Origin of the sequence: Nostoc sp. GT001 (assembly GCF_030382115.1) — a bacterium.
Taxonomy (GTDB): domain Bacteria; phylum Cyanobacteriota; class Cyanobacteriia; order Cyanobacteriales; family Nostocaceae; genus Nostoc.
The window spans coordinates 7,183,508-7,241,178 of record NZ_JAUDRJ010000003.1 but is presented as its reverse complement, the minus strand read 5'-3'; the positions used below and the strand labels follow the sequence as shown (position 1 = coordinate 7,241,178).

The 57,671-nt window shown below is 41.7% G+C and carries 47 protein-coding genes and 2 pseudogenes (2 of these 49 running past the window's edge); 26 read left to right on the top strand and 23 right to left on the bottom strand.

The window, feature by feature from the left end; all coding sequences use genetic code 11:
* The 5 genes from QUD05_RS33585 to urtD form a co-directional block, all read left to right on the top strand.
* On the top strand, positions 1 to 341 hold the final stretch of the coding sequence (locus QUD05_RS33585; protein WP_289799825.1) for an NAD(P)/FAD-dependent oxidoreductase. The gene continues 799 nt to the left of window position 1, outside the view; 341 of the gene's 1,140 nt are visible here — the last part of the coding sequence; the start codon falls outside the window, past its left edge; its stop codon occupies positions 339 to 341.
* Positions 342 to 651: 310 nt separating this feature from the next.
* A complete protein-coding gene (urtA, locus tag QUD05_RS33580) occupies positions 652 to 1,968 on the top strand; it encodes an urea ABC transporter substrate-binding protein (RefSeq protein WP_289799824.1) in 1,317 nt (438 codons plus the stop codon).
* Positions 1,969 to 2,149: 181 nt separating this feature from the next.
* A complete protein-coding gene (gene urtB / locus QUD05_RS33575; protein WP_289799823.1) occupies positions 2,150 to 3,310 on the top strand; it encodes an urea ABC transporter permease subunit UrtB in 1,161 nt (386 codons plus the stop codon).
* A gap of 27 nt (positions 3,311 to 3,337) precedes the next feature.
* The gene (gene urtC, locus QUD05_RS33570; RefSeq protein ID WP_289799822.1) at positions 3,338 to 4,459 is read left to right on the top strand and encodes an urea ABC transporter permease subunit UrtC; all 1,122 of its coding nucleotides are present in this window, start codon (positions 3,338 to 3,340) and stop codon (positions 4,457 to 4,459) included.
* The gene (gene urtD, locus QUD05_RS33565; RefSeq protein ID WP_289799821.1) at positions 4,434 to 5,180 is read left to right on the top strand and encodes an urea ABC transporter ATP-binding protein UrtD; all 747 of its coding nucleotides are present in this window, start codon (positions 4,434 to 4,436) and stop codon (positions 5,178 to 5,180) included. Before urtC ends, urtD begins: the two co-directional genes overlap by 26 nt.
* 227 nt (positions 5,181 to 5,407) lie before the next feature.
* Here the strand turns inward: urtD and QUD05_RS33560 are convergent, their stop codons facing one another.
* The 8 genes from QUD05_RS33560 to QUD05_RS33525 all read right to left on the bottom strand — a co-directional run bounded on the left by QUD05_RS33560 (position 5,408) and on the right by QUD05_RS33525 (position 18,290).
* Positions 5,408 to 8,071 carry a CHAT domain-containing protein gene (locus QUD05_RS33560; protein WP_289799820.1) on the bottom strand — a complete coding sequence of 888 codons (2,664 nt, stop codon included), beginning with the start codon at positions 8,069 to 8,071 and terminating at the stop codon, positions 5,408 to 5,410.
* Positions 8,072 to 8,101: 30 nt separating this feature from the next.
* A complete protein-coding gene (locus QUD05_RS33555) occupies positions 8,102 to 8,920 on the bottom strand; it encodes an S-layer family protein (protein ID WP_289799819.1) in 819 nt (272 codons plus the stop codon).
* A gap of 10 nt (positions 8,921 to 8,930) precedes the next feature.
* Positions 8,931 to 11,297: a two-partner secretion domain-containing protein gene (locus tag QUD05_RS33550; protein ID WP_289799818.1), complete on the bottom strand. Its 2,367-nt coding sequence runs from the start codon at positions 11,295 to 11,297 to the stop codon at positions 8,931 to 8,933.
* 493 nt (positions 11,298 to 11,790) lie between these two features.
* Entirely contained in the window at positions 11,791 to 13,293 is a 1,503-nt protein-coding gene (locus tag QUD05_RS33545; RefSeq protein ID WP_289799817.1) for a beta-barrel domain-containing protein, read from the bottom strand.
* 55 nt (positions 13,294 to 13,348) lie between these two features.
* A complete protein-coding gene (locus tag QUD05_RS33540; RefSeq protein WP_289799816.1) occupies positions 13,349 to 15,568 on the bottom strand; it encodes a peptidase domain-containing ABC transporter in 2,220 nt (739 codons plus the stop codon).
* Positions 15,569 to 15,883: 315 nt separating this feature from the next.
* Positions 15,884 to 16,165 carry a hypothetical protein gene (locus QUD05_RS33535; protein WP_289799815.1) on the bottom strand — a complete coding sequence of 94 codons (282 nt, stop codon included), beginning with the start codon at positions 16,163 to 16,165 and terminating at the stop codon, positions 15,884 to 15,886.
* A gap of 861 nt (positions 16,166 to 17,026) precedes the next feature.
* Entirely contained in the window at positions 17,027 to 17,383 is a 357-nt protein-coding gene (locus QUD05_RS33530) for a hypothetical protein (protein ID WP_289799814.1), read from the bottom strand.
* Between the two features lie 565 nt (positions 17,384 to 17,948).
* Positions 17,949 to 18,290 carry a hypothetical protein gene (locus tag QUD05_RS33525; protein ID WP_289799813.1) on the bottom strand — a complete coding sequence of 114 codons (342 nt, stop codon included), beginning with the start codon at positions 18,288 to 18,290 and terminating at the stop codon, positions 17,949 to 17,951.
* A 320-nt stretch (positions 18,291 to 18,610) separates the two neighbouring features.
* Here QUD05_RS33525 and QUD05_RS33520 point away from each other — a divergent pair, with 320 nt between their 5' ends.
* The 5 genes from QUD05_RS33520 (at position 18,611) to QUD05_RS33500 (ending at position 25,757) form a co-directional block, all read left to right on the top strand.
* Complete coding sequence (locus tag QUD05_RS33520; RefSeq protein WP_289799812.1) at positions 18,611 to 19,810, top strand: sigma-70 family RNA polymerase sigma factor; 1,200 nt, start codon at positions 18,611 to 18,613, stop codon at positions 19,808 to 19,810.
* A gap of 60 nt (positions 19,811 to 19,870) precedes the next feature.
* Positions 19,871 to 21,022 (top strand): DUF1822 family protein, encoded by a 1,152-nt coding sequence (locus QUD05_RS33515; protein ID WP_289799811.1) that lies wholly within the window; start codon positions 19,871 to 19,873, stop codon positions 21,020 to 21,022.
* A 584-nt stretch (positions 21,023 to 21,606) separates the two neighbouring features.
* Complete coding sequence (locus tag QUD05_RS33510; RefSeq protein ID WP_289799810.1) at positions 21,607 to 23,985, top strand: CHASE2 domain-containing protein; 2,379 nt, start codon at positions 21,607 to 21,609, stop codon at positions 23,983 to 23,985.
* Between the two features lie 53 nt (positions 23,986 to 24,038).
* Positions 24,039 to 24,887 carry a DUF928 domain-containing protein gene (locus tag QUD05_RS33505; protein ID WP_289799809.1) on the top strand — a complete coding sequence of 283 codons (849 nt, stop codon included), beginning with the start codon at positions 24,039 to 24,041 and terminating at the stop codon, positions 24,885 to 24,887.
* 474 nt (positions 24,888 to 25,361) lie between these two features.
* A complete protein-coding gene (locus tag QUD05_RS33500; RefSeq protein WP_289799808.1) occupies positions 25,362 to 25,757 on the top strand; it encodes a hypothetical protein in 396 nt (131 codons plus the stop codon).
* Between the two features lie 661 nt (positions 25,758 to 26,418).
* Here the strand turns inward: QUD05_RS33500 and hisD are convergent.
* A pseudogene (hisD, locus tag QUD05_RS33495) lies at positions 26,419 to 27,701 on the bottom strand (histidinol dehydrogenase).
* Positions 27,702 to 27,840: 139 nt separating this feature from the next.
* Here hisD and QUD05_RS33490 point away from each other — a divergent pair.
* Positions 27,841 to 28,629 (top strand): TspO-related membrane protein, encoded by a 789-nt coding sequence (locus QUD05_RS33490; RefSeq protein ID WP_289799807.1) that lies wholly within the window; start codon positions 27,841 to 27,843, stop codon positions 28,627 to 28,629.
* Between the two features lie 181 nt (positions 28,630 to 28,810).
* Entirely contained in the window at positions 28,811 to 29,509 is a 699-nt protein-coding gene (gene urtE, locus QUD05_RS33485) for an urea ABC transporter ATP-binding subunit UrtE (protein WP_289799806.1), read from the top strand.
* Here urtE and QUD05_RS33480 read toward each other — a convergent pair.
* Together QUD05_RS33480 and QUD05_RS33475 are read right to left on the bottom strand one after the other, a co-directional pair.
* Complete coding sequence (locus tag QUD05_RS33480; RefSeq protein WP_289799805.1) at positions 29,472 to 30,212, bottom strand: hypothetical protein; 741 nt, start codon at positions 30,210 to 30,212, stop codon at positions 29,472 to 29,474. The genes urtE and QUD05_RS33480 overlap by 38 nt on opposite strands.
* Positions 30,213 to 30,220: 8 nt before the next feature.
* Entirely contained in the window at positions 30,221 to 31,534 is a 1,314-nt protein-coding gene (locus QUD05_RS33475) for a cytochrome P450 (protein WP_289800136.1), read from the bottom strand.
* Between the two features lie 268 nt (positions 31,535 to 31,802).
* On the opposite strand from QUD05_RS33475, the gene QUD05_RS33470 reads away from it, so the two are divergent.
* The 3 genes and pseudogenes from QUD05_RS33470 (at position 31,803) to QUD05_RS33460 (ending at position 33,796) form a co-directional block, all read left to right on the top strand.
* Positions 31,803 to 32,438, top strand: coding sequence for a DedA family protein (locus QUD05_RS33470; RefSeq protein ID WP_289800135.1), 636 nt, complete (start codon positions 31,803 to 31,805; stop codon positions 32,436 to 32,438).
* Positions 32,439 to 32,478: 40 nt separating this feature from the next.
* Positions 32,479 to 33,104, top strand: a pseudogene (locus tag QUD05_RS33465) (exopolysaccharide biosynthesis protein).
* 161 nt (positions 33,105 to 33,265) lie between these two features.
* Positions 33,266 to 33,796: a hypothetical protein gene (locus QUD05_RS33460; protein WP_289799804.1), complete on the top strand. Its 531-nt coding sequence runs from the start codon at positions 33,266 to 33,268 to the stop codon at positions 33,794 to 33,796.
* Here QUD05_RS33460 and QUD05_RS33455 read toward each other — a convergent pair.
* Complete coding sequence (locus QUD05_RS33455) at positions 33,793 to 34,350, bottom strand: hypothetical protein (RefSeq protein WP_289799803.1); 558 nt, start codon at positions 34,348 to 34,350, stop codon at positions 33,793 to 33,795. The genes QUD05_RS33460 and QUD05_RS33455 overlap by 4 nt on opposite strands.
* Before the next feature lie 598 nt (positions 34,351 to 34,948).
* Between QUD05_RS33455 and QUD05_RS33450 the strand changes: the two genes are divergently transcribed.
* The gene (locus tag QUD05_RS33450) at positions 34,949 to 35,170 is read left to right on the top strand and encodes a ferredoxin-thioredoxin reductase variable chain (protein WP_289800134.1); all 222 of its coding nucleotides are present in this window, start codon (positions 34,949 to 34,951) and stop codon (positions 35,168 to 35,170) included.
* A gap of 5 nt (positions 35,171 to 35,175) precedes the next feature.
* Here the strand turns inward: QUD05_RS33450 and QUD05_RS33445 are convergent, their stop codons facing one another.
* From QUD05_RS33445 to QUD05_RS33420, 6 genes are all read right to left on the bottom strand, one after another.
* On the bottom strand, positions 35,176 to 35,397 hold the full coding sequence (locus QUD05_RS33445; RefSeq protein ID WP_289799802.1) for a hypothetical protein: 222 nt from the start codon (positions 35,395 to 35,397) through the stop codon (positions 35,176 to 35,178).
* A 114-nt stretch (positions 35,398 to 35,511) separates the two neighbouring features.
* Positions 35,512 to 36,303 carry a YdcF family protein gene (locus tag QUD05_RS33440; protein ID WP_289799801.1) on the bottom strand — a complete coding sequence of 264 codons (792 nt, stop codon included), beginning with the start codon at positions 36,301 to 36,303 and terminating at the stop codon, positions 35,512 to 35,514.
* A gap of 186 nt (positions 36,304 to 36,489) precedes the next feature.
* A complete protein-coding gene (locus QUD05_RS33435) occupies positions 36,490 to 36,996 on the bottom strand; it encodes a hypothetical protein (RefSeq protein WP_289799800.1) in 507 nt (168 codons plus the stop codon).
* Positions 36,997 to 37,114: 118 nt separating this feature from the next.
* Entirely contained in the window at positions 37,115 to 38,644 is a 1,530-nt protein-coding gene (locus tag QUD05_RS33430) for a bifunctional aminoglycoside phosphotransferase/ATP-binding protein (RefSeq protein ID WP_289799799.1), read from the bottom strand.
* Between the two features lie 99 nt (positions 38,645 to 38,743).
* Positions 38,744 to 39,343 (bottom strand): 50S ribosomal protein L25/general stress protein Ctc, encoded by a 600-nt coding sequence (locus QUD05_RS33425; protein ID WP_289799798.1) that lies wholly within the window; start codon positions 39,341 to 39,343, stop codon positions 38,744 to 38,746.
* 102 nt (positions 39,344 to 39,445) lie between these two features.
* Positions 39,446 to 40,789 carry an adenylosuccinate synthase gene (locus QUD05_RS33420; RefSeq protein ID WP_289799797.1) on the bottom strand — a complete coding sequence of 448 codons (1,344 nt, stop codon included), beginning with the start codon at positions 40,787 to 40,789 and terminating at the stop codon, positions 39,446 to 39,448.
* 640 nt (positions 40,790 to 41,429) lie between these two features.
* Here QUD05_RS33420 and QUD05_RS33415 point away from each other — a divergent pair.
* Positions 41,430 to 42,461 carry a CHASE3 domain-containing protein gene (locus QUD05_RS33415; RefSeq protein WP_289799796.1) on the top strand — a complete coding sequence of 344 codons (1,032 nt, stop codon included), beginning with the start codon at positions 41,430 to 41,432 and terminating at the stop codon, positions 42,459 to 42,461.
* On the opposite strand, the gene QUD05_RS33410 is transcribed toward QUD05_RS33415, so the two are convergent.
* From QUD05_RS33410 to QUD05_RS33400, 3 genes are all read right to left on the bottom strand, one after another.
* On the bottom strand, positions 42,384 to 44,222 hold the full coding sequence (locus tag QUD05_RS33410) for a beta strand repeat-containing protein (protein ID WP_289799795.1): 1,839 nt from the start codon (positions 44,220 to 44,222) through the stop codon (positions 42,384 to 42,386). The genes QUD05_RS33415 and QUD05_RS33410 overlap by 78 nt on opposite strands.
* Before the next feature lie 146 nt (positions 44,223 to 44,368).
* Positions 44,369 to 45,091, bottom strand: coding sequence for a two-partner secretion domain-containing protein (locus tag QUD05_RS33405; RefSeq protein WP_289799794.1), 723 nt, complete (start codon positions 45,089 to 45,091; stop codon positions 44,369 to 44,371).
* A complete protein-coding gene (locus QUD05_RS33400) occupies positions 45,027 to 45,461 on the bottom strand; it encodes a filamentous hemagglutinin N-terminal domain-containing protein (RefSeq protein ID WP_289799793.1) in 435 nt (144 codons plus the stop codon). Before QUD05_RS33400 ends, QUD05_RS33405 begins: the two co-directional genes overlap by 65 nt.
* Before the next feature lie 406 nt (positions 45,462 to 45,867).
* Here QUD05_RS33400 and QUD05_RS33395 point away from each other — a divergent pair, with 406 nt between their 5' ends.
* The 6 genes from QUD05_RS33395 (at position 45,868) to QUD05_RS33370 (ending at position 52,834) form a co-directional block, all read left to right on the top strand.
* Positions 45,868 to 46,215 (top strand): beta/gamma crystallin-related protein, encoded by a 348-nt coding sequence (locus QUD05_RS33395; protein ID WP_289799792.1) that lies wholly within the window; start codon positions 45,868 to 45,870, stop codon positions 46,213 to 46,215.
* 344 nt (positions 46,216 to 46,559) lie between these two features.
* Complete coding sequence (locus QUD05_RS33390; protein ID WP_289799791.1) at positions 46,560 to 46,733, top strand: hypothetical protein; 174 nt, start codon at positions 46,560 to 46,562, stop codon at positions 46,731 to 46,733.
* A 122-nt stretch (positions 46,734 to 46,855) separates the two neighbouring features.
* Positions 46,856 to 47,200, top strand: coding sequence for a beta/gamma crystallin-related protein (locus tag QUD05_RS33385; RefSeq protein ID WP_289799790.1), 345 nt, complete (start codon positions 46,856 to 46,858; stop codon positions 47,198 to 47,200).
* Between the two features lie 684 nt (positions 47,201 to 47,884).
* Positions 47,885 to 50,077 (top strand): peptidase domain-containing ABC transporter, encoded by a 2,193-nt coding sequence (locus tag QUD05_RS33380; RefSeq protein WP_289799789.1) that lies wholly within the window; start codon positions 47,885 to 47,887, stop codon positions 50,075 to 50,077.
* Positions 50,078 to 50,752: 675 nt separating this feature from the next.
* Positions 50,753 to 51,115, top strand: a complete 363-nt coding sequence (locus tag QUD05_RS33375; protein WP_289799788.1) for a beta/gamma crystallin-related protein — start codon at positions 50,753 to 50,755, stop codon at positions 51,113 to 51,115.
* Positions 51,116 to 51,331: 216 nt separating this feature from the next.
* Positions 51,332 to 52,834, top strand: coding sequence for an HlyD family secretion protein (locus tag QUD05_RS33370; protein ID WP_289799787.1), 1,503 nt, complete (start codon positions 51,332 to 51,334; stop codon positions 52,832 to 52,834).
* A 14-nt stretch (positions 52,835 to 52,848) separates the two neighbouring features.
* Here QUD05_RS33370 and QUD05_RS33365 read toward each other — a convergent pair whose 3' ends face one another.
* Positions 52,849 to 55,254, bottom strand: coding sequence for a CHASE2 domain-containing protein (locus tag QUD05_RS33365; protein WP_289799786.1), 2,406 nt, complete (start codon positions 55,252 to 55,254; stop codon positions 52,849 to 52,851).
* 548 nt (positions 55,255 to 55,802) lie between these two features.
* Between QUD05_RS33365 and QUD05_RS33360 the strand changes: the two genes are divergently transcribed.
* From QUD05_RS33360 to QUD05_RS33350, 3 genes are all read left to right on the top strand, one after another.
* A complete protein-coding gene (locus QUD05_RS33360) occupies positions 55,803 to 56,210 on the top strand; it encodes a transposase family protein (protein WP_289795575.1) in 408 nt (135 codons plus the stop codon).
* A gap of 129 nt (positions 56,211 to 56,339) precedes the next feature.
* Complete coding sequence (locus QUD05_RS33355; protein WP_289794483.1) at positions 56,340 to 56,612, top strand: hypothetical protein; 273 nt, start codon at positions 56,340 to 56,342, stop codon at positions 56,610 to 56,612.
* 195 nt (positions 56,613 to 56,807) lie between these two features.
* Positions 56,808 to 56,969, top strand: a complete 162-nt coding sequence (locus QUD05_RS33350; RefSeq protein WP_289799785.1) for a hypothetical protein — start codon at positions 56,808 to 56,810, stop codon at positions 56,967 to 56,969.
* Positions 56,970 to 57,221: 252 nt separating this feature from the next.
* On the opposite strand, the gene QUD05_RS33345 is transcribed toward QUD05_RS33350, so the two are convergent.
* Positions 57,222 to 57,671, bottom strand: partial view of a DUF1822 family protein gene (locus tag QUD05_RS33345; RefSeq protein ID WP_289799784.1) — the end only. Its footprint extends 756 nt past the window's final position; 450 of the gene's 1,206 nt are visible here — the last part of the coding sequence; its start codon lies off the right edge, out of view — the gene reads right to left on this strand; its stop codon occupies positions 57,222 to 57,224.

Genomic DNA, 57,671 nt, shown 5'->3' with positions numbered 1-57,671 from the left:
CGATTCAGTTTCAAGATGGTAGTATTCGCATTGGGCAGATTAGCCGTGCGATCGCAGATCCTCAAGCCAAGGTAAACTCAGACGTAAGCGAAAAATGGTTGCGAAAAGGTGTTGGTCAAATTTTACCAGCATTAGAGCATTTACCAGGGACTTGGTATCACTGCTTAGTGGCATTTAGTAGCAATCAACTTCCCTTAATTGGTGCTATTCCAGGATTGGAAGGGGTTCATGTTTTCTCTGGGTTTAGTAATCCCCTAGTACTGATACCACCTTTGGCAAAGCGCTTTGCTAATTTTGCAACTGGCCAGGAAGATGAAATTATTACACAAATGCTCATCTAAAAGCCCGCAGCGAAAAACACAAATCTTACTGATGCTGATACATGAGGTACAGTCAAACTTTGGGGTTAAAGGTTTTTTCTCCCCCTTTTCCCTTTAACCGAAGCGTATTGATAGATACGAGAATCTTTATCTTTATAAAGTTCACAAAGCTTAATCTTGAAAAGTTTATTTTTTATTACAAAACCAAACCTTTTTGTATAAGTCGTCACTTTTTGCTAGTAAACTATCGCACTAATATCACACTTTAAAGATTGATATTGTCAGCTTTCTATAAGTTGGCTGATTCATCAACAGGGAAATTCATAAAAAGATGAGAAGACAATTTAACCGACGCAAGTTTATAATCTACGGTTCTTTAACTTTTGGAAGCAGNCTTTTTTTAAAAGCTTGCGCGAATAATTCTCCAACTGCAACAGAGAGTCCAGCTGCGACTCCTACGGCTTCACCAGCAGTAGCCGCCGCTGGTGACACTATCAAAGTCGGTATTTTGCACTCTCTGAGTGGTACGATGTCTATTAGTGAAAAAAGCGTTGTTGATGCTGAAAAGTTAGCAATCAAAGAAATTAACGCTTTAGGTGGTGTTTTAGGTAAGCAAATTGAAGCAATTACCGAAGATGGTGCTTCTAACTGGGATACTTTTAGAGAAAAAGCAACTAAGCTAATCGATCAAGATAAAGTCGCTGTAGTCTTTGGTTGTTGGACTTCTGCTAGCCGCAAGAATGTTAAGCCAGTATTCGAGAGCAAAAACCACATGCTCTGGTATCCTGTACAATACGAAGGTCAAGAGTGTTCTAAAAACATTTTCTACACTGGCGCGGCGCCAAATCAACAAATTGAACCATCTGTTGATTGGCTGTTAAAAAATAAGGGCAAAGAATTCTTCTTAGTTGGCTCTGACTACGTTTTTCCCCGGACAGCTAATACCATCATTAAAGCTCAATTAGAAGCTTTAGGCGGAAAAACAGTTGGTGAGGATTATTTACCTCTTGGTAACACAGAAGTTACACCAATTATCACTAAAATCAAGCAAAATTTGCCCAATGGTGGCGTGATTTACAACACCTTAAATGGTGATAGCAACGTTGCGTTCTTCAAACAATTAAAAGGGGCTGGATTGACACCAGATAAATATCCCTCTATGTCTGTAAGTATTGCCGAAGAAGAAGTGAAAGCAATTGGTGTAGAGTATCTCAAAGGTCATTATGCAGCTTGGAACTATTTCCAAACAGTAGACACGCCTGCTAATAAGAAGTTTGTGGCAGCTTTCAAAAAAGAATACGGTGAAAATCGGGTGACAAATGACCCAATGGAAGCAGCATACATTGCAGTTTATTTGTGGAAACAAGCAGTCCAAAAAGCTGGTACTACAGATATAGCTAAGGTAAGCGCTGCGGCTTATGGTCAAACTCTAGATGCACCTGAAGGTAAAGTGACAATGGATGCCAATCATCACATATCCAAAATTGTGCGGATTGGTCAAGTTAGGCAAGATGGTTTATTTGATATTGTCTATGCTACTCCAACAGCAGTTGAGCCAGTTCCTTGGAATCAATTTGTGAAAGAAACTAAGGGATTTGCTTGTGATTGGAGTGACCCTGCTAAAGGTGGTAAGTACAAGAAAGCCTAAATAATTCGTAATTCGTAATTCGTAATTAATTACAAATTACGAATTAGTCAATTTTTTTTCATTTCCAGGTTCTTCCGCTTCTATAGGAGGCTCCACCTCCTAATAGGCATTTCCAGTCTGAGACTGGGAACGAGGCACACGAGACACTAACTAATCGCTGATAGCTGTTATGGAGAAATAAGTGTTAGCAGGATTTTTAGAAGCTGTATTTAATGGTATTAGTATTGGCGCTGTATTATTGATTGCCGCGTTGGGACTAGCCATTATATTTGGATTGATGGGTGTCATCAATATGGCGCATGGTGAATTGATGATGTTCGGCGCTTATACAACTTATGTTGTCCAAAATGTATGTAAGCAATTGGGTGGGGTGTGGTTTGAAGTCTATATATTTTTGGCTTTGATTATCGCGTTTATATTCACGGCTGCTGTGGGATTAATTCTAGAAAAAGGCGTGATTCGTTATCTCTATGGACGCCCATTAGAAACTCTATTGGCAACTTGGGGAGTAAGTTTAATTTTTCAGCAGTTTGTTCGCAGTGTGAATTGGGTATTGATAATTGGTCTAGGCTTATTTTCTCTGCTGTTTTTTGGAGGTTTATGGATTTTAAATTCTCGCACAGATTTGGGAAGGGTTCGTAACTGGATTGTGGCGGTGATATTTTTATTATCGCTGGGGGTAACAATTACAACGGGCAATTTATTGAGTCAAACTTATCAGTTAGCAGTAACTCAACCTTGGTTTGGCGCTCAAAATGTGGATGTTACAGCACCGACTTGGTTACAAGCCGGGATATCTTTAGGTGGTGTGCAATTGCCTTTTGCCAGATTATTTATTATTGCTTTAACAATAATCTGTGTGGCGGGAATTTACTTATTTTTACAACGTTCTAGCTGGGGTTTAAGAATTCGGGCGGTGACGCAAAACCGGAGTATGAGTGCTTGTTTGGGTATCCCAACTCAAAAGGTAGATGCGATTACTTTTGCACTGGGTTCGGGTTTAGCTGGTGTGGCGGGATGTGCGATTAGTTTGCTTGGTTCTGTAGGGCCAAATACCGGACAAAACTATATTATTGATACTTTTATGGTGGTTGTCGTTGGAGGTGTGGGCAATTTAGCCGGGACGATTGTGGCTGCTTTGGGTATTGGTACGGCTAATTTTTTAATTGGTTCTGGAACTCTGGCTTTGTTGTTGACTCCTGTTAAACCTTTGGCTGATTTGTTTACTTTTTTTGCGACGACGAGTATGGCTAAGGTGATGGTATTTGCGCTGATTATTGTGTTTTTGCAGTGGAAGCCTGGGGGGATTTTTCCGCAGAAGGGACGTACTGTTGATGTTTAAACCGCAGAGACGCAGAGGACGCAGAGAATGAGGAAGAGGAGGGGAGGAGGGTTATTAATTGAGGTGGGGGTGACGATCGCGATCGCACTCTTCCTTATAATTGTTATGCCAGTGGTGCTGTCGGAGTTTCGCCTGAATTTGTTGGGGCGATTTCTGTCGCTGGCAATTGTGGCTTTGGGTATCGATTTGATTTGGGGGTATACTGGTTTATTGAGTTTGGGACATGGTATTTTCTTTGGTTTGGGTGGATATGCGATCGCAATGTACCTGAAGCTGCAAGTTCCTACTGGAGAATTGCCTGATTTCATGGGACTTTATGGAGTTACGGAACTTCCCGCCTTTTGGCAACCTTTTTATTCTTTTCCTTTGACAATAGCTTTGGTGGTACTAATTCCAGGGTTATTGGCGGGATTGTTGGGATATTTGGTTTTCCGAAATCGTCTCAAGGGAGTTTATTTTTCCATCTTGACTCAAGCCGGAACTATTGTATTTTTCAACTTCTTTAACGGTCAACAACAATTTTTCAACGGCACGAATGGACTGATAGATTTTACAACTTTGTTTGGCGCAACAGTTAGCGATGCCAAAACACAGTTTGTTTTCTACACGCTGACGGTAATATTTCTCGCAATCACCTACGGTATTTGTCGCTGGTTGACAACTGGACGCTTTGGGAGGTTGTTGATAGCGATTCGGGATGATGAAAGTCGGGTAAGATTTTCTGGCTACGACCCTACAGATTTTAAGGTGTTGGTGTTTGCAGTTTCCGGTGCGATCGCAGGTGTAGCAGGAGCATTCTACACCATTCAGAGTGGTTCTGTATCACCTAGAGCAATGGATATTGCCTTTTCCATTGAAATGGTGATTTGGGTAGCAGTAGGCGGACGCGCTACTTTAATTGGCGCGATTGTGGGAACTTTGTTAGTAAATTATGCCCGCACTTTTTTAAGCGAACAATTTGCCGAAATCTGGCTATTTTTCCAAGGCGCACTATTTTTGATAGTTGTCACAGTCCTTCCTGACGGCATCGTGGGATGGTTGCGTAGTCAGAATATTTCTCTTTTCAACCGTCGTCAAGAAATTGCTACATATCCCACCTTGGAAGAAGACCCGGAAGTGCAACATGAACGCGAAAATATTGGAAACTGAAAATGTAACTGTTAGTTTTGACGGTTTTAAGGCTTTAAACCAGCTTAACTTTAGTATGGATGTAGGTGAATTACGGGTAGTAATTGGCCCCAATGGTGCGGGAAAGACAACGTTTCTGGATGTAATTACCGGGAAAGTTCAGCCAACCGTGGGGCGAGTTTTATTCAAAGGAAGAAATCTGCGTTCTTTACCTGAATATAAAATTGCCCGATTGGGAATTGGGCGCAAGTTCCAAACACCCCGAATTTACCTGAATTTAACGCCCCGTGAAAATTTAGAAATTACCAGTAACAAGAAGAAAAATGTCTTTTCTACTTTGTTTGAACGTTCTCATGCTGTGGAAAAGAATCATATTAAAGGATTATTAGAAACTATCGGATTAACGCCAAAAGCCGATATCAAAGCAGCTTTACTTTCTCACGGAGAAAAGCAACGTTTAGAAATTGGGATGTTAGTAGCACAGTCTCCAGATTTATTACTTGTTGATGAACCCGTTGCTGGTTTAACAGATGAAGAAACCTACAACATTGGCGAATTACTTTTAGCACTAGCGCAGAGTCATTCAATTTTAGTAATTGAACATGATATGGAATTTGTGCGTCAAATTGCCAAGAAAGTAACGGTGTTACATGAAGGTTCGGTGTTGTGCGAAGGAAATTTTGAAGAAGTGCAAAATGATTCTCGTGTAATTGAAGTATATCTGGGAAAACAGGAAGAATGAAAAACTCAATTGCACTTTCTATTCGCCTAGTAATTCTGGTCGGTTTGCGCTGTTATATAGGAATCATATCATGTCCGCATAATTAGTTATGATTTCCACAGTCATTGCACCCCACCCCTTAATCCCCTCCCCGCAAGCGGGGAGGGGAGACAAAGCGCAGCTTTGGCGGGGTGGGGTTCTTGGGGTTTAGTAAGTAATCAAGCCGACATGATATCATATAGAATTTATCAAAGCCAGTTACCAACTAAAACATAAGGTGCCCAGTAGCCAGGACGACTGTAATTGGGATAATCTTTTAACAACTTTACTTGGGCACGACGCAAGGCTTCAGCCTTTGTCACCTGATTTTTAACTAACTCACGATAAAATTCACCAATTAAGATCGCAGTAGATTTATCACTGATATGCCATAGTGAGGCTAAGGTACTACGGGCACCGGCTTTCACGGATGCTCCCGCTAGCCCTAGCGTGGCGCGATTGTCACCAGTAGCGGTTTGGCAAGCACTTAACACCAGCATTTCCAAGGCTTCTGAGCGAGTTTGATCCCGACGGCGCAGCAAGCTATCAAATTGCGTAACGTTAATCGGCCCATCGTTTGCAAGTATAAAAGTATTCTCAACATTAGAGCTAAATTGACCGTGAGTTGCCAAATGTAACACATTAAATGGTACAGTATTTACCTTACTCTCTAGGTTTTTGCTGTTGAAGTCTCGATCTAGTAACTGGGTGGTAGAGGCGATCGCTTGGGAAATAGAGTCGAATTCTGATTTAATTTCTGGTAGTGGTGGAAATCGCTGTTGAAAGCCTTGTGGTGGTTGCACTAACCCAGCAGCTAGAACATTGAGTTTTGTTTGTGTTAAGGGTTTGAGTGCGAGTAACTGGAGTCCTAAGCTGAGTGTTACAGCGTATTTTTCTACCAGATATTGCTGACCGTCATACAATATAGCCATTGGCACATTTCGCAATATGCCATCAAGTACGAATACAAGGGTTTTGACTCCACTAGCTTTTAAATCTGACTCAATTTCTTTGATTAACCACCCATAGACTTCTTGTGATAACGCTTGCACTTCCTCATTCCGATCGGGTTCTAATAGATACTCTCTGAGTTGTTTTATAGTACCTTCTACCTCATTCTGGGACTTATTGACTGTATAACTACGCAGTGGTTGTTTAGGAATTTTGACAATTACTTGCAGTTGATCAGGCAGAATAATTGGATAAATAATTGCGGCTGTGGGATTATCTTTATCTACCACTGTGTCAAGCAAAACAGTTTTGGCATTAATGCAAGCTTCCCGGAAAAAGTCGTCTAATTCCGCTAGTTGCAGTGCTTCAATTCTCTGTCTAGCTTTGTCTAGGATTGGTTCGCTGGGATGAGTTTGCTGAAACTGCAACAATAATTCTACGGACTCTCGATATACAGGTTCTACACTTTCTTTAAAAGAAAACTGGATATCTCGATTCACAACTACTAAGTCACTACGGAGAGTCTGCAACTCACCGATCGCAGTATCATAGCTGGCAATAGCACCCTCAATCTCTTCCTGCTGTTTTAACAAGCGTCCTAACTGCCAATGCCAACGATAAGCGATATCTGGGGCGTTGATTGTTTCGGCTATGTTCAGTGCCTGTTGGGTGAGGTTCTGGGCTATTGACCATTGTTTAGTTTGTTCGTATACACTACCTAGAGTCCCAAGGGCAAAGCTCTCGGCTCGTTTATCTGCTAAATTTTGAGCTTGTTGCAGGGCCCTCGCGCAGATTTGAGCGATCGCTTGGGGTGTAGTCCCGAATTTTATCAAGCTTTGAGCTAGATTAATCTGCGCATAAATAGTTGTCACAGAAGCAGGTAGTTGTGTCAGTTGAGTTTGGATTTGCGGCAATAATGTCTGCACGGCGGCTGTTTGTCCCGTGTTCACTAGTAAGTTCAACTGATTAACTTGAGCCTGAACTTTACTAATCGGGTTAGGAGCGATCGCAGCAGCTTGCTGATAGAACTCTATTGCACCCTTAAAATCTTGCTGTACTTGTGCCGTGTTGCCTAAACTGAATAAAGCCGCGCTCACATCCTGGGGAGAATTCAATTTTTGGGCAATTGACAAACTTTGCTGTAATACCTGACGGGATTGATTCAAATCTCCGGCTAATTGCAGAGCATTCCCGAAAGACCGTAATTCTACTGCTTTACTGATTGAATTAGGTTTTGATTGTAACTCCTGCTGCAATTGAGTCAAGATTGTCAAACCCCGACGGTAAAATCCCAAAACTTGCCATGCTTGTGCTTGATTGATGCGATCGCGGATCATGCCATTGCGATCGCCTAATTGCTTATAGCTGGCTTCCGCACGTTGCCAGGTGTTAAGCGCCTGTTCAGCTTGTCCCAAGTCTAGTTGAATACTACCTTGAATATCTAGAATTGGAGCCAAAACCTGAAGATTTTGAGAATTAGAGGATTTTTCGAGCAACTTCAAGCTATCTGTAATTGCCTGTTGCGCGGGTGGCAAATTACCCAGTTTTTGATATGCCAACGCCAAATTACTTAATGCCACAGCTTGCTGCAATTCATTGCCTTGGCTGCCAAAACTTTTAACTGCTTGTTGCAAAACTCTAGCCGCTTCTGCAAATTTTCCTGCCTCATACAGCACTTTCCCCTGTTGCAGCAGGTCTTGTGTTTGTGCGGGAGAATTTTTAATTGACACTCCAAGAGTTACGATATTTTGCGTATCTATAGTTGCAGCAACAGGAAAAGCAGTAACGTACAAAAAAGCTGTCACCAGAACCAAGAGGATGAAAACAGGCAACTTATGGTTTTTAAAGGGACGAATCAACCACCTGTTGCATTTGTTATATATCTGTTGCCACTGATTGTTTTTATGACTCTTGGGTTTCATAAAAATTCCTCCCCCAATTGGGGTAACGAATTATTGACTACAAGACATAGCAGAGGGAATAGAAGAACTTTGCCCAGATTGAGCCACAAGCATAATATCACCCTTAGCATCAACAATCCATCCTTGAGCCTCCACAATCGGCTCGGTAGATTTGGTCATAGTTGCAGTAGATAATTTCTCCGTGACTCTGGCTGTTGCTTGTGCGGGCAAATCTACCCAACCAGTAATCACTGCTCGTCCTCGCAACGGTTCATTAGGACTTTGGGGTAATCCACCGCGTCCGGTAGCGATAAAACGACTAGCATTTTGTCCTCTTCTGGGAGTGCAACCTTGGGCAATTTGTTGAGATGCATCCACGAGGTTGGAAGGTAGTTGAGTTAAGCCGCGACTAGGGTCAGTATCTGGACTGTTGATAGTTACTTCCCCGCTCACCCCCAATTCTGAACTCGCTGTAATGTCACTGTTTTCGGTTAGGCGTTTTTGCGGCAGAATACCGAAAATACCGTTTGTTGTAATGTCAACTCTACCACCAGTTCCAGTGAAAGCGTTAGCGCTAATATCGCTATTTTCTTTAGGAACGGCGACAATGAAAGGGCTATTAATGATGAGATTACCGCCATTGCCACCGAATTCGCTACTGCCAGCAGTGGTAGAAATTTGACTATGATTGCGTAGTAATAATAAGTCTTGCAACTTCAGGGTAATATTACCACCATTCCCCACTCTGGTTATGGCGGCGATCGCTCCTTGATTATCCAGGCTCAGAGAACGAGCTTGGATCTCAAGGTCGCCTGCCGTACCCGCTCCGTTACTACTGACAGTGACTTCACCTCCATCCCGAACACTCATCTGTTCAGTTTCAATCTTTAAACTTCCCCCACGACTCAGTACCTTCTGGCTTCACCGCAGCGCTGATTTGGCTGTTAAAGTTACCATTTGGTGATTTTCCAACGACTTCTACAGATTTCGACGCATGAATTCGCAATCTACCTGCATTGCCCACTCCAGCAGTGCGAACTGATATTATTGCACCACCTCTCACACTCAAGCGATCGGTTTCAATTGTTAAATCACCACCGTTGCCTCTGGGTGGAATAACTGTTCTTTCATCTGCGTCTACTTCAATACCTGCATTGATCCCTGTAGCAAAGAGATTATCAACAGGTGTATCAAATATATCTACCTCAGAAGCCCGAATTGTGAGATTACCAGCGTCTCCTTGACCAAAAGTAGCGACTTGTACTCTGCCTCCATTACTTACACTCAAGCGTTTTGTCTCAATGGTCAAGTTGCCGCCGCGACCCTCACCTCTAGGGTTTACCTGAGCGAATAAGCCAGCAGGATTTTCAAGATTAGATGTAAACGATTTGATCTTTCCACTGATTTCCACTGACTCGGCAGCGTGAATAGTCAAATTTCCTGCAAACCCTTTACGGTAAACACTGCTTCCCACTTGACTATCAATGATATTCATCGTGACAGTTTCAATGTTTATATTGCCAGCATTCCCTTGTCCAAAAGTACTGGCAGATAGCTGTCCTTCTCGGACAATCAACTGATTGGTATTAATTGCCAAATCTCCCGCTGTTCCTGTACTTTGTGTTTGAGTCAACAAGCTGCTGGGAAAGGGAAATAGACTATTACTATTAGTAGCAAATCCTATCAGTTTAACTGATTGGGAGGCATTTACCGTCAAACTTCCTCCAGCCCCACTACCGCTAGTTCGAGCTGAAATCGCTGCTCCATCTTGGATTAACAATTGATTGGTGTTAATCGTAATCTTTCCTGCGGGCCCTGTGCCATAAGCGTTAGAACTTATTTTGCTAGGATACCATCTATTAGGAAACTGTGGCAGAATCGCAGTACCGACTAGCTGCACTGATTCGGCATTTACTGTTATATTCCCTCCAACCCCTTTACCTTCGTTATCAGTTGTGATTCCGGCTCCATTTTGGATGAGTAACTGTCTAGTGTTAATCGTGATGTCTCCGGCGTCTCCCACTCCATTAGATGCAGCAAACATACCAGTAGAGGCTAAATTGGGATTATCTGGAATACCAATTAGTTGCACTGATTCTGAGGCATTCACGGTCAAATTTCCTGCCACACCTGCATTCGTTGTACTAGATGAAATCTTTCCCCCTGCTAAGATTTGTAACTGTCTGGTGTTAATTGTCAGGTCTCCTGCATCTCCTGTCCCAAAAGTTTCAGCAAATAAACCGCTACGAATTCCAGTAGGTGATTCTCCAACGACTTGCACTGATTCGGAAGCATTTACACTCAATCCTTTTCCAGGTAATGCTCCTAAAGTGCTGGCTTCAATCTGGGAACCTCCATTGACGGTAACTCCTTTACCCCACACCTGAATAGCGCCGCCACCTTCACCACTGGTACTAACCAAGGCTTGATTACTGAGTGAGATATCGGCTTTAGCTAGATTATCAGGAACAATCAAACTCAAATTATTACCATCCACATTCAGTCCAACTGTCCCCTCACCTGCAATTCCTGCCAATTCCACTCGCCCACCCGGAGCATTCAATTTACCTTCGTTGATGGCAATTTCTCCACCCACTAATAGCAAACTCTGACTATCTGGTACTCGTAGACCAAAGATATTATCTCCTGCTGGTGCAATTGACCTGTTTTCAATTCTGCCAGCCTGAAGTTGATTGAATAGTAAAGCAGAAGGATTAATTGTTAGTAATGAAGAAGGAGTCTGAGGATTAGTTGCACTAAATTCCAACCCATTGCCAAACACAAAAGAATTCGCCGTAGTCCCTATAAAGGAACCCGCCACATCCAGGCGTGCATTATTCCCAAATAAAATACCATTGGGATTAATTAAAAACAAATTTGCACCACCATCCACTCCCAGAGTGCCGAGAATATTGGAGATATTACTTCCCGTCACCCGTGTGAGAATATTGGAGATTCCGGTGGGATTGGCAAAATAAACACGCTGCAACTCACCCACATTGAATTCCTGGAAACTATGGAACAGGTTTGCACCGCGAGTTGCTCCACCATCAATGCGGTCAGCCGGAAGTCCTTTAATATTGACATTAGGAGTGATTCTTGAAGAGTTATCACCTAATGTTCCATCAGGGGTAATCTGGGCTAAGGCGTGATTTTCAGAACAAAATATGCCGTGAGCAAGCACTCCAATAATGCCTAAAACTTCTAATAAATCTGAGTGCCAATTCCTATCTTTACAGGTTGTCATATCAGAACTAGCCTCGCTTGCTCATTTCCTACCTGTGAATATGCAATTTTCTTACGCCACAGCTTTGAGCCACATCTTCAAGGGTTTTCAGCTAGCCGTCCCGATCAATTTTTCTACAATTAATTTCAGCAGATATTTGAACTAGATGAAAGTAAAGTTTTTAAAACTTAAAATTAGGTAATAAACAATGGCTTTATGTAAATTCTTGGTGGTTGCCCGAATTCAATCAAAGACTGCCCGAATTTAGGGACTTCCAACTAAAAAAATATCCCATCGCTGTCTAGGCAGGGGAGCAGGGGGCAGGGGGAGAAAGAAAAATATTATCTGAGTAAATTGGATAATTTATTTTCTGGAAGTCCCTTAATATAGAAACTTATAGCAATCTTATTTGAGTTGTAAAAATTGTTGCTATGGTCATCCTTGGTCAGTTGTGATTACAAATGACTAATGACTAATGACATTAAGATTAGATAATGCTTACCAAAAGAAAAAGTTACAAATCACTAATCAACCTCGCCTTACGGAGAAAGAATTGCAGCACAGTTTCTTCACGGGAAATAATATCAACCCTACCCTCCATGCCCAATTGAATGTGACACTGGTTTTTCCCTTTACCTAAAACCAAAGTTTCTGGTTCAATTGTGACTTCATAAAAAGCACCGGGCGCAGTAGCTTTTGGGCTAGTAGTCCCATTCATCGATGTATTTGTGCCATTCTTTTGAGGAGCGATCGCATCTGGAGAAATTGTCTGTACAGTCCCATTCAGAGTACCATAATCTGGGTAAGGACAAGCGCTGACTCGCATTTGGACTTTTTGACCAATTTTTAACTTACTTTGATCTTCAGATGCCACGGCAGCTTTCAAAACTTGAGGTGCATCAGAGGGGACAATTTGCAATACTTCCTCGCCAGCCCGCACACTTTGACCTGGGTTTCGCAGATTGAGTTGGGAAATGATACCATCAGCGGTAGCTGCGATCGCAGTTTGAGCTAAATTTATTTTGGCTTGTTTGAGTTCGCTAGTATCACGCTCTAACTGCTTTTCAACTTCAATCCGTTGCTTAACTAAAGCTTGGCGTTCCTTCTCTAATGTTGCTTTGTTGCTTTCCCCTCCGGCTTTTTCTTGAGCAATTCGCTCAGTAGCAACAGTTACTGCTGCATTACTTGGATTTACGGCAACTTGGGCGCGTTGTCTTCTGGCAATCACAGCAGATACCGCTTGTTGTAACCGTTCAATTGTCTGTTTTTGTGCCTCCACTGCTGCTGCTTGCGCCTTTACCGCTTGCTCTTGCTGTCTTGCAGATAATTGTGCTTCTTCCAATTGATCCTGAGATAGCGCCCCTTGGTTGGCTACACTCTCATATCGCTTCTGTTTTGACTGGGCTACACCCAAAGCAGCTTCAGCAGCATGGAGATTTGCTTGTGTAGTTTTTAACTGTGCTTCCCCAGCCAGCAATTCTTTCTCAGCAATTTTGACGTTGGCATCAGCTTCTTGGAGTTCGGAAACAGTGGTCAGATTTTTATCTTGATATTCCCGACGGCGGCCGCTCAATTCCGCTTGGGCACCAGTAATAATCCGGTTGATGCGGTCGGTTTCGGCTTGAATCTGGCTATTCAGGGAACTAATCTGGGCATTAATTTGCACTAGTTGTAACTGAGATTGTTGAATACTAGTTTGCAATTGGCTCTTTTTCGTTTGCAGACGGGAGTCATCGATAGTTGCGATCGCATCTCCTTTTTTGATAAGCTGATTTTCTTTGACATAAATGTGCATAACCTGGCCTTCAGTCGCCGCTTGCACAATTCGCAATTCACCCGCCGGACGCACAACCGCCTGTGCTTGGACTGTAACCTTATACTTACAAATTGCAGCAAGTGGCCCAGCTAATCCGAGAACGCAGAGAATAAACATTCCGCCCCATGTTGTCCAACGAGTAATTGGTGGGAGGAATTCGTTTGTTTGAATTGGGGGGAGAAAATTTGTGTTGCTAACCATGATCTCTTACAAATTACAAATTAGGTTGCCGAGCGGAGCCGAGGTACGAATTATCTTAATTAATGGTCGCAGTCTTACCGTTATGATGAGCCGGGGAAGATATTAGCGCCAACTCATTATGAGACGGGAAAGTATCATCTAAGAAATCTAAATGTTCGCCAGGCAAAGAGCGCAATTCTTCTGGTGTACCTTGAATTTTTAAGCGTCCTTGTTCTAAAAATACAATTAAATCTGCTCGCTGTATCACCTTGGGACGGTGACTAATTAAAATAGTCGTTTGATTGTGACGATGGGATAAAAGTCTATCTAATACTTGTCTTTCGCTTACTGGGTCGAGTGCGCCCGTGGATTCATCTAAAATTAAGACTGCTGGCTGAGTAACTATGGCTCTGGCTATGGCTAATCTTTGGCGTTGTCCACCAGAAAGATTTGCTCCAAATTCTCCTAAAACAGTTTGATATTTATCAGGTAATTTGCTAATAAATTCATCTGCACCTGCAATTTGACAAGCTTTAACAATTTCTTCAAAGCTAATATGGGGATAGCTAAAGTTGAAGTTATCAATAATTGAACGACTCCAGAAGTGGGGTTCTTGGGGAACTAATACCACCTGTTGACGTAGACATTCTAAAGATAGGTCTTGCTGATTATATAAACCATAACGAATATTGCCAGACTCGACTTTATATAAACCAGTCAGTAATTTTGCCAGAGTACTTTTACCACAGCCAGATTTGCCAATTAAAGCAATAACTTTACCGCCAGGAATAGTTAAGGAAAAATCTTGTAGGAGGTCAACTCTACCTGCGTGATGAAAGTTAAGTTCAGTGCAAGTTATATCTGCATTTCCAGGAATTTGTGCCCAAGGCTTTTTAAAGTCATTTTCTGATTCTGGGGTAGCGTCAATAACTTCTGTCATCCGTTGCAGGACTATCTGGGCAGTGATAAACTCATCTACTAAGCCGATGGCAGCACCTAAGAAGCCGAGAAAGTTGCCACTCATGCCGTTATATGCCATTAATTGACCGATTGTTAAGGTGCGATTAATGACTAAATAGCTACCCATCCAAAGGATGCCAATACTAATGAAGGTGGAAAGAATGCCAGTAACCGTACTGCTATACAGTCCCAGTTTCATCATACTCCAGCCTAAGTTGGCGAGGCGACCATAATTCCCTTGGTATTCTGACCAAGCTTGGGGAGTGGCTTGGGTAGTTTTTAATACTTGGATGCCACGAAATGTTTCTACCAAAAAGCCTTGGTTTTCTGTACCAGAAATAATCAGATTCCGGGTTTTCTGGCGCATCGCGGGTAAGAAAAGCAGGTTAACACCCGTGACAACTATAAATGCAACTATGGAAGCGAGAGTTAGTTCCCAACTGTAAAAGAGCATAAAAGCCAAGGAAATTACAGCAATAAAGAATTGACTGGGTAATCCGAGGACAATTTGGGAAACTAAGTTATTGATGGCTTTGACATCGGCAATGCGGCTGACAACTTCGCCACTGCGTCGTCCTTCAAAGTAGGATAGGGGTAAATGTAAGAGTTTGCGTCCGTATTCTAGAATTAGTCCTAATTGCAATCTTTGACCGAAGTGACCAATGAGGTGAGATTGAACTAAGCTAATGGCGCTTCTAATTAAGTTCATGGCGATAACGCCAATTGCCACAGTAGTTAGTAGTTGGGTATCACCTCGGACTAAGACATCATCGGTGAGGAGTTGCATCATGAAGGGAGATGCCAAAGAAAGTAGTCCAATGGCGATGTTAATGGCGATCGCTTGGGCGAGAATAGAACGATAAGGCCAAACCCGTTGCAGATATCTTCCCAGTCCGCCAATTTTATCCGATTCTTGTTGATAAAAACGACTGTCGTCTGGAGTCAGTAGTAACATGACGCCATTACCCCAACCCGCCATTAACTCTTGACGAGTAAGATAACGAATACCAACACCAGGGTCAGCAATGACGTATTTTTTGCCTTTTTGTCCGTATAATACGACCCAGTGGTAGCCTTTCCAGTGGATAATTGCTGGTAGGGGAGCTTGATCTAATTGGTCGATTAATTGGGGACTGGCTTTAACTTGGCGGGCGTTGAATCCTAGTACTTCTGCACCCCGCTTCAATCCCAGCAAGGATGTTCCTCTGGAACCAGTACCTACGGCTTCTCGGACGCGGTTGAGGGTAAATATGCGTCCGTGGTGTTTGGCGATGGTTGCAAGACTCGCAGCCCCGCAGTCTTCTTCGCTGTGTTGAAGGACTATTTGGTATTTCATTTTCTGGTATGATGATTGGCAAGAAAATACAATCGAGTCTTGTGACCCGATTATATTAAATGTTTATTTTTTCCATTCAAACCTTTGACTGCTTGGGGTATTGTCAAAAGTAGTTGGTAAGAGCGATCGCTTGGCAGTCCCTCAAGACGCATTGATCGCGATCGCTCAAAGATGTTCACCCCACTCTTTACTATTAGACATCTCCGTAAATTAGGTTTTCACCCAGACAAGACAACGGTTTCAGATTATTTTTCGGAGATGTCTATTAGGTCTGACTGAGTAGGGACTCTTTAGAATGTCAGACAACCAGTTCAGTTAGGCTTCGTAAAATTCATATCTTCTTCCTGGTGCTAGCTCCTGAGTCTGATTTTGTACCCCTGGTAGCAGTAAACTAAGATCCCAACTTGCTATAGCTATTGGATCTAGACCTAGAAAATCTGAAACTTGCCCTGGGGCAATGGAAAGATTACTACCAGCGCTAGGATCATCATAGGCTAAGTCATAGAACAAATTGTACTTAGTGCTATTTGTTATTTGAAGAACCGTCGGGTTGGCTGCAATAGTCTGAAAACTTGCTAGGCCTGCTTGGATAGGCACGCTGGCCCTAGCTGGACCGAGCATCTCTAATTAAAACTATATACTTTCCTCCCTCAAGCATTGCTCCTTGTTCGGGAGTTAATTCGGTGAACAGTTGTTCTTGACTAACAACAGAAGAGTTAGAACTAGAAGTGATGCTGTCGATATTTAACATGGTTTTTCTCCTTGTTGAATTAGGTCATGCAGAGAAAATGAGGTAAGTTTTAAGGCGTGGCATATTTGCAGGATGAATTTGCGGCTGTAACCATCGAAATTTTGTTCTGCATTTGCTGAAATTATCCAATGATTCAACTAGTCCCCAAAGAAAGCATCTTTTTCTTGATAGTTACTAAATGAATCTCTCTGCATATCACTCTCTACGATGACTTTTAGTCTTTATGCACTCAGATCGGAAAAATTTTGAAAAATCGGTGAAATCCATATACAGCAAAATTGGCATTGTCAGTATAAGTTGTAGTTGAGGTCATAAATTTGTGTTCCTTGATAAATAACTAATATCATGTCCGAATAATTAGTTATGATTACCACAGTCATTGCACCCTACCCCCTATTCCCCTCCCCGCTTGCGGGGCTACGGTGTACACACATCTCTCTACAAAACCATAATGTTGTAGATCCTCCTAAATCCTCCTTAAAAAGGAGGACTTTGAGAGGTTTTTGCCCCCCTTAAAAAGGGGGGTTGGGGGGATCAAAAGCTTATGGGGCAACTCTTAAAGACTTGTGTGTACACCGTAAGCTTGCGGGGAGGGGAGACGAAGCGTAGCTTTGTCGGGGTGGGGTTCTTCGGGTTTAATAAGTAATCAAGCGGACACGATATAACTTCGGAAATTCAAATCAGTCAATCAACTTGAAAATTGCACATTAGCCTACGGAATAAAGATCGATATCATATGGATTGTCAGGACTTGGGTCGTTTTGAAACTCATATAACCCATCAGTTAAAGTGTATTTTTTTAATTTTTTGTAGTCAATTCTAACGTCAGCATCAAATTCAATGGTTAATTCACCTCCACTGTACATAGTCCATATATAACCGCCTCCAGGTGTTAGAAGATCGCCTCTTACTGTACCATCTATACCGTAATCGTAAGGGATATCGTATCCCGTTTTGTTTCTAATTTCAAAAACCTCGTAGCCACCACTAATTGTTTCAGTAACTTGTTCGTCAAGTTCTTCAATTAAACCAAAATATTCTAGGTATGTTTTATTGTTTAACATGGGCTTTCTCCTTTTTTAATTAAGTCATGCAGAGAGAATTAGGGAGCTTTTAAGATATTTAATATTTTGGTGATTAACTTGCAGATGTAACTATCAAAAATTTGTTCTGTATTTGACGAAATTATCCAATGATTTAGCAAGCAACCAAAAAAGTATCTTTTTTGTGGTATTTACTCGTTAACCTCTTTGCATATCAATCTTTACGACGACTTTGAGTTTTTATGTACTTGGATCAGAATTATTCTGAAAAACCTGGTAATATCATGTCCGTATAATTAGTTATGATTTCCACAGTCATTGCACCCCACCCCCAGCCCCTCCCCGCCTGCGGGGAGGGGAGACAAAGCATAGCTTTGGCGGGGTGGGGTTCTTCAGGTTTAATAAGTAATCTAGCGGACATGATATAAATCCTTATGCATAAAAAAATCGGGGCACTTGCCCCGATCTTATATTGTATTCAGCTTTTTGTCCCAGATTTTTGAGTGGTTACATCTTTAATCTGAACCAAGACAGGACAATCTAACCTCGGAAATTCAAATTAGTAAATCGACTTGAGAATTGCAGATTAGCCTACGCCATAGATATTGAAATCATATGGATTGCCAGCACTTGAGTCATATTGGAACTCATAGACTCTTCCATCAGCTAAATTGTATTCTTTGTATTGTTCGTAGCCAGCTCGGTCATCACTGTCAAAGTTAATGATTCCTCCGCTGTAAGCAGTATATACCCATGTTTCGTTTGCAGGTAATGTAAATGGCGTATCATCTAAAGAAAAGTTAACGTCAAATCCCACTGTGTTTTTAATGGTAAAAACTTCATAACCGCCACTAATTGTTTCAGCAGCTTGTTCGTCAAGTTCTTCAATTAAACCAAAAGATTCTAGGCAGTTTTGATTAGTCAACATGGTTTTTCTCTCTTTGCTAATTAGGTCATGCAGAGATAATTAGGTAACTTTTAAGAAGTTGCATATTTGTGGCTGTAACCATCGAAATTTTGTTCTGTATTTGACGAACTTATTCAATGATTCCGCTATTCCCCAAAAAAAGCATCTTTTTAAATGAACTTCCCTGCATATCACTCTCTACGATGACTTTTAGTCTTTATGCACTGAGATCACAATTTTTTTGAAAAATCTGTAAAATCCTTACGCAGCAAGGAATTAGCTTTTGTCCCTCTGGCTGTATAATTGTAATCAGCTATGTTTCAAACAGCGGCAAGTATTCCATGCAACCCCGACAGGGCATTGTTGAAATCTTTTCTACCTTTGTGCAATTTGATGTAGATCAATTTAGTGGTTGGGCAACAGATGCCAAACTGCGACGCAGTATGAAAGTTTGCCTGGAGTCGTCAACTGAGAAATCAGATACCTTTTGGGCACTTTACTGGTATAAAGTTTGGCAGACTGAATCTAGTGCTGTGGCACTTGCACATATTTCTGCTTACTTACAAGAGGTGTGCTATTGGACTGCCAGAAAATTTGCCCTCAACTTTCCCACGCAGTCGTCTGTAGCCGACTGTTTTCAGATGGCGATCGCTCATATTAACAAAATACTCAAAAATTTCAACCCTCAATACAGTTCGCATTTAAAAGCCTATGCAGAATTAACTTTTGAATCGATTATCAAAGATGCACTGCGTTTACACCGAGAAGCAGACATTTGCTCAGACTGGGCATTATTGCATAAACTCAGCCGCAAACGACTAGTGCAGTCATTACAAAATGCCGGATTCAACAAAGAAAGCATCGAGAGTTATGTTTTAGCTTGGGAATGCTTTAAGGAACTCTACACGGGTGACAATACAAAAATTCGTCAGCTTCCCAAACCAGATGCTCGAACTTGGGAGGCTATTAGTAATCTTTATAATGCAGAACGTTTTAGCCGATTGAGTTCACCCACTGCCGCAATCAATCAGCAAACCATAGAAACCTTGGTATTATCTGCTGCTAAAGCTGCCCGTAATTTCCTTTATCCTCAGATTGTTTCCGCAGACGCTCCCCTCAAAGAAGATGAGGGTAATTTATTAGATATATTGCCTGTAGATTTGCAAACATCTTTACTAACGGAAATTATTGAACAGGAAGAAGCTGTGAATATGCGATCGCAGCAAGCTCAGTTAAACCAAGTTTTGCACCAAGCGATCGCTGCACTCGATGCTGAGTCTCAAAAAGTACTAGAAGCTTACTATGTTCAACAACTGACTCAACAAGAAATTGCTGCACAGTTAGAAATTAAGCAATATACTGTTTCTCGTCGCCTGAGCAGCATTAAAAAGTCATTGCTCCTGACTCTCACGCAATGGAGTCAAAATACCTTGCATATTTCCCCAAAATCCGACGTAGTAGATGCCATAAACACAAGTTTAGAGGAATGGCTCAAAGTCCAATATAGCCATACCCAAATTCAATCAGTAGGCAAGAAATAATTTTGTCTCTTCCCTCTCCCTAAAACATGGTCTTTATATGGAGCCATTCTCAAATTATTTATGTTGAACCCACCTGCCCCATTCACTATTGACTCACAGCATTTATACTTGGAAATTACTCAATTTCCAGAAGTGCAAGAACAACCATACTCAACAGTTGGTGCTTGTCAACGTGGGTGGATAAATCAAAAATGCTTGCAAGCATTTTTGCCTTGGTTCCAGGAGGAAATGGCTCCCACCGCCAGAGTTTATCCTAACAGTGCGGCATTGCCGAGTTTTTGGGAAGTAGTTAATGGCACAGCTATTACTTTCGATCGCGATCGCCTGGTATTAATTCCCACCCTGGCGATGGATGGCGATGAGTTACGCGTACCGCAGGAATGGGTAGATATACCAGAGTGGGTTGCTGACTATTACATAGCAGTACAAGTCAATCCCGATGATGGCTGGATGAGGATTTTTGGCTATACAACCCATCAAATTCTGAAAACAAAAGGGGTTTATGATGCTGGCGATCGCACTTACAGCTTGGAAAAAGAAGATTTAATTCCAGATATTAATGTGCTGTGGGTTACACGCCAACTCGATCGGTCAGAAACCTTACGTGCCGAGATTGCACCTTTAGATCCGATTGGCAAAACCCAGGCGGAAAACCTCTTAGAAAGATTAGGCGATCGCGATGTGAAATTCCCGCGTTTAGCAGTTCCATTTTCACTCTGGGGTGCGCTCTTGGCACATAGCGGTTGGCGAAAAAAGTTGTATGAACGGCGTCAGGGTTTACTCATACAGCGATCGATTCCGCAATGGTTGCAGACAGGAGTAGCCAATTTAGCCCAACAGTGGGGATGGGAAAAAAGAGAATTCGTTGCCGTACCTGTGGGAATGCGGAGTGCAGAACCAGTTCTCGGCTTGTCTCGACAAATAATAATTGCAGAGCAAACATACGAGTTACGCATTTTCCCAAAAAGCGCTTCTGAGAACTATGTTTGGCGCTTTGAATTGCGAAGTACAACTCTTAATGGTCAAATTCCGGCTGGGTTTAAGCTCCGACTGCTAACGGAAGACTTACAAGCTTTTGAAAATAATCAAGATACGGCAACAACTGCTGTAGATATGTTGTATTTGGAAGTAATTTTGGAACTAGGAGAAGGATTAGTTTGGGAAATAGAACCCACACCTGAAGACTATGAGCGAGAGATTTTGCGGTTTTAAGTATTACCTTCAAAAATCTTCACGTTTAGCCTCTATTATTTACTCTTAAACTGAATTTCACAACACACAACAACCTATTTAGTAACCAAGATATATATAGCAGGGTGTAAGGGCACGGCAGTGCCTATTGGTGTCAATTAACTTGAAACCCTTGTCAGGACGTGATATTGAGTTCATTCACTTATGGTTACTCACAGCGTCATCTCACCCCGGTTTTGTCTAAACCCAAAACCGCCTTTCCCCGATGCCTTGGGGCTACGGTGTACACACAAGTCAAATTACCCCCCTCAATTCTCCCTTGTAAAGAGGGGGAAGCCGGAAATCCAGTTCCAAATGTTGTAGATCCTCCTAAATCCTCCTTAAAAAGGAGGACTTTGAGAGGTTTTGTGCCCTTAAAAGGGGGGTTGGGGGGATCAAAAGCTGATGGGGCAATTCTTAAAGACTTGTGTGTACACTGTAGCCTTTCCAATGGGAGGGTTAGGGTGGAGTAAAACGTATGCGTTACAAGGGTTTGAGCTTAAGTTAACACCAATGGGTAGTGTCCTGCCCCTATGGATACACTCAACATCTAGGGAGAACTAGCTGTGGACAAGTTAATCATCTTAAAGTTAGGGGAGGGAAACTTTGAACAAGGGTTTACCGTAACTCTACAGATTGGCGATGAAAATGTCCGCCCGACTGTAGAAATCACAGGTGAGCTTCCCCCCAACCCAGAAATTCTCCGCGATTATCACCGTTGGCAATCTATTTATCGTAATTTAAAGTTGCCATCTCGTCCGATTGGTTTACCTAAAGAACTTAACCAAGCCCCCAGCCTAGAATACTGCCAGCAGGTGAGTGAGGAATTTAAAGTCAGTTTTAATACTTGGCTTGCTTCCGATTCCTTTCGTTCTATCCGCGAGAAATTGTTAGAAAAACTCATGCTTGCGGATAATATTCGGATGCTTTTACAAACCAAAGACTTGCGATTACAGAAATTCCCCTGGCATCTTTGGGATTTGATAGAACGCTATCCCCAGGCGGAAATAGCCCTGAGCGCTCCTGGTTACGAACAAGTCAACCTTAACCGGATAGCAACTACATCCAACAAAGTAAAAATCTTAGCGATTTTGGGTAACAGTCAAGGTATTGATACCAAAGCAGATCAGGCGCTACTTAATTTGTTACCCAATACAGATATCACTTTTTTAGTTGAACCACAATGCCTTGACCTTACCGATCAGCTATGGGAGCAGAATTGGCAGATTCTATTTTTCGCCGGACATAGTTCCACTCAGGAAACGAATCAAACAGGAAAAATCTACATTAATCAAACAGAAAGTCTCACAATTAGCCAGTTAAAGTATGCCTTAAAAAAGGCAGTAGAACGAGGTCTAAAACTAGCGATTTTCAATTCCTGTGATGGTTTGGGATTGGCATGGGAGTTTGCAGACTTACATATTCCCCAAATTATCGTGATGCGAGAGCCTGTACCCGATCGCGTGGCGCAACAGTTTTTAAAGTATTTTTTGGAAGCCTTCGCACGGGGAGACTCGTTGTATTTAGCCGTCAGGGAAGCACGAGAAAGGTTACAGGGACTAGAAAACCAATTTCCCTGCGCTACATGGTTGCCTGTCATCTTTCAAAATCCGGCTGAGATGCCGTTGAATTGGGGGGAATTGTTTAGAAATACACCCAATCTTCCTGCATCTTTGTCTCAAACCACGCCTGTTAGAGAAACCACAAATCGCCTTGGCTTCTCATCGATCTTACTGGCGAGTATGGTAGTAACTGGAATATTAATCGGGATCAGGTATTTGGGCGTGCTGCAACCATTAGAGTTAAATGCATTTGACCAACTAGTACGCTTGCGTCCTCGTGAAAAACCAGACTCACGCCTACTAATTGTGACTGTGACTGAAGAAGATGTCCAGGCGCAAAAACCGGAAAAACCTCAAGGTTCGTTGTCAGACAAATCACTTGCCCAACTATTAGAAAAATTAGAGGCATATCAAGCACAAGTTATTGGTTTGGATATATACCGAGATTATCCAGTGGGTAAGGATTATCCAGCATTGGCAGCAAGGATGCGAAAAAGCGATCGCTTTGTGGGTGTGTGTCAACTCAGCGATTCTCAAGCCGGAAAACCAGGTGTAAAACCACCCCCAGAAGTTTCTTCACACAATCTCGGTTTTAGCGATATTGCCATCGATTCAGATAATGTTGTGCGTCGCCATCTGTTAGCGTTAACTCCTGCGCCCTCATCTCCTTGTACTACACCTTATGCCCTGAGCGTTCAACTTGCGCTGCGTTACCTATATACAAAAGGAATTCGGTTGCAATTTAACCCTGATGGCGCGTGGCGATTAGGGAAGGTGACATTTAAACCAATAGAAGCTCATACCGGAGGTTATCAAAGAGTTGACGCTTTGGGACACCAAATTTTATTAAATTATCGTTCTTCTGGTTCCCCAGAAGCGATACCTTCGGCAGGCTTCGCCAACGCACCAAGTATGACCTTACAAGAAGTGCTAACAGGTAAGCTCAATGCCAATGCAGTCAAAGGCAAAATAGTCATTATTGGCACAACAGCAGAAACTTTTGGTGATTACTGGTTAACTCCTTACATCACTCCTCAAGGAAAATTACAGGCAATACCAGGAGTATTTTTACAAGCCCAAATGGTCAGTCAACTGCTCAGGGCTGCTTTGGACGGACAACCTCTGTTGTGGACTTGGCCGCTTTGGGGTGAGGTAATTTGGGTTTGGGGTTGGTCTTTTTTAGGCGGTTTATTTACTGCTTATCTGCACCGATTCATTTACTTAACCTTGGCAGGAGGAATAGGCATTATCAGTTTATACGTTAGCTGTTTTATATTTTTAATTGTATATAGTTGTTGGGTTCCCCTGATTCCTGCTATGTTGGCTTTAGTAAGTAATAGTTTAATAGCTACAACTTACTTAAACATGAAATTTAAAAATTAATATTGAAGAAAAAGTCAGAATTCAGGAGTCAGAATTCAGGAGTCAGAATTCAGATGAAAAGCTATTGGCAAACAATACAATTAATCGCGGCATTGGGAATGACTTTGTGGGGAATTATCGGCTATTCTCCAATGATTTGGATAACACCCGTTGCAGCCACTCCTAAGAAATTTTCGCCTCCTCCGCCTCCTCCAGACAGGGGTGCAACAGGCGATCGCGGCGGGGCTGCAAGTCGTGGTTGTGGTGTTGGCAATCAGTCGGTTATTGGACTTGTACCTGTATACAAAGAGACAGTCAATCAAGGACAAGCACAAGCTGTTGCTGTTACTAAAGTTTGGGGTTTGACGAATGAGGAATATCCAACTTTTTGGTTTTTTGTCCCTTATCAAAAATCTCTAATTGATTCCATTGAGTTTGTTGTCAAAGATGAGTCAAGTAAACAAAGTCAAACTCTTTACCGAACAGTAGTAACAATACCAGAAGTACCAGGAATTATTAGCATTCCCTTAAGCGCAAATACTTCACCATTGCAAGTAGACAAGATGTATCACTGGTTTTTGAAGATAAAAGTCATTTGCAATCCACAACAACCTCCAGAACGAGAGTATGTGGAAGGATGGGTGCAACGAGTCAATCCAAATCCTAAATTAGTAGATAGCCTGAAGCAAGCAACTCCTCAGCAACGGGTAAACCTTTATGCCGAGAATGGTATTTGGTACGATGCCTTGACTACTTTGGCTGAATTACGTCTTAGCAAACCTGAAGATCCAACTTTAGCGGTGGAGTGGATGAATTTGCTTCAATCCGTAGATTTAGAGAATTTAGCTAAACAACCTTTGACAGAATGTTGCCAAGCTGATGCAAAGTCGAAAGCAGCCAAAGTGCTGCCCTCTACGAACTAAATGTAAGTCTGTAGCGACTACTCCCAAGTTTGTAGCGACTACTCCCAAGTCTGTAGCGACTACTCTCAAGTCTGTAGCGACTACTCCCAAGTCTGTAGCGACTACTCCCAAGTTTGTAGCGACTACTCCCAAGTCTGTAAGGACTACTCCCAAGTCTGTAAGGACTACTCCCAAGTTTGTAGCGACTACTCTCAAGTCTGTAAGGACTACTCCCAAGTCTGTAAGGACTACTCCCAAGTCTGCGCTATATAGCAATCCTAAATCATTCGTGAAAAATTAGATCCCCGACTTCTCAGAGAAGTCGGGGATCTGGACATCGCACATTTTCACAACTCATTTAGGATTGCTATATATGCCGAGATATTACTGAGATCAGCTAAAAATTTTACGAGCAGAAATTGCGATTTATGCTGAACCGAAATCGGGTTTAATTGAGGCAAGCTAGCTCTAGAAGTATCTTAAAAGAGCAAATTTATGTCTCGTCAAAAACGTACATCCCGCGTTTTAGAAAAAGCTGAATTAAGAGCATCTGGGATGAAATCGATTCTTCCAAGCATTAAATTTGATGAAGATTATACTTTAGGAAAACTGATTGAGTCAATCGAACAGTTGCGTAACAAACTTGATGTTCATAATAGCGCTTTAGCTATAGTTGATTCTTCTTTAACAGAAGTTGAAGAGATGGAAAAAAACTTGAGGCAGCTTTCTGAGAAAATGTTAATGGTGGTTGCTATCAAGTACGGCAAAGACAGCGCTGAATATGAAATGGCGGGTGGTGTTCGCAATAGCGATCGCCTCCGTAAAATGAGAGCGAGCCGCTTAAAAAATGTTGCTGAACAAGCATCAGATAAGAATGGAAAAACTGGATAGAAAACTAAACACTTAACCGAGTTTTCGGGAATACTTGTGTAAATGCGTAACCATTTAAGTAGGTCGGCGTAAATAATTATTGTTGGGCAGGGGGCAGGGGGCAGGGGGCAGGGGGCAGGGAGAGAAAGAGTTTGAGCCTTATTTACTTTTCTTTACATAGTTTGGTTTTATTGCATTGACTTACTTACGCTCTATTGACTATTACAATTAAATGGCGATCGCAAACGAATTTAGATGGATGTTATCGGGAACTCCGTAATAATTTTACTGTTGCTATTGAACGTCGCGATCGCAATAAAAAATTTATAAGGGACTTCCAAATCAAAAAATATCCAATTAACTCCTGTGGGGTGGGCGACACGAGATCCCAGTTTATATGGTAATACGGTTCAGTTAAGGCTAAAACTCTTTATCAAAGTCAATTTTTTTAACGAACCGCAGAGGCACAGAGGGAACAGAGAGAGGAAAACAATGCTTAACTGAACCGTATTGGTTTATATGGCGCTCATGTTGCCCACCCCACAGTATTGGATAATTTATTTTTTGGAGTTCCCTAAGTCGTTGGGGAAGCTGGAATAGAGGCGGTATGGAAGTTTAAAAACGCGATGCACTCTTTAATCAATGTCAAATGTAGATGCTCCTTTCTGCTCTTCTCAGCTTTTTATGGCAAGCGCACAGATACACTACCTGCATGGGCTGGCAAACCTTCTGCCTCTGCTAAGGTGACAGCTGCTTTGCCTATTGTCTGTAATGATTGTTTATCACATTCTAAAAAAGTAATTCGTTTGAGAAAGTCGTAGACACTCAAACCAGAAGCAAAGCGGGCAGAACGGGCAGTTGGCAGTACATGATTGGGGCCTCCTAAATAATCGCCAATCGCCTCTGGAGTATAGCGTCCTAAAAACACGCTGCTTAAGCACACTTAATTTGATTGGCCAGGAGTTGCGGGTTATCCACGCACAATTCCACATGTTCTGGAGCTAGTTGATTGAGCAGTGGTATACTCTCGGCTAAATCGTTAACCAGAATTACAGCTGCATAATTTTGCCAACTTGCACTAGCAACTTTTCTGGTGGGTAAATCGGCGAGAATTTTTTCAACAGCCTTGATTACTTGTTGCGCGAAGATTTCGGAATCAGTAATTAAGATTGACTGGGCATTAGGATCGTGTTCTGCTTGCGATAGTAAATCCCAGGCAATCCAATCTGGGTTGTTCTGGCTGTCGGCTACCACTAAAATTTCTGAAGGGCCAGCGATGCTATCAATGCCAACAGTGCCAAAGACTTGACGCTTGGCTTCAGCAACATAAGCATTACCAGGGCCAACAATTTTATCTACCGGGGCAATGCTTTCTGTACCATAAGCTAATGCTGCGATCGCTTGCGCCCCACCAATGCCATATATTTCTGTCACACCAGCAACTTGAGCAGCAGCCAATACGACAGGATTAATCTCACCACCAGGCATCGGTACTGTCATGACAATTCTTTCAACACCAGCAATTTTCGCTGGTAAGGCATTCATCAACAAAGAACTCGGATAGCTAGCCCGTCCTCCTGGAACATAAATTCCCACTTGCGACAGCGCTACCCAATTCAATCCCAGTCTTACCCCCACTGCATCGGTGTAGCCAATATCTTGCGGTAGTTGTTTTTGATGGAAAGCCACAATCCTCTCAGCAGCAAATTCCAGCGCCGCCAAGACATCGGCAGGACATTGGGCTGCGTGTTCGGCAATAAAGGTTTCGCTAAGATGCAAAGACTGGAGATTGTTGCGATCGAAGCGGCTAGTATAGTCCTTAACTGCGGCATCACCACGCACTTTGACATCAGCTAGAATCTCACGTACTGTCCCACTAACATCAACTGTAACTTCCCGGCGATCGCTTACAAGAGTTTTGAATTTGACAGAAAAATCTTTGTCGGTAGTTTGAAGTAGCTGCATGGACAGTACCTTAAAAGCAGTGAGGTCAATAATCAGTTTAACTCCTGATTAACTTGCTCGATATGACTGTGGCTTATATCCATCACTCTTTTCAGATGTAAGCTGAAAGAAAGCACAAAAGATTATGAGTTAACATCCTATGCAGCAGTCCACAAGAGGCAATTACCGGGATCTTTGGCGGCAGCTTGTTACTTTGGCTGCAATCTTTGGTGCTTTCTTTATCAACGTCGTATCGAACATTTTTCCGCTCAATGGACTTAGCATCGGGGAAATTTCCAATACTTTATTTAAAAATGTCCTGATTATCCCCGCCAATTACGCCTTTGCAATCTGGGGGCTGATTTACCTGGGGTTGTTTGCTTTTGGGGTATATCAAGCTCTACCTAACCAACGAGATGAGCCTGATTTACGTAAGACAGGTTATTTGTTGGTAATTGCCTGTGTTGCTCAAAGTATCTGGGTGTATCTGTTTTTGTCTCGGTTTTTTGCTATTTCTGTCATTGCAATGCTCTTGATTCTGTTGCCCCTGATTGCCGTTTATGTGCAGTTAGAAATTGGCAAATCGCGTGTACCTCGGCTGAAAAAATGGTGTATTCACTTTCCGATTAGCATTTATCTAGGCTGGATTAGCGTGGCGACTATTGTCAACGTAGCGTGTGCCTTGGATTTTCACGGGTGGAACGGTTGGGGGATTTCTGCTGTAATCTGGACTCTGATCATGGTATTAATAGCAACAGCAGTTGCAGTAGTTATGGTCATCCAGCGTCGAGACATCGCTTATACAGGAGTAACAGTCTGGGCATTGGTAGCGATCGCACTCAAGCATTTTGATAACTCAATGCTTAGAAATACTGTATTGGTTTTGGCAATTTTCCTAGTTTTAACCGCAACGATTAACAGCTTACGCGCCCAACAAGAACATATTTAAGTATGATGACCTAACCACCCCACAATAAATAGCTGTCAGTGCTTTAACCCAAGTTTTTCTAGTCCTCTTCTAGAGGACTTGCACCATTAGACAGGGAATTCTATTCCCTGGCGGTCTGTATTGCATAATAGCTGTCAGTGCTGTATGCAACCCCCAAAACTAAACAGTTAAAAATTCTTTTATGCTCAAAATTTCTAACCTTAACGTTTATTACGGCGAAAGCCATATTCTCCGCAATGTAGATTTGAGTGTACCATCGGGGCAAATGGTTTGCCTAATTGGACGCAATGGTGTCGGAAAAACTACCTTACTCAAAACTATCATGGGTTTACTCAAACCCCGTAGCGGTACTATTAATTTAGCTGAAGAATTAATCAACTCCAAATCTCCAGACCAAAGGGCAAAGTTGGGAATTGGTTATGTCCCCCAAGGACGAGAGATTATCCCTCGGTTGACAGTTCAAGAAAATCTACTGTTGGGATTGGAAGCTAGACGTAAACCAGTAAAAAAAGCAGAAATTTCAGAGGAAGTTTTTAGCTTATTTCCGGTGTTAAAAACCATGCTTTCGCGGATGGGTGGTGATTTAAGCGGAGGACAGCAGCAACAATTAGCGATCGCACGTGCTTTAATGGGAGAACCTCAATTACTCGTCTTAGATGAACCCACCGAAGGTATTCAACCCTCCATCATCCTAGAAATTGAAGCCGCAGTCCGTCGCATCGTCGAAACCACAGGCATTTCGGTTTTATTGGTAGAGCAACATTTGCACTTTGTCCGTCAAGCTGATTACTATTACGCTATGCAAAAAGGTGGTATTGTCGCCTCCGGTTCCACAACCGAACTCAGCCAAGATGTGATTCAACGCTTTTTAGCTGTTTAATTTTGGAGGTATCTATATCAATAGTATCAGAAGCAATCAAGTCTGCTGCTTCTTGTAAAAGCTCATGCTGTTCCTTTTGAATTGCTTCCAAGCGATGAGAAATTTCTGCTAATCGCTGTTGTTTCTTTGGTTGAAAATTTTCAGGTAGTAAAGCTGGTAGATTATCAGTTTTTTTAGCACCTGTGATTTGTTGAACAACAAAACTGCCAACTTTAGTTAAGGATTGAAAACTAACTTGAATCAAAGCCTGAAGCAATTTGAACGGAACTTGCAGTATTGACCAACTAGCTGTTTCAATTAAGCGGACAATTGCTTTGATGATGCTCCAAATGAGAGCAAGTGCAAACAGCAAAATTACTACACTAATAATTGGGTGATTAGTCGCCCAACCTAGTATTTGAACTAACTTAAAAAATATTGGGTGTTGTGTCAGCCAATCACTCGCAGAAGATGCGATCGCATCTTTAACTGCGCCCGATGTTGTACTCTTAAATTTATCAGCAGTTTGCCAAGTTTGCTCTAAGCTTGTCGTAACTGTATCAATTGCTTTATCAGTCGTTGTAGTGGCTGTTGTCTTCAAAGACTCACCAGCTTGTTGTGCTGAATTACTTAGAGAGTTAACACTTCCACCCACAAAATCTTTCACATTTTGCAAGCGTTGTAAAACTCCGTTAGGCAAATGTATGTTTATTTGGAATGTCATAAAACATTTTACCGAGGTTGAAATCTAACCCGCAATCCATCTTTCGGGCGATTAGTGGGAACCACAACTTCCTCTAAACTTTGATTGGGTAATATCTCCCAATGATAATTGCGTAGAAGATGAGCAGCAACAATCTTCATTTCCATTTTGGCAAAGGCTAGGCCAATACAGATGCGTGGCCCACCGCCAAAACCAACTAAACTAAAAGGATACTTTTTATGTTCTTGGCGCTGGGGACTGAAACGGTCTGGTTCAAAAAGGTCTGGTTCAGAATAAATTTCTGCAATTCGGTGAGTAACTCCAATTGAATAGTATAACTGCCAACCAGCAGGAACGTGATAACCTTTAAACTCAAAGTCTTTAATTACGCCACGAAACCCGCCTCCGACAGGTTGATGCAATCTTTCAACTTCCCACAAAACCTGCTCTAAATAGGGCATTTTCCCTAATTGTTCTAAATCCAAGTCACCTTGACTTGCAAGTTGCAATTGTTCAACTCTTGCTTTTTCGAGTACTTCTGGATGACGCGCTAACTCTACACACAACCAAGTCAGCATCGAAGTAGTAGTTTCATGTCCAGCAAAAAGTAATAGTAAGGCCTGAGCGATGAGTTCTTTTTCACTCATCCGGTTCCCTTCTTCATCTTGGGCTTGCACTAATAAACTCAGAGCATCTTTTGTTGGATTTTGCTGACGTTCTCTGACAACACGAGTTAGATGCTCTAAAATCTGATTACGAGCAGCTATCGCTTTACCAAATGTTGTAAATGGCAAGGGCAACGGATTAATCGCAAACAGTCCATTTGTCATGGCTGCAAACAACTTGCTAAAACGTACACATTCAGGGCCGGGACGCGTACCCAACAATAATTGACTAGCAATATCAAACGTCAGTTGTTTAAATTCTTGGAACCAAGTAAATTCCTGCTGCTTCTCCCACTTTTGCAGATAACTACGTGTAATATCTTCCATCGTGGATACATAATTCGCCAATGCTGGGCCATGCAATGCTGGCATCATCAAGCGACGGTTTCTGCGGTGTTCTTCTCCATCTTGCAGAAAAAGCGATTCACCCAGTATTGTCTTGAAATTATCAGGCCATCCATCGCGCCAAGAAAAATTCTCCATTTGGCTTGACAAAACCAACTCTAATGCTTCCGGCCCGACCATCACTACAGTCGGTCTGCCAAGAAGATGAGTTTTGAAGATGGGCCCATGCTGGCGATAGCGCTTTTTAGCAAAATCGCGGTCGAAAACAAAGGAGAGTGTTTCACCTAATACAGGCAAACCAAAGCTTCCAGGAGGAATTTGATGACTTTTCATATCTCTAAGGGTAGCTATGAAAAAGTTAACACGATATTCCAACTCTGCTGCGTTAGCAAAGCTCGCCGTAGGCATCGCAACACCCCAAAATATTCTTAGTACTTTCAAATATCTTTGTCTCTTGCACCCGTAACTCAAAACCTGTCATCTGTCATGACATTTCTTAAGATTACATAATAATTTTACAGAAATGTAATATTACTTTTTATTCAATAAAATTGCTGAACGTTAAGATGTTGTGGATCTATTGTTGAAAAGTCAAAATTCTATGCATCTGGATTTACCACAACTGATTAAATCACTCGGCTATTTTGGGGTCTGGGCGATTGTCTTTGCTGAATCTGGCTTGTTAATTGGTTTTTTTCTGCCTGGGGATAGCTTATTGTTCACCGCTGGATTTGTTGCATCTCAGAATTTATTGAACATTTGGGTTCTGATAATTGGTGCTTTTGTTTGTGCAGTCTTAGGTGACAATGTTGGCTATGTGACTGGGCATAAATTTGGCAGAAGACTATTTAAAAAGGAAGATTCATGGTTGTTCCATAAAAAACATCTTGTGAAAACTCAAAACTTTTATCACCAGCACGGTAAAAAAACGGTTGTTTTAGCACGCTTTTTACCGATTGTACGGACTTTCGCGCCCATTGTGGCTGGGATTGGTGCAATGCATTATCGCACATTTATGTCTTACAACTTAATTGGTAGCTTTCTTTGGACATTCGGCATTACCCTGTTAGGGTTTTTCTTAGGAAAATCTCTGCCACCTGAACAAGTAGATAAGTATTTGTTACCGATTATTGGATTAATTATAGTTATTTCTTTAGTACCATCGATTATTCATTTGGTACAAGAAAATAGAGCAAAAGAAGTTGAAATATTTTTCAGATTTTGTGTAGAGATTTAAGTATATTTATTTACTGAATGTTGATAAAAGTTGGGGTTGTATGGCTAAATTGTCTAACGAATTAGAACGCTATTTTTTTGAAGAAGATCGACCATCAAAAGTAACTTTGGCAGAGATTTTATTATTAGCAAAAGAAAGAATTTTTGGATTTTTGCTGGTTATCTTGTCTTTACCTTCTGCTTTACTGGTTCCCGCACCTGGATACTCGACTCCTTTCGGCATCCTGATTTTTCTATTAGCAATACAGCTAATTGCTTAGGTGCCAAAACCCCCTGGCTACCCAAGCGGATGATGAATCATCCTATGCAACTTACAACAGTTCAGGGGTTTTTGAAAGCAGGGATTCCTTGGTTAAAAAGAATTGAAGCGATCGCTCGTCCTCGTCTAAGCTATATCTGTACTACTTTACCTGGTAGAGTGACCATTGGTATAGCGATCGCCTTGATGGCAATTTCCATGATGATTCCGATTCCAGGAACTAATACCCTGCCAGCAATGGGAATTTTTGTAACAAGCTTTGGCTTATCGGAAGATGATGGTGCTATTAGCCTGGGTGGTTTAGTTATGTGTGTGCTGGGGGGTGTTTTAACGACTTCCATCCTAGTGGCATTGGTTTGGGGTGGTTCGAGTCTGCTTGACATTATCAAGACTTGGCTAGGTCGTTAAATAGCAAAAATACTACTTGAAGAGAATGACACACAAACATCAGAGGTTGATAAGCTAAAACACATCTAATTTGCAGATGAAAATTTTCTCTATATCTTGTGAGGTGGACATCTTGCCCGCCCTAATTATGGAACTTGAATGCTGATTAGCTTAATACCCTGATGACTTCCTTAAATATCAACCTGTATCTGTTCCTAGAAAATCTCCTATTTTTCCTAATTGCGACACTTTTTATTGTGGTTGTGAACTGGGGATGGAAAAACGCAAAGCCTTATACTCTACCTTTACCATTTCCCGGTTGGTATAAAATCTGGTTTGGCTCAGTGCAACTGCTAGCAGTAGTGCCGCCATTAGTGGTCATGCTATTGTGGGGTGTATGGTGGGGCGATCGCACGGTGTTAGCTGTGCTTGCTTGGTATTTTATCGTTTTAGGGTTGCAAATTATCTCTGAAAGAGTGGCACTCAGGCAGTTGCAAAATGTCGTCTGGGTGATGGTTCCTTATATATATCTCCCTTACCGCTTCTGGCAGTTGTATGAGGGTTTGACACTTTTGGATTCTACCAGCGAGTTGCAGTGGGTACGATATTTATTGATTTTTGAATTGGTAATGTGGATTGTTAACTACGCAATAGATGTATCTCAATTGCCGCGGCTGTTTCGTTGGGAAGTAGAATCAAATGACGCTAGCTAGGGATTAATTGCAGAATTAGCCATTTTTACTAAAGAAGTGCGTTCGCCAGCTTTTAATCCAAAAACATATTGCACACCCTGTTGTCTCCAAGTCAAGGTAGCATCTGAGCAACCAGCACCACAAGTAAAATCTACAAAATAACCAGTAATGCCCTTAGCTAAAGATACACGTTTTCCAGTCAGGCTGGGTGTTTTGCGGGTTATGGCTGAAGCAGAAACAACACCTAAACGACAGGCAGAAGCACCATTACAGTCTGGACTATAAGCCAGTAAAATATCATACTTTTTTTGCGTAGCAGCTTCTATAGTTGCGTAAATTGGATTTTCACCATCCGACTCAGGAATAAACTTCGGTAAAAGAATCCGAATTTGAGTTTTTTGCTTTAATTTAGGCAGAATAGATTTAAAAACTGGGTTTACCTGAGTTTTAATCTGCTGCGCTATCAATTGGGACTGGTTATTTATATTGGCTATGGCTGACTTGTGAAAGCTGCTGACACTGACTAATAAAAATACGGCACACACAGCACTAGTATTTCTAAAGCTTAAAATCATCTTTGAAAACCTATTCGATCGAAAGTACTTATTTGTAATACCCAGATTTAGTATAAAAATACGCATTTAACAGATGATATAATGTCTGCCTTATTACTTACTAAACCCCAAGAACCCCATCCCGCCAAAGCTGCGCTTTGTCTCCCCTCCCCGCTTGCGGGGAGGGGTTGGGGGTGGGGTGCAATGTCTGTGGGAATCATAACTAATTATACGAACATGATATGAAGCGATCGCAATAACCAAGTATCTGCCATACACTAAAATTCGTGAGAGAGTTGACCTGGGGAACATCCTAGAGTCAAGATAAAAGGGTTGGATATCTTGTCAAAGTACTAAGCACATCCGATATCGCCTGATTTTCTTTCATTTCCCTGCTTTTAGGTTAAAGAGAAAGGCTATGGGTGATACTTATTAACGTGGCAAAAAACTGAAAAAAGTACGTGCGGATTGCTAAGACGTGCCTGGACGCAGAGGGTTAAGCCGTTGCACCCCGATGAAGCGTCAAGAAATAGCTGATTAAATCAAATTCTAAGCGATTTAATCATATATTTTGTAGCAGATACTTGTGGAAAAGAAAATGCTAGGTGTAAATGTTGTTATGAAAGTTGGCGATCGCGTCCGCGTTAAAGATTCGGTAGTGGTGTATCATCATCCTGAACATCGGAATCAGCCTTTTGACATCAAAGGTACAGAAGGCGATGTAGTAGCTATTGCCACCCAATGGCGAGACAGACCAGTAAGCGCTAATCTGCCGATTATAGTCCAGTTTGGTAAAAAGTTTAAAGCCCACTTGCGTGAAAATGAGTTAGAAGTCATCTAAAGCACTTATCGGCGGCGAAACCACTGAAATATATTCAGTTCGCCGCGCATTCTTTTAAGCTCTTGGCGGTTTTGTTCTGCTGTTGTATAATACCAATCACAATAACGCTGAAACTCCGACCGTGACCGAACTTCGTGGTAAAACTGATGGGTTGTTTGGTAAGCGGCAAAAGCTTCCTCAACTTCAGGTTGAGCAACTGGAATAATATAAGGTAAATTTTTTGACATAAAGTTAATAAAGTTAGAAGTTAGGACTTAGGAGTTGGGAGTGAGAAGTTTAGGCAATTACTACATTTCATAATTAACAATTCATAACTCATAACTCATAACTCCTAACTTTAATTAAAGCCAACCGCGTAAGCGATAAACTAAAGAACCAATATATTCTTTTAAAGCGATAGTAAATTGGTGTAAGTTATCAGTATCAGGTAATAAATTTAGTATAGCGGCTTTGGGAGTACTACCGAGTTCTTGCAACTCACCCTCACTAACTAGAAAGTCTGTAGGTGCAGGAATAGCATTGATTCCTTGACGCTGGAAAATCTGAAGCGATCGCGGCATATGCATTGCTGAAGTAACTAATAATACTTGATTTATCCCACGAGATAACAAGATTTTGCGGACATTTACAGCATTTTGATAAGTATTGAGAGAGTCAGGTTCTTGAACAATCGCCTCAGATGGAATACCAATTGATGTAAGTATTGTGGCCATATCTGCCGATTCTGGTGAACCACTTCCACGCCAATCAATGCGGCCGCCGCTCAGAATGATTATAGGCGCTTTTTTCTGCCGATAGAGCTGGGCAGCGTAGATAACGCGATCGCCTGATTCACTTAAATCGACGGTAGGTCTGGGGGGAAAAGCTGATTTTGTTGCGCCACCCAAAACCACAATCGCTTCTGCATTAGGTATTTGGACGGGTGGAAGATTTTGCCATTCTAGCGATCGCACTAATGATTTAGCAATCCAAGCATTGCTACAAAATAGCAGTAAAGTTAGGGAAAAAGCAATTGCGATCGCAGCAGTCCGCGGTCGTCTCCACAAAGTCACTAATGCTACTACCAAGCTTACACAGGCTAATCCTAGTGGATAAAAAAATAGCGGCAGTAATTTGGATAGATATAAAAACATATTATTAGGGCATGGGGCAGGGGAGCAGGGGAGCAGGGGAGCAGGGGAGAAGTAGCAAGTAAATCTTTCCCCTCGGTCACTGAGCGTTGGTCATTGAGCGTAGCCGAAATGAGCCGTTCGCGCAGCGTCTCGCAGAGAAGTGCTGCCCCTCTGCCCCTCTGCCTTTCGTGCCCTATTCCCAAATTACTACCTTTCCCAAAACTTGAAATTGAAACTACTTCCAGGAGCGCGACGGTAACGGCGACCGACTTTTCTGATTTGCCGTTTGTTGATCCTTTCATTCGTTGGTTCAACTTCTGTGTCTTCTGATTCTTCAACTTGCAACTGAGTTCTAGTTTCTTCCTTACTTCCCCACCACGCAGTAATCCAGCCTCCAGCTAAAGCACCTAATCCACCTAGCAAGATACTCATGGGTGCTGGATAGCCTAAATATACAAAGCCCAGCATGAAAAATAACCAGTATTTCAATCCTGTATCGACACCATCAGAGGAGGCGACAGATGGAGCTTGGGGGCTATTATCGGTTAAATTTGTGATCCAGCTTAAGATGAAACCGCCCATGATTCCTAAGAAGATGCTTAGGGCTGGTGCGGAGCCAGTCATTATTAATATAAATGTTAAAAATGCCCCAAATAATAGTTGAGACAAGAAGCTGGGAGAAATACTGAAAAGATCGTTCTTTTTGTCTGCCATAAAATAAAAAACTTATTTAACTAATTACTAATTCATAATTCGTAATTGAGTTGAAAATTACGAATTACGAACTTGTACTGAGCGCAGCCTCTCCAAGAGTTGTATTACGAATTACGAATTATTTTAATTGTGCCTCTTGTGGCTGAGTTGTATCCCAAATCTTTACATAAGGTTGTTCCTCTTCAGTGAAAGGTTCAGCTTGTTTGATTTGTGAGGCTAATAAATCGGCGGTGGCATCAGCAATATCACCAGTGCGGTTGTTCAAACGCTCCTTTAGAACTTCCAACGGTGCTGTGCATTGGATAATCTGAAGGGGAAGTTGATGTTTTGTAGCTTGGGCGATCGCTTTTTGCCGTAACTGCTGTTTATCATACTTGGCATCCAAAATCACCGAAAAACCTTGTTTAGCCAGGATAATTCCCAATTCCAACAGCCGTGTGTAAGTTTTCTCGGTCATCTCCGGTGTATACAAATCATCGCCACCCTTTTCCCACAACGGAATTCCCCCTAAATGCTTCCGCACTGCATCCGAACGCAGGTGAATTGCTCCCTTTTCACGCGCTAAAGATCTGGCTGTGGTACTTTTACCAGAACCCGACAACCCCGACATCAAAATTAGTTGTCCCTGATTTGGTTTAGTGTATTCCCAAGCCTGTTTGTAATAATCAGCGGCGGTTTTTGTTGCTTCTTCCTTCACCGTCGCGGGTACGCTTGGATCGTCTAGCAAAAAGGATGTCACCTTAGCTCGGACATAAGCCTGACGACTTAAATATAAGGGCAACACCTGTAAACCTTCCCAGTCTCCAGTTTGCTCTATATAGGCATTCAAAAACGCATTACCCAAGTCTTTGCGCTGACGAGCTTCCAAATCCATCACCGTGAATGCCACATCGTACATCACATCGACAAAGCGAAACGGCTCATTAAATTCAATGCAATCGAACAACAAGATTTTATCGTGCCACAGGGCAATATTTCTCAGGTGTAAGTCTCCGTGACATTCACGAATATAATCGTTGTGAATTCTGCTAGCAAATAATTCTGGACGTTCAGCAAAAAATTTATCTGTATATTGCTTGGTTTCAGTAAATTGCGCCTGAGTCTGAGGGCCACCAATATACTTCTCAGTTTGCTGATAATTCTCATCAAAGGCAGCCCGGACATTTGGCACTTCGCCAAAAGTGCGAATGTAATCATTCGTCTGTGCTTCGGCATGATATTGAGCCACCACCCGTCCCAATTCATCTAGGTGTGTCTCATTTAACTTACCCTGTTCAAACAGTCTACTTAATAGCGACTCTTCAGGGAACTGCCGCATCTTCAGCGCGTATTCTACAGGCTCAACAGTTCCCCCTAACTGGTATTGCTCCCCTACCAGAGTTATGGGCAAAACTTCTAAATACAGTTCACCAGCACCCCGCTGATTTAACCGTAACTCTTCCTGACAAAAATGCTGCCGCTTATCTAAGGTGGAAAAGTCCAAAAAGCCAAAATTCACAGGTTTTTTCAGTTTATAAGCGTAATCTCCAGTCAACACCACATAAGAAATGTGAGTTTGAATTAGTTGAATGGGTTCTGTTACCTTATGGGGATAAAATCCCGGCTGCAACATTTGCTGAATTAAAGCTGGAAGAGTCGCTTCTGTCATCTCTGTCCTCTGCGCTCTCTGCGCCTCTGCGGTTCAAATACAAAAAAACCAGGAGTTCCCCCCTGGTGTCATCAAAAATTATTACACAGTTTACCTAGCTTAAGAAGCTGCTTCAGTTTCCGTACCAGCATCTTCAGCGCTAATTTGTGGTGGCAAAACGCTGACAACAAGTCGTTCTGATTCAGCTAGAGGTGTTACACCTTCAGGAAAGGCTATATCACTAATACTCAAGCTGTCGCCAATTTGCAGATTAGAGACATCGATTTCGATGACATCTGGGATGTTTTCTGGCGCACAACTCACTTGTAATTCAGAAATTACGGTGTCTAACACGCCACCCTCTTGTTTAACACCAATAGCAGCTCCCACAAAACGCAGCCGTACTTCTACAGTGGTGTCGCCGTGGCCAGCAACCGCGAAAAAGCTGAGGTGATAAGGCGTACCTTTGGCTGGATGGATCTGAAGTTCCCGCAGCAAGGTTTTGCCACGCCAAGGTGCATCAGCAACATTCAACTCAATCAAGGTGTTGTTAACGGAAGCTCTTTTGAGCAAACGCTCAACAGTTTTAGCTTCAATGGTCAAAGAAATAGATTCTGTACCCTTATGACCATACAAATTGGCAGGTATCAATCCAGCACGCCGCAAAGCTCTTGGCTTGCTGCCTTCTGGACGTTTTTGAGATTCGACTGTAATAGCCATAGAAGTTGTTAATTAGAGTTAGTTGTTAATTAGAGTTAGGAGTTAGAAGTTAGGAGTTAGGAATTTTGATTGAATTACTCACTCTTAACTCCTCACTCTTAACTAAGCACTAAGTAGGGTAGCAGGTGTACCGTCGGGGTGCAATAAAGCGCGTTTGGGCCCGTGGATGGGGTCTTCTACGATTATGGTTTGATCGCGGCTGGCTCCTAATGAGACGATCGCGATCGGGACTTCCATCAATTCGGCTAAGAATTTGAGATAATCCAATGCTGCTTGTGGCAAGTCTTCTAGGGTGCGGCAGTGAGTTGTTGACACTTTCCACCCTGGCAAGGTTTTGTAGATGGGGCGACATCTAGCAAATTGACGAGAACTTGTGGGGAAGTGTTCGCTGCGTTGGCCATCTATGTCATAAGCGACACAAACTTGGATTGACTCTAACTCATCAAGAACATCCAGTTTGGTGAGCGCCATACAATCCATGCCGTTAATCCGCACGGCATAGCGACCAATGACAGCATCAAACCAGCCACAGCGCCGTTTGCGCCCGGTAGTTGTGCCAAATTCGGCACCGCGATCGCACAATAATTCTCCTAACTCGCCATCCAATTCAGTCGGAAATGGCCCCTCGCCGACACGGGTTGTATAGGCTTTTGATACCCCAATTACCCGGTCAATCATTGTCGGCCCTACCCCTGCACCAACGCAAGCCCCACCCGCTACCGGGTTAGAGGAGGTGACATAAGGATAAGTTCCATGATCTAAGTCTAGGAGTGTACCTTGTGCGCCTTCAAACAAAATATTGCGCCGTCGCTGAATTGCATCGGATATTTTTAACGATGTATCAATAACGTAAGGCCGCAAGCGTTCTGCATAACCCAAATACTGTTCAATCACCTCTTGTGGATCTAGAGGCGGCAAGTTGTAAAGCTTTTCTAAAATGACGTTTTTATAATTAATCGTCCACTCCAGCTGCTCGCGCAGCCCGTCCGGGTTCATCAAGTCTAAAACCCGAATGCCTGTACGTTCAGATTTGTCAGCATAAGTCGGTCCAATGCCCCGACCTGTTGTGCCGATCTTATAGCTTCCCCGTCGTTCTTCAGATGCCTGGTCAATCAATCGATGATAAGGCATCGTTACGTGGGCTGTCTCAGATATCAGCAGGTGGTCAGTGGAAATATTTAACTCTTTTAGTTGGTCGAGTTCTGCGATCAAAATCTGTGGATCGATGACTGTTCCACAGCCGATAATGCAATCGGTATTTGGATACAAAATCCCAGAGGGTATCAGGTGCAGTTTAAAGGTCTGACCTTTAACTACAATCGTGTGTCCAGCATTGACACCCCCTTGGTAACGCACCACAACATCTGCGGAACGGCTGAGTAAGTCAGTTATTTTACCTTTTCCTTCATCGCCCCATTGGGCACCTATGACAATGACGTTAGCCAAGAGCTTATATTAAGAAGTAAAGTTTCCACAAACTATAATTATTAACATATTGCTTGGGTCGTGTCAAGATAATTGTAGTAAGAGCGTACAGACGTGCCCCTCAACAGCAAATTCCATTGTGGATCTATGATGTCACCCTGTTATGACAGCGATTACCATCAACTTTAATAAATTTACGGATAGTGTGGGGTTAATTAAAATTCCAAATCAGAGATGTTACATTACAACGTCTCTGTAAATATTATAGATAGGCAAATTACCCGATCCAAACTGTATTAGCGATACTACAGTTCAAAATGAATTTAAATTTATTTATAGGCGTTGCTGAATCAAGGGATGATTCTTGTAGGGTGGGCGACACGAGATCCCTGAAATACAAGGGATGGACATCTTGCCCGTCTCACAAAACTAGCAAAATCATCCCGCAAATATGCAACGCCTTAAATTTATATTAAAATTTAGCGGATTTCTTTGTGAGTATCATGTATGAATCATCATCCTTAAAAATCCAGATATTTACAACTATAACAGATTGTATTTTGCTACCCGTGTTATCAAAATCCTTAAAATATTCTCAGTATTTGTTTTTAATTTTTAATCTTAACTGATGGAGGGCATCTGCGGCAGAAGGCGCGATCGCATGAGCAAAAAATGGTATCGAGTCCAAAAGCTGAAAGCAATATTCGTCCTAGCATTGGCAGTTGTATTTACTAATGCTGTGGTTTCGTATAGCAACACTGTGAAACTGATTCACAACCAGCAATGGTTAACATACTCCTATAAAGTTATTACCCAAATTGAAAGTATCCAATCTACACTCAAAGATACTGAAACTGCACAACGTAGTTATTTAATTACAGCAGATGCAGATGATTTACAAACTTATCTGGCAGCTTCTCAAAAAACAAATAGCAATATTCAGACTCTCAAAAGTTTAACTACCAATAACCATCAAAAGCAGCAGTGGATTGCTTTACTAGAGCCGAAAATTACCAACAGACTCAACATTTTACAACAAGAAATTGACCTCAGACAAAACCAGGGATTAGAAGCAGTTCGGCAGCAAATATTATCTGATAATGACAAACAAATTGGCAAAGAGATTCACCAGTTGATTAACGACTCTTTGAAAGCGGAGAAAAATTTATTACAGCAAGAAATGCAGCAGTCACAAGCGAATTCCCAAAAGGCGATAGTGACATTTTTTATCGCTGCGATTGTGGATTTGGTGCTGGTGGCGTTGCTGTATGATTTGTTGTGGCGTTATATCAGGCAACTTCAGCAGACGGAACTGGCTCTACGTCAAAGCGAAAATCGTTTACGAGCCATGATAGATGCAGAACCAGAATGCATCAAGTTAATTGCCAGAGATGGCACCCTTTTGGAAATTAATGCAGAAGGGCTGGTAATGATGGAAGTGGAAAGTGCTGATGTCTTGATTGGTAAACCAGTTGATGCTGTAGTTGCGCCAGAGTATAAAGCAGCCTTTGCCGACTTACATAAAAGTGTCTGCCAAGGTAACAAGGGGACTTTGGAGTTTGAAATCGTGGGATTTAAAGGCACTCGCCGCTACATAGAAACTCATGCCGTACCCCTACGTAACGAATCTGATGGCACGTTTATCCATTTGGCAGTAACGATCAGGTCGAGTAATTTCTATATTGCCACTTAAATCAGGCGTTGCGCCTTTGGCGGTAATATCACTTGTGTTTGGGGAAGGCTCTTTTCTAGACTGGATGCCAAAGATACCAGCAGCATTCTTGATGGTGACATTCCCGCCACGGGAGTTGACGGAATCTGCACTAATGTCGCTATTTTCACTATTGACGGCGATGATAAAACCATTTTTAGCATCAATGGTGATATTGCCACCAGTGATATCATTACCACTGGCGTTAGTAGTAATACTGCTACCACGACGCAGTAATAACAAAGGTGAATTGAGAAAGATATCTCCCCCACCTCCTTGAGTATCGGCGTTAATTTTGGCGCTGTTATCCAGCAAAATAGAGTTAGCATCTACAGTTAGGTTGCCAGCTCTCCCAGAATTTGCGCTGCTGACTGTAACTTGCGCCCCATCCCGTGCTACTAATTTTCCTGTACTCAAAGTTAAATCTCCGCCATTGCCAGTGCCTGTAGTTTCAGCAGATATAATTGAGCCATCGCCAGTGATGGTAATAGATTCAGGGGCAGTTATTGTTAAGGTTCCACCTTGACCTCTACTACTGGTAGATGCTGATATCTTTGCTCCGTTTTGGAAATTTACCTTGAGATTTTGTTCGTTACCAAGGGGTTGTAAAATAAGTTTACCAGCAGTACCCGTACTACTAGTTTGGGCAAATAAACCGCTATTAGAACCAGATAGTTGTACTTCGCTGGCATTTACTGTGATGTCACCCGCAGTTCCATTACTAAGTGTAGAAGTAACTAATTGACTTCTATCTGTTGCTTTTAAAACATTTGTATTGACTGTGATATTACCTGCATTACCACTTCCACTCGTGGAAGTAGTTAATTTAGCATTATTGGTCAGGAAAACAGAAGGAGCGTTAATTAAAATATTCCCTCCTTTGCCATCACCAAAGGTATTGGTAGAAATAATGCCACTGTTTGGGTTGTCATTGTTGCTATTCTTTAAAACGAAAGGCGCTAGGCTTTTGATAATGATGTTTCCCGATCCTTGCGCTCCTGTGGAGTCGATACTATCAACTTTGACTGTGTTATTTGCTTCTAAGCTAATCGCGCCTCCGACTTGTCGTCTAATATCATTATTCGAGCCTGAGTTTGATAATAAATAACCTGTGGTAATGGTGTTGAAGGCTTTAAGTCGAATTGCAGCTCCATTTCCTGGCGTGCTATTGTCAGAACCCGAGTTAGTACTTAAATTGCCAGTGAGAATACTACCATTTTCAGCTTCAAGGTTGATTGCACCACCATCTCCTGCGGTATTATAAAAAGAAACCGAGTAAGAGAAAGAATCACCAGTGATTTTGATGTTGTTGCCAGCGATAATGTTAACGTCACCCCCTTTTTTTCCAATGCCATTACCATAAGGAGAGAATGAGGAAGAGTTCCAAACGCCACTGACAAAAGCCCCAGGTTCTGAGTTCCAAGTGTCAGTGATGTTAATGCTATCAGAGGCTTGCAAGCTAATGGCACCCCCATTTCCTGCATTGCCAGATGTAGAGTTCGATGCAGAAAACAAACTGCCAGTCTTGATGCTACCGTTGGCGGCTTCAAGGCTAATCGCGCCTCCGTCTCCCGCACTACTATAAGAACGAGAACGAGTGTCTGAGGAAGAGATTAATTTGCCAGTGGTAATGCTACCGTTGGCAGCTTTAAGGCTAATCGCGCCTCCATTTCTTGTACTGCCAGATGTAGAGTACGAGTAAGAGTCCAAATTGCCAGTGGTAATGTTGCCCAAGGCAGTCAAGGCGATAGCGCCTCCATTTCCGGCATCACCAGAATTAGAGCGTGAGTAAGAGAATAGATTATCGGTAATATTGATGTCATTGGTAGCGCGGATGGTAATTGCACCACCCTGGCCTGCATTGCCAGATTCAGAGCGAGAGCTAGTGGTTAACTGACCTTGAATATTGATCTCCTGACCTGATTCCAGGCTAATCTCTCCCCCTGACCTGCATTGCCAGATGAACTAGACAAAGATCTAGCGTTCAATCTAGCTGTGGTAATACTGCCGTTGGTGGCTTGAAATGTAATATTGCCTCCATTTCCGGCATTGGCAGAATCAGAATCAGTGTAAGAGTATGAGAACAAATCACCTGTGTTAATACTGTCGTTGGCAGTTAAAGCGATCGCGCCACCATTGTTAGCCCCATTTCTAGTATCTAGGGTTTGAGTGATAATCGCTCTAGCACTTTTAATTTCAATTGCGCCACCATTAGTAGTAATTGCTTGAGTAGTGACATCGCCTGATGTGGTTGTTAAGCTAACTTTTCCTATCAACTCATCATTAATAGGGTTTAAATTAAGGTCTGTTTTTAAATTTATTTCTTGATTGCCAATAAGTGTGATATTTCTACCTGCCTGTAGCTGTCCTTGTAAATCAAGTTTGTCAGCCACTAGTATCAGGTCTTGTTGGGGTACTAAGTTTCCGGTATTGGTAATAGTTGCCCCTGGCTGACTTGCTCCATACTGCAACCCTGGTGTAATATTTACTGTCAGTAATGGCGGTGCTTGGGGATTAATAGCACTAAATTCACTACCATCAGGAAACTTAAAACTGTTTGCAGTAGTTGCAGAAAATGAGCCACCAATATTTAACCTGGCATTTGAGCCCAAATACAATCCCATTGGGATTGAGTAGGAATAAGTTGGCTGTGCCGTTAGTTCGGATTAAGCCATCAATATTAGAAATTGACTTACCCGTGACTCGTGTCAAGATGTTTTGAATATTCAGTGGATTATTGAAAAAAGTAGTACTGCCATTGGGAACAGAGAACTCCTCAAAGCTGTGGAACAGATTAACACCTCTTGTGGTTCCACCCTCAATAGTCCTGATATTGCCCTTTAATGTGACGTTGGAATTGTTTGGGAGAGTGCCGTCTGGGGTGATTTGGGCAACTGAGATATTTGCATAAAAGGCGATCGCACCAACAATGGCAATTTCTATACCTTGTAACCAGTCCAAACGCATAGCTCTAAAAGACATTGCACTCTCCTATAGAAAAGGAAATTTAGCTTGGAAGCCTTAATTGAATATAGGTGTCTGGACAATCAAGTTATGCATAAGAGAAGGTTTTCGACTCATGGCATCCGATTCAAATACGACGACTGTCTCTTTTAAAATACGTGTCCTGGGAAATGAATGCGGTGCTCTTTATTTTTTATTTATAAACACCCTCTAAGAGAGGATATTACCAAATTGGCATTACTGAATCAAGTGAATAAAATCATGTCACTGCTACCAATTAAAAATTAGAAGGTAAAGCCAAAAACGCCTGATTTTCAACCAACAGTGAATAGAATCATCTCACTGCTACCAATTAAGAATCAGAGGAAAGGCAAACGAGCTTAACCCTCAGTTCAAACACAATTTGAAACTCAGGAGAAAAACAATGTCTAACATCAACAACTACGGAGCAGGTATGAACAACATTGAACTTAGTCCACTTTTTCAAGATATGACATCTGAGCAGGGTGCTGCTATTCAGGGTGGAGCAGCAATAGAATTTTTTGAAGATGTAAACTTTGGAAAAACTACCTCAGGTCTCGTTACTACTGATTTGTCTTACGTCGGTGATTTTTGGAACGATAAAATATCGTCAGTTAAAGTCTACTCCGGCCGATGGGAGTTTTGGACAGATGCCAACTATTCTGGTAGGGTTTTGACATTAGACCCAGGTGAATACGCGTCATTCGCACCAAACACAAACGATGTCTTTTCGTCAGTCAGATCCGTATAAAACTTTGGGAGCAGGACAATACTCGTTTGTTGCTAATTATAGTATTCCAAACGACTGGATTAGTTCTCTCAGACGCATATAGATTTGACTTTTTTGCATCCGTTCTAGGAAGTTTGGTTAGATAGTAAAATAGCCTCAGACTAGTGGTCTATCGCAAAAGTTTTAAGAGGTTAGTGGTGTTCAGATCCCCGACTTCTTCAAGAAGTCGGGGATCTAGCAGCCCCGCAAAATTAATGCGATGAACCACTAGTCATCCATTTCTGAGGCATTTTACTATCTCAGACCTCTGTTAAAACTTCCCTTATCCCCTCTCTAACTTGCAACAGAGATGCCGCAAGTGGAGTATGAGTTTTTGCACCCATCATCCGAACTTTATATTACTTAATCGTCTATATTGCTTCAAAGGCATCAAAAACTTCAGTAATTTAACTATTAAAGACTACAGCGTACTGCAACACAGTCAAGAAGACTGTGGTGCTGCAAGTATTGCCACGTTGTCAAACACTACGGATGCATAGCAAATTGGCACTGCTAAATCAAGTGAATAAAATCAACTCACTGCTACCAATTAAGAATCAGAAGGGAGAAAACAAGCAATTCCCTTCAGTTGAAACACAATTTTAAATTCAGGAGAGAAACAATGTCTAACATCAACAACCACGGAGTAGATATGAACAACGATCTACTTTTTCAAGAACTCAGCGGTGAAAAGGCTGCTACCATTCAGGGTGGTTATGCATTAGAACTTTACCAAGATGCCAACTTTCAGCAGCCAATCTTCTTTACAGATAGTAGCTACTCTTATATAGGTGACACGAGTAATGACCAAACATCCTCAATTATTATTAACCAAGGAACTTGGGCATTCTATACAGATGCAGACTTCCAGGGCACGAGAATTACTCTCGGCGTTGGAGCATATCCTTATACTGGATACCTTGATGTTGGTAACGACACAATCTCATCTTTCTACCGTTTAACGTAGAATTAGATTTTCTGTAACTTTTCTTAGGCATAGGGATACCTGGCGTACTTATACCTAAGTTTTGGGGATTAGGGATTAGGAAAAAATGCTCAAGCCCTGGCTATAACTGAGCTACATTTCTTTTTCCAAACTATAGAGGCGAGGACTGCCTCGCGCCTACTTTATCTTTCTTCTAAGAAACATTTCTATTTCTTAGAAGAAGGATAACAGGCGGTCTCGCCTTTCAAATTTTGCGTTGCGGGTTGAAGCTCAAGCAATAACTGGTAAGGGACTTCCAAATAAAAAAATATCCAACTATTTCTTGTGGGGTGGGCGACACGATAGCCCATGATTAGCCCGGATTTCTCACCACACCTCTTAAAGCCTACGCAAGTGCCTGGGAAAAGTAATGAGTAAGAAGTAATAAGTCAGAAGTTTTTACTCATTACTCATTACTCATTACTCATTACTCATTACTCATTACTCATTACTCATTACTCATTACTCATTACTCATTACTCATTACTCATTACTTCTCCTCTGCTCCATCAAACGCCTTGAGCTTGTGAGAAATGCGGGATCAGGGGCGCTCATGTTGCCCACCCCACAAAATTGAATAATTTATTTCTTGGAAATCCCTAAACATTTTCAAGTATCTTCTAAGCTCGACTTTATCTATTTTTAAAATACAATAAGTCCTTAATTATGAAATACCACAGCGTACTGCAACACAATGAAGAAGATTGCGGTGCTGCAAGCCTTGCGACAGTTGCCAAATATTACGGACGTACCTTTGCCCTCAACCGGGTGCGAGAAGCAGTAGGCACAGGTTCGCGGGGAACCACCTTGCTAGGTTTGAGACGGGGAGCAGAAACTCTGGGATTCCATGCTCGTCAAGTCCAAGCCACCGCACAACTAATAGAGAAATTAAATGAAGTTCCCTTACCCGCGATCATTCACTGGAAAGGCTACCACTGGGTGGTCTTTTACGGGCTAAAAGGGAAAAAATGTATTATCTCTGACCCAGCATTTGGTATCCGTTATCTCAGCTTAAAAGAGTTAATGGCGGGTTGGAGTGATGGTGTGATGCTGCTGCTAATGCCAGATGACAGCCGCTTCTATCAGCAATCAGAAGATCAAATTGGCGGTTTTGGGCGCTTCATTGCCCGGATATTACCCTATCGTAACCTTCTGATTCAGGCGATCGCTATTAACTTTGCGATCGGGCTGTTGTCCCTGGCTTCCCCTTTAATGATGCAACTCCTCACCGATGACGTGCTAGTGCGGGGAGATACCCAACTGCTGACAACGGTGGCAATTGGCGTCATTGCCATGAACCTAATTCAAAATGCCATTGGTTTGGTACAATCTCACCTGATTGGTCATTTTGGTCAACGGTTGCAATACGGGCTAATTCTAGAATACGGGCGAAAACTGTTGCGCTTACCCCTATCATATTTTGAAGCACGTCGCAGTGGAGAAGTCGTTAGCCGGATTGCAGATGTTCATACCATCAATAATCTCGTTTCTCAAATTGTCCTTGGTTTACCCAGTCAATTTTTTGTGGCTCTGGTATCCTTGGGTTTCATGCTTTTCTATAGTTGGGAACTTACTCTAGCTTCCGTCGCCGCCTTTATTATTGTCACAGGAGTCAACCTGCTTTTTCTTCCCGCCTTGCGCCAAAAAACCCGCAGCCTCATCGTTAAAGGTACGGAAAATCAAGGCTTCTTAGTCGAAACTTTTCGCGGTGTTCAAGTCCTCAAAACCACCCAAGCGACTCCGCAAGCTTGGCAAGAGTATCAGACAAATTTTGGTCGCATTGCAAACTTAGGCTGGACTACGATGAAGTTGGGGCTTTACAGCAGCACAGTCACGAGTATTCTTTCCAAATTGACGAGTATTGGCATACTCTGGTTCGGTTCTAGCTTGGTGATTAATCAGACATTATCCATCGGTCAACTGCTGGCGTACAGTGGTATGAGTGGCAGCTTTCTTGGGTTTTTATCATCAGTAGTCGGGCTAATCGATCAATTTATCACTGCTCAAATTGTCGTTCAACGCTTGACAGAAGTGATAGATTCTACCCCAGAAGATGAAAATGACTTTAAAAAACCTTGGGCAGAAATTCCTGGGAACGCAGATATTATTTGTTCTCAAGTTAACTTTCATCATGCTGGTAGAACTGACCTGTTAGAAAATTTTTCTTTAATCATCCCTGGTGGTAAAGTAATAGCCTTAATCGGTCAATCGGGCTGTGGTAAAAGTTCCCTTGGCAAATTAATTACTGGTTTATATCAAGTCCAATCTGGTAATATTCGTTATGGTTTATATAACCAGCAAGACTTATCTTTAGAATGTTTGCGACAGCAAGTAGTATTAGTTCCCCAAGAACCTCATTTTTGGAGTCGTTCGATTGTGGAAAATTTTCACTTCAGTTATCCCAATATTAATTTTGAGCAGATAGTCAAAGCTTGTCAAATTGCTGGTGCAGATGAATTTATTAGTAAATTACCCGATAAATATCAAACTGTTTTAGGCGAATTTGGTGCAAATCTTTCTGGTGGACAAAGGCAGAGATTAGCTATAGCTAGAGCAATTGTGACTGACCCACCTATATTAATTTTAGATGAATCTACAGGCGCTCTTGACCCAGTAAGTGAAACTCAGGTTTTGGATAGATTACTTGCTCACCGTCAAGGTAAAACTACAATTATGATTAGCCACCGCCCTCAAGTTATCAAACGGGCTAATTGGATTGTTTTGCTTGAAAATGGACATATAAAAACTCAAGGAACTCCAGAAGAATTACGTCATATCCCTGGAGAGCATTTAAGCTTTATTGATGAGATTTATCCTTCTAATAATGGTTTAAAATCTTCTTTAGTTATTCGGAATTAGTTAATTGGTTATTAGGAATTTCCTAGCAATTGTATAAAATACAGCAATACATTCAAACTCCCAAACCCATACCATCAGTGGCTTTCTTAATTAAGAATTACGAATTAAAAATTGGTATTACATATATTCAGCGTTTATGATTAGGAACTCTCAAAAAGATTTTTTACCCTTAGTTCAGAACAACGAATTTCTCCCATCAATTAGTCGTTGGACTATATTTGGCGGACTAATTATCCTGTTTGTGTTGTCGTTAGTTATTACTGTTACAGTACTCAATCCTCAGTCATCATACTGGAATTGGACTTGCAGTTAGCTTTTTGTGGGGAAAAGTCAGCTTTATCAGCTACATTTTAGACAGCACAAGACTTAATTTCTTCCCTTCTATTGAAAATGAGCGATCCGACAGTATTGAGAGAAGGTGTGTCTTTTTTTTGTTTCATGCAACAAAGCCTGGAAAAGTAGGTTAGCGGGAAAATTTATAACTATGTTATTGCGAACGGAGTGAACTAAAGTGAAGCAATTACAAGAACTTAGATTTTTTTACATTTTGTAAATACTTAAGTTTATTTGTACTTACTTACTAAGATGAAAATATAACTCATGGAGTTATGCAACGCCAAAAAAAGAAGTATTCACACTTAATTAGAAGTATTCACACTTAATTAGGAGAGAAAAATGAAACAGAACTACTTTGAAGCAATTTCTAGCATCAAGGAACTTAATGATGAAGATGCTGCTACCTATAGTGGTGGTATCGCCTTTACTGGGGGCAACAACCCAGATGTAATTTTGTATACAGATGAAGGGTTCAACGGCCGTAATCTGGGGGTTAATGCATCAGGAAGTGATGGTGTTCCCTACGTTGGTGATGATTTCAACGATCTAACCTCATCTATTGCCATTATTCGGGGTACATGGGCGTTCTATAGAGACCTCAACTTTACGACGTATCAGACCACTCTCGGACCAGGACTATACTCTAGTCTCCCAGGGGGTATTGCAAACGATAGTCTAAGTTCCCTCTTTCGTGTAGGATAGATTTAATATGATGTCCGGGTAATTAACCATAATACCCGGAACCCCACCCCGCAAGCGGGGGGTTGGGGAAGGAACTCCAGAAGAATTACGTCATATTCCTGGAAAGCATTTAAGCTTTATTGATGATATTTATGCTGAGAAGAATGGTTTGCAATCTTCTTTGACTATTCAGAATTAGTTAATGGTTCTTGGGTATTTTATATCTACTCAACACTTATGATTAGTAACCCTCAAACAAATTTTTTACCCTTAGTTCAAGACAACGAGTTTCTCCCACCAATTAGTCGTTGGACTACATTTGGCGGACTATTTATCGTGTTTGCCTTGGCGTTAGCTGTCCCTGTGGCTGCGGTGGTTAAATATAAAGTTACGGTCAAAGGACAAGCGGTTATTCGTCCTGCGGGTGAATTGCCAATTGTACAGGCGGCGACAGAAGGACAGGTAATGCAGATTTACGTCAAAGAAAATCAAACGCTGCAAAAAGGAGATAAAATTGCCACTATTGATGATTCTCGACTGCAAACTAAAAAAAACCAGTTGCAAACCAATATTCAACAAGCTAAGTTACAACTAATTCAAACTGTTCCGCAAATAAATGCAATAAATAGTCAAATTCGAGCCGAAAGCGATCGCACTAATCGGAATATCGCCTCTGCTAAAGCAGAATTGCAGGGACGCGATCGCGCTCATCAAGACAAAAAAATTACTAGTATCACTGAACTTCAAGAAGCATCAGCCAATGTCAAAATGGCTCAAGAAGAATTATATGCAGGGGAAGCACAGTTACAATCAGCACTAGCTAATCTCCACGCGACTGAGGCGGCTTTAGGAGCAGCGACATCAAAGCAGAACCGATATGACAGCGCCGCTAAACAAGGGGCATTATCGCGCGATCAACTTGAAGAAGTACAGTTGGCTGTCAAACAGCAACAACAAGCTGTACAGGCGCAAAAAGCAACTTATAAAGCCCAAGAAAAAACAAATGAACGGCTAAAACAAGCTGTGAATGGGGCTATTGCTAAACGCGATCGCGCTCAAGCAGCTCTCAATCCCAGCAATGCAGAGGTAGCAATGGCGACTGAACGCATTGCTGAAGAAAAAGCCTCTGGGGAAGTGAATAAAGCATCCTTAGAAAGAGAACTTCAAGTACTTCTCAAACAGAAAATTGAAATTGAAAAACAATTAGAGCGCGATACTAGCGAATTTAAGCAAGTTGAAATTGACCTGAAGCAAACTACTATTACCGCTACAGCAGACGGGATTATTTCCAAGCTAAATTTGAGAAACCCCGGTCAAACTCTCCGTGCTGGGGAGGAAGTTGTGCAAATTGTTCCCAGTCATGCACCTTTAGTTATCAAAGCAGCTGTTGGTTCTCAAGAAAAAGGTAAGATAAAAGTCGGTCAAAAGGTGCAAATGCGAGTCACAGCTTGTCCTTATCCTGATTACGGTACTCTCAATGGCCAAGTAAAAGCGATTTCCCCTGATGCTGTTAGTTCGCAAAAAAACGATGCTGATGCTGATACAAACTCTATCCCAAAAGCAACTGCTGTAGGTGCTTTTTACGAAGTCACAATTGAACCAGAGAAACTTGCTTTAGGTCGCAATACAAAAAAATGTCAAATTCAATTGGGTATGGATGGCAGAGTTGATATTATTACCCGTGAAGAAACTGTACTGCAATTTGTGCTCCGCAAGGCGAGGTTAATCACGGATTTATGACGTTGACAAACGTTTTAATTGACCTCTTCGCCACTGTTATCTAATGATTGTGGAGTAGTGGAAAATTCTCGGCGATTTTGAATAAATATAACTAAAACACCGCTTAAAACCAGGGCAAAGGCAGAAGGAATAAATGGCAACCATAGCCCTTGTTTTAAAAGAGCGATCGCACAAACTCCATATAATATGACAACTGTTACAAAGATAGCGCATCTCTGATGTGAGAGCGATCGCATCCGCCAAATAATCAGGTTCCCAACTATAGACCAACCGCATATCCAGAGAATATCGCCCCAGTAAGGCAAAACCCAAAGAATTGGACGTTGGTCTAAAACTGCACTCAAAACTTGACTAACCATTTGTGCTTGTATAAATATCCCTGATATTTCTTGGTAATCTTGCTGTGCAGTACTGTAGGGAGTTGACCAAGTATCGCTGACTGTATTAGCTGTCACTCCAATGAGAACTAGCTTATCTTTCAGAGATTTACGATCAAATTTATCACTTAGTACATCATTAAGGGAAACTCTCTGATAATCTGTATTACGATAATTGACAAGTATTTGATTACCACCTAAATCAACTCGTTGTTGATAGCCACCACTGCGGCTAGGTTTTAAGCGTTTAAATACTTTAGAGCCAAACTGTACATAATCTTGATTAAATTTAGGTTGAATATTTTCGTAAGATAAGTAACGAGCAACTAGTTGCAACGAGAGCGAATAAGGCGTTGTACAAGTCGAAGAAGGCTCTTGTGCCATCATCAAAATTTGCCGACGGACGATACCATCTGGGTCTTTAATTGCATCAGTAAAACCCTGACGCCCTACAGGTACATCTTTCGGAGGTTTAACACCTTGGGGGTCATATTTACTATCGCGGCTTTTGCAGACAACAACAACATTATCTTTATTAAGTTCAGTCGGAAGTTGTATTAGATTTGATTTATTTTGGGGGTCAGCGAAGTCTCTATAAATATCCAGTCCAACAACTCGCGGTTGATACTTTTGTAATTTATTAAGCAATTGAGCCAACGTCCTATCCGAAATAGATTTCAGTCCTTTGGTAGTCTCTTGTCGTGATTGAATATCTTTTTCAGTAATTTCTACAATTATCAACCTTGAATCTGGGTCTTCCTTGGGTCGCAACCGTAGCATTTGATCGAAACTTTGCAGTTCGATTTTCTCAAAGATTCCCAAGTATCTCAAACCTAATGTTGAAATAGCCACAATCAAAGTACTAAGTAGTACAGTCCAAAGTTTGAGTTTTGGTGTCGCAATTTTACCTTTTGTTGAAACTTTACCCACAAATTTAGTATTACCAAAATTACCACGCAGTTCTTGCCACGTAATAGGAACAGTTGTGGGATTTTGACAGATAACTGGCAACCAACTGGCACAAGGAAATTCATTTTCCAATCCTTGAAGTCTTTCTCGCGCTTCTCGCACAGCTAAGTAAAATGGTTTGCTATCCGCAAAGGCGGTAAGAAAGTTTTTTAAAAATTCCTGTGCTATTAAATCTGGCACTCCTTCCCGCATTACAATCATTTGGGGAATGTTTAAATCAGCTAAGTTTCTTCCTAAACCAATTCCGTCACAAGAATTGAAAATTGCCAGTTTCAAACCGCGTCTAATTGCTGCCTTAAGTCCATTTCTTAACTGCAAAATTGTTAAAATTTCTGTTTGATTGATGCAAATTTCCCCAATTTCTCCGTCAGCGAGACTATTGCTATGTCCGGCAAAAAATAGAATATCCCAATCCTGATTCCATAAATACTTGTCAAGTATTTGCCGTGTTGGTTGTATAAGAAAGGTGGTTTGGGCATCTGTCAAACCTTGTAACAAAGAGGCATCTTTCTCAATATCAATACCAACCCTATTGCCTAGAATTGCTAAAATTTTGACTTTACCTGTAGGAGATTTTTGTAATAGCTGAGGAGATTCATACTCATGATTGCTCAAAGCTAATTCCGCTTTCGGGTAATCTTCAAAAAAATGCCACAGATGCCAAGGCAAACGATGCAGTAGAACTATATTTGTTTCAATAATTACTCTAATTTCATCATGACGACTGAGTAGAGTTCGCAACTTGCCTTCAATATTCTGAAATGACTCAAATCTCAACCAAGTATTAATATTCACTTGTAGCTGTTGACACACTTCATCGAAGTCATTGATAGAAATATTGGTTATATCTTGTGAATGTACTTTTATCCGTTGATGGCTACCCAGGCGTTGATGAACTGCTGCGTAAAGTAACTGCCATCTGCGGTAGAGTTCGCTTAGTTCTGGTGCTGGTGGTAGACTCCCTGTTAATTTCACAGGTACAAATTGGTTATGACACCAAAGTTGAGCCGTGACAACAGGAAATCCTTGATTTAAATCTCCTCCCAAGAAGCTGAAGACAACTAGCTTACTCATAAGTTAAGTGGACTTTGCCATTCGTGATTAACTAATGACTAATCAAGAGGGAGCATTCTACTTATGCAAAAATTCCAAAGGAAAGTGTAGTATATGGGCTACACAAGACAAATTTGGGCTAAACCTATGACTTTCGAGGAAAAACAACGTTTACAAGCCACCGCAAAAGAGTTGTAAATTTAAGGTTAAAGCCAGTCTAGAAAAAGCTTTTAGCAGATTACCTCGTTCCCAGTCTCCGACTGGGAATGCCCCTCATTGAGGCTCCGCCTCCCGAACTCGCGGCAGAGCCGCCAAGAGTAGCATTTCTAGCCAGAGGCTAGGCTGAAAACGAGTAAAAAAAAATAGTGCGTAGTTTACCGCCGTAGGCATCGCTTCTTTCTCATCTGGGTATAGAGCAGTAAGAGGATGTCTGAGAAGTATTCAATATTTCGCTTGATCCCCCCTAGCCCCCCTTAAAAAGCAGGGTGGATTAATTGTCGAGAGAGAAAATATAACATAGAAGGATGATTCCTTAAGAAAAACACGGTTCTCCCAGAGGAAAGTTAGGAATGAATTTAATCGAAGCAATCCAAGGGGTTCCCGATTATCGACATGCTAGAGGTATTAGACATAGACTTTGGATAATACTAACTATAGTTTTGTTAGGTAGTTGTACAGGATATTGGGGGTATAAACCTTTAGCTGAGTTCACAAAAAATCATCGATTATCTCTAATCAAATTATTAGATTTATCTCCAGATATTCAATTTCCGTCAGCATCAACATTCAGAAATATTATGATGTCAATTGATTTTCAGATATTAGCTGAACTGTTTAACGTCTGGGCAGAAAAGAGTTTGCCAATTAATTTCAAAGAATTATTTGCCATCGATGGGAAATGTATTAAAAGTACTGTAACCGGGGGAAATCAATCCTATCAAAACTTTGTGAGTATCGTTTCAGTTTTCAGTTTATAGTCATCAGCAAGGATGGGTAATCAGACATCAAGCTATGGAAAATAACAAAAACAGTGAGATTAGTGTGGTAGAAGAGCTAATTAAAAAGCTTTATGGGCATCATATCGTGATTACAGCCGATGCACTACATTGCCAAAAAAAACTGTTGAGCTGATTATCGAGGGAGAAAATGACTACATTATTACTATTAAAAGAAACCAGCCAAATCTCCTGAAAGTAGCTACTGAGCTAGCTGAATCCTCAATCGCTATCGATACCAATTACCATGATGAAAATTTACATGGACGAAAGACTACTCGTCAAGTCAAAGTCTATCCAATTCCATTTGAGTCACTACCTGATTGGGTTGGCGCTAAAAGTTTAATTGAGGTTAACAGATATGGAACTCGACCTCAAGGATAGAATTGTCGTCGCCAGATTGTTGACTATCATGAACAACACTTTTATTTAAGTAGCTGAAATTATTCAGCTTCAGAATTCGCGGAGATTATTCGTGGTCATTGGTCAATTGAAAATCAACTTCATTGGGTCAAGGATGTAACTTTAAATGAAGATAACTGTATTCATACTGGCGGTTTTTCACCAGCTAATTGGGCGATGGTCAGACAGTTTTTAGTTTCCCTGGCTCGTCAGTTAAATTGTCGGACTCTTCCCGAAGCGTTAAGGCTGATGGCTAAGCAACTTCAAATGATTTTTGATGCGCTATTTGACCACTCCGACTCCTTTTGCCCAATGCCTGTGAGTCCAATGGTCGAGTGAGAAAACTTTTTCTCTCCCGACAATTAATCCACCCTGCCTAGCCCCCCTTAAAAAGGGGGCAACTGGAATCAAAGTCCCCCTTTTTAAGGGGGATTTAGGGGGATCTACAAGTCTCGAATACAACACCAAAAAGTTTTCAGACATCCTCTAAGAATCGAAACTTAGTATTAAGTCAAAAAGCTACGCTTAATGCGATTATTTAACTATTTATTGATAATATTTGCTCTTATTGACACTGCTGCCTCCTAATAACTAAATTATGAAATTTTCTGTTATTTGAGAATTATTCAGATCGATCTGGATGCTGAAACATTCTCCCACTTCCCCATCAAAGAGTTTCAACTGAACATAAATATCTTGAACTCTTGCTTGTACTTGTTGAAGTATTTCCCCTCGATCTGAAAGTAAACCTAGCTTGATCGTATTAGGTAGGTAAGGTTGATTACAAGCTGGATGTAGCTGCACGCGAATCCTAACTTGTTGCTTAACTTCTGGTATTAAGGCAATTAATAAAATAACTTTTTGAGCCTCTATTTCTATTCCCAAGTCAATCAACTTGGCGCGTTTGATAGCGGCAGTATTTAACCCGGAAGAAGTACGGAAATTAAAAGCTAGGCTACTGGAGTTTGGCTCAAAAAAAGTTTCTATAGCTTGCCAAGAAGCATCGTAAATCTCCTCCAGCCAACGACTGAGATTCACTTG

Coding starts and splice junctions, on each gene's coding strand:
- urtC (WP_289799822.1), top strand. CDS start 3,338: ATGAGGAAGAGGAGGGGAGGAGGGTTATTAATTGAGGTGGGGGTGACG.
- urtD (WP_289799821.1), top strand. CDS start 4,434: ATGAACGCGAAAATATTGGAAACTGAAAATGTAACTGTTAGTTTTGAC.
- QUD05_RS33560 (WP_289799820.1), bottom strand. CDS start 8,071: ATGAAACCCAAGAGTCATAAAAACAATCAGTGGCAACAGATATATAAC.
- QUD05_RS33555 (WP_289799819.1), bottom strand. CDS start 8,920: ATGAGTGTTCGGGATGGAGGTGAAGTCACTGTCAGTAGTAACGGAGCG.
- QUD05_RS33550 (WP_289799818.1), bottom strand. CDS start 11,297: ATGACAACCTGTAAAGATAGGAATTGGCACTCAGATTTATTAGAAGTT.
- QUD05_RS33545 (WP_289799817.1), bottom strand. CDS start 13,293: ATGGTTAGCAACACAAATTTTCTCCCCCCAATTCAAACAAACGAATTC.
- QUD05_RS33540 (WP_289799816.1), bottom strand. CDS start 15,568: ATGAAATACCAAATAGTCCTTCAACACAGCGAAGAAGACTGCGGGGCT.
- QUD05_RS33530 (WP_289799814.1), bottom strand. CDS start 17,383: ATGTTAAACAATAAAACATACCTAGAATATTTTGGTTTAATTGAAGAA.
- QUD05_RS33525 (WP_289799813.1), bottom strand. CDS start 18,290: ATGTTGACTAATCAAAACTGCCTAGAATCTTTTGGTTTAATTGAAGAA.
- QUD05_RS33520 (WP_289799812.1), top strand. CDS start 18,611: ATGCAACCCCGACAGGGCATTGTTGAAATCTTTTCTACCTTTGTGCAA.
- QUD05_RS33515 (WP_289799811.1), top strand. CDS start 19,871: ATGTTGAACCCACCTGCCCCATTCACTATTGACTCACAGCATTTATAC.
- QUD05_RS33505 (WP_289799809.1), top strand. CDS start 24,039: ATGAAAAGCTATTGGCAAACAATACAATTAATCGCGGCATTGGGAATG.
- QUD05_RS33500 (WP_289799808.1), top strand. CDS start 25,362: ATGTCTCGTCAAAAACGTACATCCCGCGTTTTAGAAAAAGCTGAATTA.
- QUD05_RS33490 (WP_289799807.1), top strand. CDS start 27,841: ATGCAGCAGTCCACAAGAGGCAATTACCGGGATCTTTGGCGGCAGCTT.
- urtE (WP_289799806.1), top strand. CDS start 28,811: ATGCTCAAAATTTCTAACCTTAACGTTTATTACGGCGAAAGCCATATT.
- QUD05_RS33480 (WP_289799805.1), bottom strand. CDS start 30,212: ATGACATTCCAAATAAACATACATTTGCCTAACGGAGTTTTACAACGC.
- QUD05_RS33475 (WP_289800136.1), bottom strand. CDS start 31,534: ATGAAAAGTCATCAAATTCCTCCTGGAAGCTTTGGTTTGCCTGTATTA.
- QUD05_RS33470 (WP_289800135.1), top strand. CDS start 31,803: ATGCATCTGGATTTACCACAACTGATTAAATCACTCGGCTATTTTGGG.
- QUD05_RS33460 (WP_289799804.1), top strand. CDS start 33,266: ATGACTTCCTTAAATATCAACCTGTATCTGTTCCTAGAAAATCTCCTA.
- QUD05_RS33455 (WP_289799803.1), bottom strand. CDS start 34,350: ATGATTTTAAGCTTTAGAAATACTAGTGCTGTGTGTGCCGTATTTTTA.
- QUD05_RS33450 (WP_289800134.1), top strand. CDS start 34,949: ATGAAAGTTGGCGATCGCGTCCGCGTTAAAGATTCGGTAGTGGTGTAT.
- QUD05_RS33445 (WP_289799802.1), bottom strand. CDS start 35,397: ATGTCAAAAAATTTACCTTATATTATTCCAGTTGCTCAACCTGAAGTT.
- QUD05_RS33440 (WP_289799801.1), bottom strand. CDS start 36,303: ATGTTTTTATATCTATCCAAATTACTGCCGCTATTTTTTTATCCACTA.
- QUD05_RS33435 (WP_289799800.1), bottom strand. CDS start 36,996: ATGGCAGACAAAAAGAACGATCTTTTCAGTATTTCTCCCAGCTTCTTG.
- QUD05_RS33430 (WP_289799799.1), bottom strand. CDS start 38,644: ATGACAGAAGCGACTCTTCCAGCTTTAATTCAGCAAATGTTGCAGCCG.
- QUD05_RS33425 (WP_289799798.1), bottom strand. CDS start 39,343: ATGGCTATTACAGTCGAATCTCAAAAACGTCCAGAAGGCAGCAAGCCA.
- QUD05_RS33415 (WP_289799796.1), top strand. CDS start 41,430: ATGAGCAAAAAATGGTATCGAGTCCAAAAGCTGAAAGCAATATTCGTC.
- QUD05_RS33400 (WP_289799793.1), bottom strand. CDS start 45,461: ATGTCTTTTAGAGCTATGCGTTTGGACTGGTTACAAGGTATAGAAATT.
- QUD05_RS33395 (WP_289799792.1), top strand. CDS start 45,868: ATGTCTAACATCAACAACTACGGAGCAGGTATGAACAACATTGAACTT.
- QUD05_RS33390 (WP_289799791.1), top strand. CDS start 46,560: ATGAGTTTTTGCACCCATCATCCGAACTTTATATTACTTAATCGTCTA.
- QUD05_RS33385 (WP_289799790.1), top strand. CDS start 46,856: ATGTCTAACATCAACAACCACGGAGTAGATATGAACAACGATCTACTT.
- QUD05_RS33380 (WP_289799789.1), top strand. CDS start 47,885: ATGAAATACCACAGCGTACTGCAACACAATGAAGAAGATTGCGGTGCT.
- QUD05_RS33375 (WP_289799788.1), top strand. CDS start 50,753: ATGAAACAGAACTACTTTGAAGCAATTTCTAGCATCAAGGAACTTAAT.
- QUD05_RS33370 (WP_289799787.1), top strand. CDS start 51,332: ATGATTAGTAACCCTCAAACAAATTTTTTACCCTTAGTTCAAGACAAC.
- QUD05_RS33365 (WP_289799786.1), bottom strand. CDS start 55,254: ATGAGTAAGCTAGTTGTCTTCAGCTTCTTGGGAGGAGATTTAAATCAA.
- QUD05_RS33360 (WP_289795575.1), top strand. CDS start 55,803: ATGAATTTAATCGAAGCAATCCAAGGGGTTCCCGATTATCGACATGCT.
- QUD05_RS33350 (WP_289799785.1), top strand. CDS start 56,808: ATGGTCAGACAGTTTTTAGTTTCCCTGGCTCGTCAGTTAAATTGTCGG.